Origin of the sequence: Streptomyces mobaraensis NBRC 13819 = DSM 40847, assembly GCF_017916255.1 — a bacterium.
Classification (GTDB): domain Bacteria; phylum Actinomycetota; class Actinomycetes; order Streptomycetales; family Streptomycetaceae; genus Streptomyces; species Streptomyces mobaraensis.
Window position 1 is genome coordinate 2447839 of sequence record NZ_CP072827.1, and the last position, 56929, is coordinate 2504767.

At 73.3% G+C, this 56929-nt stretch carries 50 protein-coding genes, 2 tRNA genes and 1 pseudogene (1 of these 53 cut by a window edge); 12 read left to right on the top strand and 41 right to left on the bottom strand.

Annotated elements, in window-relative coordinates; translation table 11 throughout:
- Together J7W19_RS10250 and J7W19_RS10255 are read left to right on the top strand one after the other, a co-directional pair.
- A protein-coding gene (locus J7W19_RS10250; RefSeq protein ID WP_004954821.1) for a hypothetical protein crosses the window boundary here: on the top strand, nt 1-1112 show its 3' portion. It extends 238 nt beyond the left edge of the window; only the last 1112 of its 1350 coding nucleotides appear in the window; the start codon falls outside the window, past its left edge; the stop codon is at nt 1110-1112.
- An 8-nt stretch (nt 1113-1120) separates the two neighbouring features.
- Entirely contained in the window at nt 1121-1942 is an 822-nt protein-coding gene (locus tag J7W19_RS10255; RefSeq protein ID WP_004954819.1) for a hypothetical protein, read from the top strand.
- Between the two features lie 55 nt (nt 1943-1997).
- Here J7W19_RS10255 and era read toward each other — a convergent pair whose 3' ends face one another.
- The 3 genes from era to J7W19_RS10270 all read right to left on the bottom strand — a co-directional run bounded on the left by era (nt 1998) and on the right by J7W19_RS10270 (nt 4279).
- The gene (gene era, locus J7W19_RS10260; RefSeq protein WP_004954816.1) at nt 1998-2939 is read right to left on the bottom strand and encodes a GTPase Era; all 942 of its coding nucleotides are present in this window, start codon (nt 2937-2939) and stop codon (nt 1998-2000) included.
- Between the two features lie 78 nt (nt 2940-3017).
- Nucleotides 3018-3371 (bottom strand): cytidine/deoxycytidylate deaminase family protein, encoded by a 354-nt coding sequence (locus tag J7W19_RS10265; RefSeq protein WP_004954814.1) that lies wholly within the window; start codon nt 3369-3371, stop codon nt 3018-3020.
- Between the two features lie 77 nt (nt 3372-3448).
- Nucleotides 3449-4279, bottom strand: coding sequence for a helix-turn-helix transcriptional regulator (locus tag J7W19_RS10270; protein ID WP_233478251.1), 831 nt, complete (start codon nt 4277-4279; stop codon nt 3449-3451).
- 178 nt (nt 4280-4457) lie between these two features.
- Between J7W19_RS10270 and J7W19_RS10275 the strand changes: the two genes are divergently transcribed.
- Nucleotides 4458-5945, top strand: a complete 1488-nt coding sequence (locus tag J7W19_RS10275; RefSeq protein ID WP_004954811.1) for an MFS transporter — start codon at nt 4458-4460, stop codon at nt 5943-5945.
- A gap of 64 nt (nt 5946-6009) precedes the next feature.
- On the opposite strand, the gene J7W19_RS10280 is transcribed toward J7W19_RS10275, so the two are convergent.
- The gene (locus J7W19_RS10280) at nt 6010-6864 is read right to left on the bottom strand and encodes a helix-turn-helix transcriptional regulator (protein WP_210455320.1); all 855 of its coding nucleotides are present in this window, start codon (nt 6862-6864) and stop codon (nt 6010-6012) included.
- Between the two features lie 101 nt (nt 6865-6965).
- Between J7W19_RS10280 and J7W19_RS10285 the strand changes: the two genes are divergently transcribed.
- Complete coding sequence (locus tag J7W19_RS10285) at nt 6966-8375, top strand: MFS transporter (RefSeq protein ID WP_004944335.1); 1410 nt, start codon at nt 6966-6968, stop codon at nt 8373-8375.
- Nucleotides 8376-8476: 101 nt separating this feature from the next.
- Here J7W19_RS10285 and J7W19_RS10290 read toward each other — a convergent pair whose 3' ends face one another.
- The 5 genes from J7W19_RS10290 to J7W19_RS10310 all read right to left on the bottom strand — a co-directional run bounded on the left by J7W19_RS10290 (nt 8477) and on the right by J7W19_RS10310 (nt 13137).
- Nucleotides 8477-8887, bottom strand: coding sequence for an SRPBCC family protein (locus tag J7W19_RS10290; RefSeq protein WP_004944338.1), 411 nt, complete (start codon nt 8885-8887; stop codon nt 8477-8479).
- An 87-nt stretch (nt 8888-8974) separates the two neighbouring features.
- Nucleotides 8975-10282, bottom strand: coding sequence for a hemolysin family protein (locus J7W19_RS10295; RefSeq protein ID WP_004944341.1), 1308 nt, complete (start codon nt 10280-10282; stop codon nt 8975-8977).
- Entirely contained in the window at nt 10279-10776 is a 498-nt protein-coding gene (gene ybeY / locus J7W19_RS10300; protein ID WP_004944344.1) for an rRNA maturation RNase YbeY, read from the bottom strand. Before ybeY ends, J7W19_RS10295 begins: the two co-directional genes overlap by 4 nt.
- 13 nt (nt 10777-10789) lie before the next feature.
- Entirely contained in the window at nt 10790-11785 is a 996-nt protein-coding gene (locus tag J7W19_RS10305; RefSeq protein WP_078588009.1) for a PhoH family protein, read from the bottom strand.
- 152 nt (nt 11786-11937) lie between these two features.
- Nucleotides 11938-13137 (bottom strand): PfkB family carbohydrate kinase, encoded by a 1200-nt coding sequence (locus tag J7W19_RS10310; protein ID WP_078588010.1) that lies wholly within the window; start codon nt 13135-13137, stop codon nt 11938-11940.
- Nucleotides 13138-13203: 66 nt separating this feature from the next.
- On the opposite strand from J7W19_RS10310, the gene J7W19_RS10315 reads away from it, so the two are divergent.
- Complete coding sequence (locus tag J7W19_RS10315) at nt 13204-14526, top strand: 6-phospho-beta-glucosidase (protein ID WP_040889684.1); 1323 nt, start codon at nt 13204-13206, stop codon at nt 14524-14526.
- Nucleotides 14527-14665: 139 nt separating this feature from the next.
- Nucleotides 14666-15487 (top strand): HAD family acid phosphatase, encoded by an 822-nt coding sequence (locus J7W19_RS10320; RefSeq protein ID WP_040889665.1) that lies wholly within the window; start codon nt 14666-14668, stop codon nt 15485-15487.
- 9 nt (nt 15488-15496) lie between these two features.
- Here the strand turns inward: J7W19_RS10320 and J7W19_RS10325 are convergent, their stop codons facing one another.
- The 6 genes from J7W19_RS10325 to hrcA all read right to left on the bottom strand — a co-directional run bounded on the left by J7W19_RS10325 (nt 15497) and on the right by hrcA (nt 21176).
- Nucleotides 15497-16408, bottom strand: a complete 912-nt coding sequence (locus tag J7W19_RS10325) for a ribonuclease Z (RefSeq protein WP_004944359.1) — start codon at nt 16406-16408, stop codon at nt 15497-15499.
- Nucleotides 16409-16432: 24 nt separating this feature from the next.
- Nucleotides 16433-16792, bottom strand: coding sequence for a histidine triad nucleotide-binding protein (locus tag J7W19_RS10330; protein WP_004944362.1), 360 nt, complete (start codon nt 16790-16792; stop codon nt 16433-16435).
- An 83-nt stretch (nt 16793-16875) separates the two neighbouring features.
- Nucleotides 16876-17625 (bottom strand): 16S rRNA (uracil(1498)-N(3))-methyltransferase, encoded by a 750-nt coding sequence (locus J7W19_RS10335; RefSeq protein WP_004944367.1) that lies wholly within the window; start codon nt 17623-17625, stop codon nt 16876-16878.
- Entirely contained in the window at nt 17622-18752 is a 1131-nt protein-coding gene (locus tag J7W19_RS10340) for a nitronate monooxygenase (RefSeq protein WP_051072583.1), read from the bottom strand. The genes J7W19_RS10335 and J7W19_RS10340 overlap by 4 nt, the downstream gene beginning before the upstream one ends.
- Nucleotides 18753-19022: 270 nt before the next feature.
- Nucleotides 19023-20159: a molecular chaperone DnaJ gene (gene dnaJ, locus J7W19_RS10345; RefSeq protein ID WP_004944375.1), complete on the bottom strand. Its 1137-nt coding sequence runs from the start codon at nt 20157-20159 to the stop codon at nt 19023-19025.
- Entirely contained in the window at nt 20160-21176 is a 1017-nt protein-coding gene (gene hrcA / locus J7W19_RS10350; RefSeq protein WP_004944378.1) for a heat-inducible transcriptional repressor HrcA, read from the bottom strand. It lies immediately after the preceding gene.
- A 219-nt stretch (nt 21177-21395) separates the two neighbouring features.
- Between hrcA and J7W19_RS10355 the strand changes: the two genes are divergently transcribed.
- A complete protein-coding gene (locus J7W19_RS10355; protein ID WP_004944382.1) occupies nt 21396-22142 on the top strand; it encodes an MBL fold metallo-hydrolase in 747 nt (248 codons plus the stop codon).
- Between the two features lie 33 nt (nt 22143-22175).
- The gene (locus tag J7W19_RS10360; protein WP_004944385.1) at nt 22176-23006 is read left to right on the top strand and encodes a DUF3097 domain-containing protein; all 831 of its coding nucleotides are present in this window, start codon (nt 22176-22178) and stop codon (nt 23004-23006) included.
- Here J7W19_RS10360 and J7W19_RS10365 read toward each other — a convergent pair.
- The 4 genes from J7W19_RS10365 to lepA all read right to left on the bottom strand — a co-directional run bounded on the left by J7W19_RS10365 (nt 23003) and on the right by lepA (nt 29240).
- Entirely contained in the window at nt 23003-23587 is a 585-nt protein-coding gene (locus J7W19_RS10365; RefSeq protein WP_106429613.1) for a Uma2 family endonuclease, read from the bottom strand. The two genes, J7W19_RS10360 and J7W19_RS10365, sit on opposite strands and share 4 nt — an antisense overlap.
- A gap of 83 nt (nt 23588-23670) precedes the next feature.
- Nucleotides 23671-24903, bottom strand: coding sequence for a radical SAM family heme chaperone HemW (hemW, locus tag J7W19_RS10370; RefSeq protein ID WP_004944390.1), 1233 nt, complete (start codon nt 24901-24903; stop codon nt 23671-23673).
- 309 nt (nt 24904-25212) lie between these two features.
- Nucleotides 25213-27102 carry an AMP-dependent synthetase/ligase gene (locus J7W19_RS10375; RefSeq protein WP_004944393.1) on the bottom strand — a complete coding sequence of 630 codons (1890 nt, stop codon included), beginning with the start codon at nt 27100-27102 and terminating at the stop codon, nt 25213-25215.
- 275 nt (nt 27103-27377) lie between these two features.
- Nucleotides 27378-29240, bottom strand: a complete 1863-nt coding sequence (lepA, locus tag J7W19_RS10380; RefSeq protein WP_004944396.1) for a translation elongation factor 4 — start codon at nt 29238-29240, stop codon at nt 27378-27380.
- Nucleotides 29241-29445: 205 nt separating this feature from the next.
- Between lepA and rpsT the strand changes: the two genes are divergently transcribed.
- Nucleotides 29446-29712: a 30S ribosomal protein S20 gene (gene rpsT / locus J7W19_RS10385; protein WP_004944400.1), complete on the top strand. Its 267-nt coding sequence runs from the start codon at nt 29446-29448 to the stop codon at nt 29710-29712.
- Between the two features lie 248 nt (nt 29713-29960).
- On the opposite strand, the gene holA is transcribed toward rpsT, so the two are convergent.
- Nucleotides 29961-30959, bottom strand: a complete 999-nt coding sequence (holA, locus tag J7W19_RS10390) for a DNA polymerase III subunit delta (RefSeq protein ID WP_233478086.1) — start codon at nt 30957-30959, stop codon at nt 29961-29963.
- Nucleotides 30960-31154: 195 nt separating this feature from the next.
- Here holA and J7W19_RS10395 point away from each other — a divergent pair, with 195 nt between their 5' ends.
- Nucleotides 31155-31382 carry a hypothetical protein gene (locus tag J7W19_RS10395; RefSeq protein ID WP_040889691.1) on the top strand — a complete coding sequence of 76 codons (228 nt, stop codon included), beginning with the start codon at nt 31155-31157 and terminating at the stop codon, nt 31380-31382.
- A gap of 79 nt (nt 31383-31461) precedes the next feature.
- Here the strand turns inward: J7W19_RS10395 and J7W19_RS10400 are convergent.
- The 10 genes and pseudogenes from J7W19_RS10400 to J7W19_RS10440 form a co-directional block, all read right to left on the bottom strand.
- Nucleotides 31462-33987 (bottom strand): annotated as a pseudogene (locus tag J7W19_RS10400) (ComEC/Rec2 family competence protein); the annotation flags it as partial.
- A 532-nt stretch (nt 33988-34519) separates the two neighbouring features.
- Complete coding sequence (locus J7W19_RS33795; protein WP_004944411.1) at nt 34520-34990, bottom strand: ComEA family DNA-binding protein; 471 nt, start codon at nt 34988-34990, stop codon at nt 34520-34522.
- Nucleotides 34991-36299: 1309 nt separating this feature from the next.
- Nucleotides 36300-37154 carry a DegV family protein gene (locus tag J7W19_RS10410; protein WP_004944413.1) on the bottom strand — a complete coding sequence of 285 codons (855 nt, stop codon included), beginning with the start codon at nt 37152-37154 and terminating at the stop codon, nt 36300-36302.
- 96 nt (nt 37155-37250) lie between these two features.
- Nucleotides 37251-38012 (bottom strand): hypothetical protein, encoded by a 762-nt coding sequence (locus J7W19_RS10415; protein WP_004944417.1) that lies wholly within the window; start codon nt 38010-38012, stop codon nt 37251-37253.
- A 195-nt stretch (nt 38013-38207) separates the two neighbouring features.
- Nucleotides 38208-41084 carry a leucine--tRNA ligase gene (leuS, locus tag J7W19_RS10420; protein WP_004944420.1) on the bottom strand — a complete coding sequence of 959 codons (2877 nt, stop codon included), beginning with the start codon at nt 41082-41084 and terminating at the stop codon, nt 38208-38210.
- 317 nt (nt 41085-41401) lie between these two features.
- Complete coding sequence (locus J7W19_RS10425) at nt 41402-43378, bottom strand: S53 family peptidase (protein WP_040889672.1); 1977 nt, start codon at nt 43376-43378, stop codon at nt 41402-41404.
- A gap of 245 nt (nt 43379-43623) precedes the next feature.
- Nucleotides 43624-43696 (bottom strand) — tRNA-Ala (locus J7W19_RS10430).
- Between the two features lie 152 nt (nt 43697-43848).
- On the bottom strand, nt 43849-44082 hold the full coding sequence (locus J7W19_RS10435; protein ID WP_004944425.1) for a hypothetical protein: 234 nt from the start codon (nt 44080-44082) through the stop codon (nt 43849-43851).
- A gap of 4 nt (nt 44083-44086) precedes the next feature.
- Nucleotides 44087-44299: a hypothetical protein gene (locus J7W19_RS33800; RefSeq protein WP_078588013.1), complete on the bottom strand. Its 213-nt coding sequence runs from the start codon at nt 44297-44299 to the stop codon at nt 44087-44089.
- A 68-nt stretch (nt 44300-44367) separates the two neighbouring features.
- On the bottom strand, nt 44368-45852 hold the full coding sequence (locus J7W19_RS10440; RefSeq protein WP_233478087.1) for an MFS transporter: 1485 nt from the start codon (nt 45850-45852) through the stop codon (nt 44368-44370).
- A 94-nt stretch (nt 45853-45946) separates the two neighbouring features.
- Between J7W19_RS10440 and J7W19_RS10445 the strand changes: the two genes are divergently transcribed.
- Complete coding sequence (locus tag J7W19_RS10445; RefSeq protein WP_004944431.1) at nt 45947-46888, top strand: helix-turn-helix transcriptional regulator; 942 nt, start codon at nt 45947-45949, stop codon at nt 46886-46888.
- A 109-nt stretch (nt 46889-46997) separates the two neighbouring features.
- Here the strand turns inward: J7W19_RS10445 and J7W19_RS10450 are convergent.
- From J7W19_RS10450 to J7W19_RS10480, 7 genes are all read right to left on the bottom strand, one after another.
- Nucleotides 46998-47070, bottom strand: a tRNA-Ala gene (locus tag J7W19_RS10450).
- Between the two features lie 135 nt (nt 47071-47205).
- Nucleotides 47206-47862 carry a histidine phosphatase family protein gene (locus J7W19_RS10455; RefSeq protein ID WP_040889676.1) on the bottom strand — a complete coding sequence of 219 codons (657 nt, stop codon included), beginning with the start codon at nt 47860-47862 and terminating at the stop codon, nt 47206-47208.
- The gene (rsfS, locus tag J7W19_RS10460; protein ID WP_004944435.1) at nt 47859-48299 is read right to left on the bottom strand and encodes a ribosome silencing factor; all 441 of its coding nucleotides are present in this window, start codon (nt 48297-48299) and stop codon (nt 47859-47861) included. Before rsfS ends, J7W19_RS10455 begins: the two co-directional genes overlap by 4 nt.
- Before the next feature lie 126 nt (nt 48300-48425).
- Entirely contained in the window at nt 48426-50258 is a 1833-nt protein-coding gene (locus J7W19_RS10465) for an LCP family glycopolymer transferase (protein WP_004944438.1), read from the bottom strand.
- Nucleotides 50259-50298: 40 nt separating this feature from the next.
- Nucleotides 50299-50910 carry a nicotinate-nucleotide adenylyltransferase gene (nadD, locus tag J7W19_RS10470; protein WP_040889678.1) on the bottom strand — a complete coding sequence of 204 codons (612 nt, stop codon included), beginning with the start codon at nt 50908-50910 and terminating at the stop codon, nt 50299-50301.
- Nucleotides 50911-50972: 62 nt separating this feature from the next.
- Nucleotides 50973-51134: a hypothetical protein gene (locus tag J7W19_RS10475; RefSeq protein WP_004944445.1), complete on the bottom strand. Its 162-nt coding sequence runs from the start codon at nt 51132-51134 to the stop codon at nt 50973-50975.
- Between the two features lie 97 nt (nt 51135-51231).
- Complete coding sequence (locus J7W19_RS10480) at nt 51232-51411, bottom strand: hypothetical protein (RefSeq protein WP_004944448.1); 180 nt, start codon at nt 51409-51411, stop codon at nt 51232-51234.
- A 92-nt stretch (nt 51412-51503) separates the two neighbouring features.
- Between J7W19_RS10480 and J7W19_RS10485 the strand changes: the two genes are divergently transcribed.
- A complete protein-coding gene (locus J7W19_RS10485; protein WP_004944451.1) occupies nt 51504-52643 on the top strand; it encodes a M48 family metallopeptidase in 1140 nt (379 codons plus the stop codon).
- A gap of 66 nt (nt 52644-52709) precedes the next feature.
- Here the strand turns inward: J7W19_RS10485 and J7W19_RS10490 are convergent, their stop codons facing one another.
- The 4 genes from J7W19_RS10490 to J7W19_RS10505 all read right to left on the bottom strand — a co-directional run bounded on the left by J7W19_RS10490 (nt 52710) and on the right by J7W19_RS10505 (nt 56749).
- A complete protein-coding gene (locus tag J7W19_RS10490; protein WP_004944456.1) occupies nt 52710-53837 on the bottom strand; it encodes an SCO2583 family membrane protein in 1128 nt (375 codons plus the stop codon).
- A gap of 168 nt (nt 53838-54005) precedes the next feature.
- Nucleotides 54006-54671, bottom strand: coding sequence for an SCO2584 family spore wall biosynthesis protein (locus tag J7W19_RS10495; RefSeq protein ID WP_004944459.1), 666 nt, complete (start codon nt 54669-54671; stop codon nt 54006-54008).
- 168 nt (nt 54672-54839) lie between these two features.
- Nucleotides 54840-56135 carry a glutamate-5-semialdehyde dehydrogenase gene (locus J7W19_RS10500; protein WP_004944461.1) on the bottom strand — a complete coding sequence of 432 codons (1296 nt, stop codon included), beginning with the start codon at nt 56133-56135 and terminating at the stop codon, nt 54840-54842.
- A gap of 116 nt (nt 56136-56251) precedes the next feature.
- Complete coding sequence (locus J7W19_RS10505) at nt 56252-56749, bottom strand: hypothetical protein (protein ID WP_040889680.1); 498 nt, start codon at nt 56747-56749, stop codon at nt 56252-56254.
- Nucleotides 56750-56929: the final 180 nt, after the last annotated feature.

Here is a 56929-nt window from a genome sequence, read left to right on the forward strand (position 1 = left end):
CGTACGACGACCTCGCCGAGGCGATCGAGAACGCCCAGCGCGACCTGACCAGCGCTCTCGACTACGCGCGCTCCAACGATCTGCACGTCGACGAGAGCGGCCGGGTGCAGCTCGCCCACGCCGTCGCGACGGCTCCCGGCGACACCACGTATACCGACCGGATCAGCCACGCCCAGGGCATCATCAACGACGCCCTCACCAAGGCCGCCGCGGCGGACGTGAAGGCCGCCGACGCGATCCGAGCCGTCAAGGGGCTGACCGAGATCAAGGATCCGGCCATGGTGAAGGAGGCGCTCGTCCCCGGCAGCCCGCTCAACGTGGCGCTGCACCTGGCCAACGGACCCGGCGGCCTGCACCCGGTGAACGTCGGCGCGGCACAGCTCGCCGCGGTGGACCGGGCGGCCCGTGAGACGGGCATGAGCAAGACCTTGCTCCTGGCCATCCTGTGGCAGGAGCAGCAGTGGTACCAGAACCATGACAAGGACCCCAACAGCCTGCTGGGGCGGTTCGGACGGGTCTTCGACTGGTCGCTGGAGGAGACGATCAAGCCGGACAAGTCGCTCGGCATCACGCACATGAAGCTGAAGACGGCCCGCGAGGTCATCCGGAACCACGACAAGGACTTCACCGTCGGGGGGCAGCGCCTGAGCGATCTGAGCGACGCCCAGCTGACCAAGTACATCGAGGAGAACCCGAACGAGGACATCCGTCTGAGCGCCTACCTCCTCCAGGACCTGAAGAAGAACCCTTACGGCGCGCGCACCGACAAGCACCTGTTCCTGCTGTACGCGGCCGACACCCCGCAGGTCCGTGAGGCGAACGAGCGGTACGGCGACGACACGGACAGCCGCGGTGGCGCGATCCGGCACCGCGCCTCGAACTGGGACAAGCTCCAGCCGCACCTGACCGACGCACAACGTTGGGAATCGTTCACGGACGAGCAACGAGCTCAGGCCCTCAAGCAGTTGGAGAGTCAGACGCCCAAGGGCCACCACTTCGACCTCGGTCCCCTCTTCGACACCGGGGGAAGGACCACCGGTACGGGATCGGGCGAGCCCAAGCCCGGCACTCCCTCCCCGGAACCCGGGCCGGCTCCGACCCCGCCGAAGTGATGGCTTCCGTGAACAAGCCCGTACGCGCCCTGTTCGCCGTCGCGACCGCCGTCGCCCTCACCTCCTCCTGCGGGGTGGGGGAGGACGGCGGCCCGCCCGCGCTCGTTCCCATGCCCAAGGAGGTGCCCACGAAGCCGGAGTACCAGGACGCCGACGCTGTCGTCCGGGCCCTGGGTACGGCGGGTATCCCCTGCAAGGTGCTGCGTCGGTCACCGGCCGACCCCAAGTTCGGCACGGGTCTGGACTGCCGGGCCGAGATCAAGGGAACCACGTTCGAGAACCAGATCGACGTCTCGAACCCCGAGAACTACCAACGCGACCGCATCGGCGACTCCATCGCCTCCCGCCGCAAAGCCCCCTACAGTCACACGCTCGTCGCCGCCGGCAACTGGTACGTCCGCGTCATGGAACCCCGCTACGCCCCCCGGATCGCCCAGGCCCTGCGCGGTGTCGTCCTGCGCCCGGAGGGCGACAAGATCCCCGACTACCCGCTGCCGAGCATCCCCGCGGAGCCGCGCTACAAGAACGTGGGCGCCCTGGCGGACGCCCTCGACGCGGCCGTCGGATGCGCGGACCGGAAGTCCCAGGGGTCGGCGGTGATCGACTGCACCACCGGCAAGAAGTCCGGCACCCCCAACTGCGCCACCCTCGCACTGCACGCCACCCCCGCCGACCGGGACCGCACGCTGCGGGAGGCCATCGCGTACAAGGGCGTCCCGGCGACCCTGGTCACCGCCGGGAACTGGACCGTCAACCTCTGCGACGACGGGCTGGGCGAGCGCGTCGCGCGGGCGCTGCGCGGCAGGGTCGTGCGCTACGACGGGGGCTGAGGCCCCCGGGGTCCGCCCCGGCCCGCCGCGCGCCCGGCCCGTGGCGGGCGGCGGTCTAGAAGCCCAGCTTGCGCAGCTGCTTCGGGTCGCGCTGCCAGTCCTTGGCGACCTTGACGTGCAGGTCGAGGTAGACGGGCGTGCCGAGCAGGGCCTCGATGTGCTTGCGGGACTTCATCCCGACCTGCTTCAGGCGGGCGCCCTTGGGGCCGATGATGATGCCCTTCTGGCTGGGGCGCTCGATGTAGACGTTGGCGTGGATGTCGAGCAGCGGCTTGTCGGCCGGCCGGTCCTCGCGGGGGAGCATCTCCTCGACGACGACGGCGATGGAGTGCGGCAGCTCGTCGCGGACGCCTTCCAGGGCCGCCTCGCGGATCAGCTCGGCGACCATGATCTGCTCGGGCTCGTCGGTGAGGTCGCCCTCGGGGTAGAGCGGCGGGCTCTCCGGGAGCATCGGGACCAGCAGGTCGGCGAGGAGCGATACCTGCTTGTCGCCCACCGCCGAGACCGGGACGATCTCCGCCCACTCGATGCCCAGCTCTTCGCCCAGCCGCTGGATGGCGAGCAGCTGCTCGGCCAGGGCCTTGGAGTCGACCAGGTCCGTCTTGGTGACGATGGCCACCTTGGGCGTCTTCTTGATCCCGGCCAGCTCGCCCGCGATAAAGCGGTCGCCGGGGCCGAGCTTCTGGTCGGCCGGCAGGCAGAAGCCGATCACGTCGACCTCGGCCCAGGTGGTCCGGACGACGTCGTTCAGCCGCTCGCCGAGCAGGGTGCGCGGCTTGTGCAGGCCCGGGGTGTCGACCAGCACCAGCTGGGCGTCGGGGCGGTGCACGATGCCGCGCACGGTGTGGCGGGTGGTCTGCGGCCGGTTGGAGGTGATCGCGACCTTCGTCCCCACCAGAGCGTTGGTCAGGGTCGACTTGCCCGCGTTGGGGCGGCCGACGAAGCACGCGAAACCCGCGCGGTGGGGCGCCTGGGAGGGGGATGAAGCTCTGTCCATGGGGTTCATTCTCCCCGATCGCCCGGCCTTCGCCGACCAGCGGGCGCGGGAGGCCGCACGGCCCGCCGCCGGAGCCGGTCAGCCCGCCGTCACGACCGCCGACGGAACGCCGTCCGGGCCCGCGAGCAGCACCGGGGTGTCCGGGCCGCCCAGGTCGCGGACGGCCGCGCGGTCGGCGTCGGGGACGGCCGCCGCCTCGGAGACCACCGCCGCCGCCTCCAGGGAACGGGCACCACTGGCCACGGCCATCGCCACGGCGGTGGCCAGGGCGCTCAGCCGCAGCGAGTCGAGGGCGACGGTGCCGGCCACGTACGTACGGCCGGTCTCGTCCCGTACCGCCGCGCCCTCCGGCACGGCGTTGCGGGCGCGGGTGGCCCGGGCGAGGGTGATGAGCTTGCGGTCCTCGGGGTCGAGCTCGGTGATCTCCGTCATGGCCCGAGGATAGTGAAGCGGCCCGGCACGCCCGCCACCGGTCGGGCCACCGACGAGGCCACGGACCAGGCCACCGGTCAGCTCGCCACCGAGACGGAGTGCAGGCCGCCCCGCCGCGCCTCCGGCGAGTTCAGCCAGGCCACCCGCTCGGCGGTGTTCGTGCCCGGCACCGGGTTGTGCATCACGATCGTGAGGTCCGGCCGGGCCGGCACCTGGAGCGCGGTGGTCTCGAAGGACAGCGTGCCGACGACCGGGTGCTCGTACTCCTTGACGAGCTGCCCGGCGGACTGCACGTCGTTCCGCGCCCACAGGTCGGCGAACTCCGGGCTCTCCGCCGCCAGTTCCTCGACGATCAGCGCGAACCCCTCGTCGTCCGGGCGCTGTGCGCAGGCGGCGCGGTACTGGGCGACGACCTGACCGGCGTTCCGCTCCCAGTCCGCCGCGCGCGAGCGGTAGACGGGGTCCGTGAAGAAGGAGATCAGGCAGTTCTGCCGGATCTCCGGGCGGAAGCCCATGACGACGGCGGCCGACTCGTTGTAGGCGACCGTGTTCCAGTAGGGGTCCATGATGTGCGCGGGGTTGGGCAGCCAGCCCTCGATCAACCGCATGAGGCCGTCGCACAGGTGGTCCGGATCGTCCACGACGGAGTCGGGCAGCGGCGGGTTGAGACCGGCGAGGACGTACAGGTGGCGGCGCTCGGTCCCGGTCAGCCGGAGCACCCGGGCGACCGCGTCGAGCACCTGCGGCGAGACGGTGATGTCCCGGCCCTGCTCCAGCCACTGGTACCAGGAGGCGCCCACGCCCGCGAGCACGGCGACCTCCTCGCGGCGCAGCCCCGGCGTGCGACGGCGTCCGCCGCCGTCCGGCAGGCCGGCCTCCGCCGGGGTCACCCGGGCCCGGCGGCTCATCAGGAAGTCGCGCAGTTCCGGGCGGCGGTTCGGCCCGGCGGCGTGCGGGCGTGTCGTCACGGTTCCCCCTCGTCCGCGTGTCGTACGCGTCTCGTCGCATCCTCGTGTGGCTGGTGGTGCGGCCACCACCATAAGTGCCGACTCCCCGGCCTTATTCCGGGAGCCCGAGGGTGGACGCATGTCGCTCGAAACGTCCCCTCCCCCCACCACCCTCGATCCCACCCTCGGTCCCGCCCCCGCCGCGCCCTCCGCCCCGGAACCGGCGGACGCCCGGATGACCACCCGCGCGAAACTCGTCCTGCTGGTCCTGTGCGCCGCGCAGTTCATGGTCGCGCTCGACTTCTCCATCCTGAACGTCGCCCTGCCCGTCCTCGGCGACGACCTCGGCATGAGCCGGTCGAACCTCCAGTGGGCCGTCACCGCGTTCGCCCTGCCCTCCGGCGGCTTCCTGCTCCTCTTCGGCCGGATCGCCGACCTCTACGGCCGGCGCCGCCTCTTCCTCGCCGGGCTGACCCTGTTCACGGCGGCCAGCGTCCTGGCCACCCTCGCCTGGGACCCCGCGTCCTTCCTCGCCGGGCGGGTCCTCCAGGGCCTCGGCGCGGCCGTGATCGTGCCGACCGGCATGTCCCTGCTGACCACCACGTTCCCCGAAGGTCCGCAGCGCGAACGCGCCCTCGGCATCAGCAGCACCCTCATGTCCCTCGGCTTCACCATCGGCATGGTGCTCGGCGGCGTCATGACGGACGGCCTCGGCTGGCGTTCCACCATGGGCCTGCTCGGCGTCGCCGGCCTCGCCGTGCTCCTGCTCGCCCCCGGCCTCCTCGCCGAGTCCCGGCCCGCCGAGCGTCCCCGGCTCGACCTCCCCGGCGCGGCGACCGTCACCGGCGGACTGCTGGCCCTGATCTACGCCCTGTCCACCGCCGCCGAGAACGGATTCGGCCGCACGGACGTCGTCGTGGCCCTCGTGGCCGGGGTCGTGCTGCTCGCCGCCTTCGCCGTCGTGGAGTCACGGACCGCCGAACCGCTGGTGAACCTGTCCATGCTGCGCCGCCCGACGGTCGCCTTCGGCAACCTCGCCGGCCTGACGACGTTCGCGACGATGACCGCGGCCATCTTCCTCCTCACCCTCTACCTCCAGGACGTCCTGCACCTCTCGGCGTTCCGCACCGGCCTGATCTTCGGCGTCGAGGGTGTGGTCGCGGTGCTCTCCGGCACGGTCGCGTCCAAGGTGATCGCCCGCTTGGGCACCCGAGGCACCCTCTTCGCCGGGCTGCTGAGCCAGGCGGCCTGCACCGCGCTGCTCCTCGGCATCGGCCGCTCGTCGGGCGCCTGGCTGACGCTCGTCGCCATCTCCCTCGCCGTCATCGGCCACCTGTGGGCGATCGTCGCCTACGGGGTCACCGCCACCTCCGGCCTTCCGGACGGTGAACAGGGCCTGGCCACCGGCCTGGTGACCAGCTCCCAGCAGATCGGCATCACCGTCGGCATCCCGCTGCTCAGCGCCCTCGCCTCGGCCCACACCGCCGCCCTGCGGTCGGACGGCGACGACGCCGTCGGGGCCGCGCTCGGCGGGATCAAGCTGGGGCTCGGGGTCGACGCGGCGGTCGTGGCCGCGGTGGCGGTCCTGGTGGCGGTGGGGCTGCGGGGGCGGGGCGCGAAGCGGTGACCGCCGGGGCGGGGCGGGGGATGTCCCGGTCCTTCCTCCAGAGGGCGCCCCTGGACGGGCTGCATCAGCCCCCGAGCAACCCCTGCACCTTCTCCGCCGTCCCCGTCCCGGGAACCGGGTTGTGCACCGCGATCGTCAGATCCGGCCGCGACGGAACCCGCAGCGGCGTGCTCTCGAAGCAGAGCCGGCCGGCCCGCGGATGGTCGATCTCATACACCAGCTGCCCCTCGGGGCGCACGTCCCCGGACTCCCACAGCCGCGCGAACTCCTCGCTGAGCGCGCACAGCCCGGCCACCGCCTCGGCCACCTCCGCCGCCTCCTCCGACCCCGGCCGTTCACTCCGCGAGGCGCGGAACTGGGCGACGAGCCGACGGGCGTCGTCCTCCCGGCGGTCGGCGGTCCGGTAGGCGGGATCGGTGAAGAAGTCGGCCAGCCAGTTGCGGCGCTCGCCCGGCCGGAAACCCCAGACGAGCGCCGCCGACGCGTTGTGGGCGACGGTGTTCCAGCAGGGGTCCAGGATGTGCGCGGGCCAGGGCAGCCACGCGTCGATCAGCCGCCGGAGCCCCGGGCACAGGTCGTCCGGCCGCTGCCCGGACTCCGGCAGCGGCGGGTTCAGCCCCGCCAGGACGTAGAGGTGGCGCCGCTCGACGGACGACAGCCGCAGCACCCGGGCGACCCCGTCGAGCACCTGCGGCGAGACGGTGATGTCCCGCCCCTGCTCCAGCCACTGGTACCAGGTGGTCCCCACCCCGGCGAGGACGGCGACCTCCTCGCGCCGCAGCCCCGGCGTCCGGCGGACGCCGCCGGCCGGCAGGCCCGCCTCCGCCGGACTCACCCGGGCCCGCCGGCTCGTCAGGAAGCGGCGCAGTTCGTCACGGCGGTGCGGCCGTACGCCGCCCGCGCGCGGTGCGGTGGTCACAGGTCCCCCCTCGAAAAGGCTCCGCCACCCCGGCTGGTAGTCCGGCTGCCACCATAAACACGCTCTCCCCGGCGGTATTCCGGGCGGCCGACGGTGGGGGCATGCCGTACGACACGTCCGACGCCCTCAGAACCTCCCCGCCCCCGGCCCCCGCCCTGTCCGCGCGGGCCCGGCTGACGCTCCTGGTGCTGTGCACCGCGCAGTTCGTCGTCACGCTGGATTTCTCGATCCTCAACGTCGCGCTGCCCGTGCTCGGTGACGACCTCGGCATGGGCCGGGCCGATCTCCAGTGGGCCGTCACCGCGTTCGCCCTCCCCTCCGGCGGACTCCTGCTGCTGTCCGGCCGGCTCGCCGACCGGTACGGCAGGCGCCGGCTGTTCCTGCTGGGGCTGGCCGTGTTCACCGCGGCGTCGGTGCTGGTCACCCTCGCCTGGAACCCCGCCGCGTTCCTGACCGGCCGGGCCCTCCAGGGCGTCGGCGCGGCCCTGATCGTCCCCACCGGCATGGCCCTGCTGACCACCACCTTCCCCGAGGGCCCGCAGCGCGAGCGGGCCCTGGGCATCAGCGGCACCCTGCTCTCGCTCGGCTACACCACCGGCATGGTGCTCGGCGGAGTGCTGACGGACGGCCTCGGGTGGCGGTCCACGATGGGGCTGCTCGCCGCCGCGGGCGCGGTGGTCCTGGCGGTGGCCCCGGGCGCGCTGCCCCCGGACGGCGCCGCGGCGCGGGCCGGCGACCGCCGCCCGGTCGACCTGCCCGGCGCGCTGACGGTCACCGGCGGGCTGTTCGCCCTCGTCTACGGCCTGTCGACGGCGGCCGAGGACGGGTTCGGCGGCATCGACGTGATCGTCGCACTCGTCGCCGCCGCGGTCCTGCTGGGCACCTTCGCGGCCGTCGAGTCCCGGGTCGCCGACCCACTGGTCCCACTGCCGATGCTGCGCCGGCCGACGGTCGCCTGGGGGAACCTGGGCGGACTGGCGACGGTCTCCACCATGACCGCCCTGATCTTCCTGCTGACCCTCTACCTCCAGGAGGAACTGGGTCTCTCGGCCTTCCGCACCGGCCTGCTCTTCGGCGTGCAGGGCCTGTTCGCCGCCTTCGCCGGACTGACCGCCTCCCGCGTCATCGGCCGCCTCGGCGCGCATCGCGCGCTCGTCGCCGGGCTGCTGCTGCAGACCGTCAGCACGGCGCCGCTGCTGTGGCTCGGCACCGGCCCGGCCGCCGCCTGGTGGGCGCTCACGGCGGCCTCCGCCGGCGTCGTCGGCAACCTGTGGGCCGTGGTCGCCTACGGCGTCACCGCCACGGCCGGCCTCCCGGACGGTGAACAGGGCCTGGCGACGGGCCTGGTGACCACGGCCCAGCAGCTGGGCACCACGGTCGGGATACCGCTGCTCGGCACGGCGGCTTCGGCGTGGGGGTCGCGGGCTGCCTTCGGGGTGGACGCGGTGGTGGTGGGGGTTGCGGTGGTGGTGGTTTCGGTGGGGTTGGGGGCGGCGGGGCGTCGGGGATGACGAGCGGCGGAGCCGTGCACAAGGGCGTCAGCCCCGGGAAACGGCGGAAGGGCGGGACCGGGGCACCGCCCGCCGCAGGCGCGGCGCCCCGCGCCGCCGCCTCACCCCGGCCCCTCCCCCCGCAGCCGCACCTGCTCCTCCAGCCGCTCCAGGCTCTTGTCCAGCGCCTCCTCCACCACCCCGTCGTCCGGCCGCTGCGAGCCCTGGTGGAAGGAGAGGTGCACGGTGACCTGGCTGGAGCCGCTGCCGTTGCCGGCGACCTGGAGCCAGCCGCTGTAGCGGCCGTCCTCGCGGGTCCCCCACTCCAGCCGCATCTGCTCCTTGCGCGCGCGGACGAGGGCGTCGGCGTCCTCGCCCGTCCGGTCCTCGTGCACGGTGACGGCGGGCGGGTCGTCGGGGTGGACGTGCAGGTCGCGGGGGAGCCAGCTGTCGAGCCGGTTGAGGTCGCAGACCTGGTCGAAGACCATCTCGGGCTGCGCGGGCAGGGTGCGGGTGCGTTCGAACTCGCTCATGGAGGGCGGGTAACCGGCCCCGCCCCCATCCATGCGGCGGGACGGCCCGGATTCCCCCGGACGGCCCGCCCTCCCCGGGGCCCGCGGCTAACCCGCCGTCTCCTCCGCCCGCACCGGCTCCACCAGCACCGTCACGATCCGGTTCCGCCGCCCCGCCGGCGCCTCCGCGATCAGCCGCAGCGCCGTCACCGAGGGGTCGGCGCCGTGCTCGGGCAGGGGCACGTCGGCCGTCGCGCCCGCGATCGGGACCCGGCCCAGCGCCTTGGCGAGCAGTCCGCCGACCGTCTCCACGTCCTCGTCGTCCAGCGCCTCGATCCCGTACAGCTCGCCGAGGTCGCCGATGTCCAGCCGGGCCGTGACCCGGTAGCGGCCGTCGCCCAGCTCCTCCACGGGCGGCAGCTCCCGGTCGTACTCGTCGGTGATCTCGCCGACGATCTCCTCCAGGATGTCCTCGATGGTGACGATGCCGGCCGTGCCGCCGTACTCGTCGACGACGACCGCGCAGTGGTTGCGCTCCTGCTGCATCTCGCGCAGCAGGTCGCCGGCGTTCTTGGTGTCGGGGACGAAGACGGCCGGCCGCATGGCCGTGGAGACCGGCTCGGCCTCGGCCTCCCGGTTGATGTGCGTCCGCCGGACCAGGTCCTTGAGGTAGACGACGCCGACGACGTCGTCCTCGTTCTCGCCCGTCACCGGTATCCGGGAGAAGCCGGAGCGCAGCGCCAGGGTGAGCGCCTGCCGGATGGTCTTGCCGCGTTCGATGACGACGAGGTCGGTGCGCGGCACCATCACCTCGCGGACGAGGGTGTCGCCGAGTTCGAAGACGGAGTGGACCATGCGCCGCTCGTCGTCCTCGATCAGCGACTCCTTCTCGGCGAGGTCGACCATCGCCCGCAGCTCCGCCTCGGAGGCGAACGGGCCCATGCGGAAGCCGCGGCCCGGGGTGAGGGCGTTGCCGATGAGGATCAGCAGCCGGGGCACCGGGCCCATGATCCGGGCCAGCGGCAGCAGGACGTACGCCGCGGCGGTCGCGGTGTTCAGCGGGTGCTGGCGGCCGATGGTGCGCGGCGAGACGCCGACGGCCACGTAGGAGACGAGGACCATCACCGCGACGGCGACGGTCAGCGCCTCCCAGGTGGCGTCGAACTCCCGGAGGCAGACGTACGTGGTGAGCACCCCGGCCGCCATCTCGCAGGCGACCCGCACCAGCAGCGCCACATTGAGGTAGCGGGTCGGGTCGGAGGCGACGGCCAGCAGCTTCGCGCTGCCGCGGCGCCCGGCCCGTACCGCCTCCTCGGCCCGGAACCGGGTGGTGCGGGCGAGGCCGGCCTCCGCGCAGGCGGCGAGCCAGGCGACGACGAGCAGGAGGACCGCCGCGGCGATCAGTTGTCCGGTCACGTGATCGTCGGAGCCGGGGAGGGCCCCTCGATCCCGCGCTCGGCGCGCCAGCCGTCGATGATCGCCGCCTGGAGGCCGAACATCTCGGCCTTCTCGTCGGGTTCCTCGTGGTCGTAGCCGAGGAGGTGGAGCACCCCGTGCACGGTGAGGAGCTGGAGCTCCTCGTCCATCGAGTGCCGGGTGGGGGCCGCCTCGCCCTGCTGCTTGGCGACCTCCGGGCAGAGCACGATGTCACCGAGGAGCCCCTGCGGGGGCTCGTCGTCGTCCTTGGCCGGCGGACGGAGCTCGTCCATCGGGAAGGACATCACGTCGGTCGGCCCGGGCAGGTCCATCCACTGGATGTGCAGCTGCTCCATGGCCTCGGTGTCGACGACGATGACCGAGAGCTCCGAGAGCGGGTGGATGCGCATCCGGGCGAGGGCGTAGCGGGCGACGTCGAGGATCGCCTTCTCGTCGACCTCGGTGCCGGATTCGTTGTTGACGTCGATCGCCATGGTGCTCAGCTTTTTACTTTCCCTCGCCGCGGCTGTCGTACTTCTCGTACGCGTCCACGATACGGCCGACCAGCTTGTGCCGGACGACGTCGTTGCTGGTGAGGCGCGAGAAGTGGACGTCCTCGACACCCTCCAGGATCTGCTGGACCTGCCGCAGGCCGCTCTTGGTGCCGCCGGGCAGGTCGACCTGGGTGACGTCACCCGTGATCACGATCTTGGAGTCGAACCCGAGCCGGGTGAGGAACATCTTCATCTGCTCGGGGCTGGTGTTCTGCGCCTCGTCGAGAATGATGAATGCATCATTCAACGTTCTGCCCCGCATATATGCGAGCGGCGCGACCTCGATCGTCCCCGCCGCCATCAGGCGCGGGATCGAGTCGGGGTCGATCATGTCGTGCAGCGCGTCGTAGAGCGGGCGCAGGTACGGGTCGATCTTCTCGTAGAGGGTGCCGGGCAGGAAGCCGAGGCGTTCGCCGGCCTCGACGGCGGGGCGGGTCAGGATGATGCGGTTGACCTGCTTGGACTGGAGGGCCTGCACGGCCTTGGCCATGGCCAGGTAGGTCTTGCCGGTGCCCGCGGGGCCGATGCCGAAGACGACGGTGTGCTTGTCGATCGCGTCCACGTACCGCTTCTGGTTGAGCGTCTTGGGACGGATGGTGCGGCCGCGGTTGGAGAGGATGTTCTGGGTGAGCACCTCGGCGGGCGTCTCGGGCTGGGACTCGGCGTCCCGCAGCATGGCGATCGAGCGTTCCACCGCGTCCTCCGTCATCGGCGCACCGGTCCGGAGCACCAGCATCATCTCGTCGAACAAGCGCTGGACGAGGGCGACTTCCCGCCGGTCCCCCGTGGCGCTGACCTCATTGCCCCGTACGTGGATGTCCGTCGCCGGGAACGCGTTCTCGATCACGCGCAGGAGGCTGTCCCCGGAGCCCAGCACGGTCACCATGGGGTGCTTGGCGGGGACCGTGAAGCGGGCTTGTGCCTGCGCTCGTGTGGGTGTCTGAGTCATGGGCCGGCACTGTGGCCTGCTCATCCCTCTTTCCGTGTCCGTGCGTGCGTCCGGCGGCGGGCGCTCTCGCGTCCGTCCGCCCCGTACGGTCCAGGGTACGCCGGTGACCGGACGGGCCCGAGGGGATTTCGGCGCCCCTCCCCGCCCCGGCCTCACGCCCCCCGGAAGCCCAGCGTGGGCTGCGCGCGGCGGAGCGGCCAGGGGCGGGCGGCGCCGGGCAGCAGGCCGTCGAGGAAGGCGTACCGGCGGAGGGTGTCGCGGGACTGGTCGTCGTAGGCGCGGACGTGCTGCCACCAGGCGGCGACCTCCCGCCAGCCGGGGGCGGAGAGCGAGCCGCCGAACTCCTGGACGGAGAGGGCGGAGGTCAGGCAGGCGAAGGCGAGGCGGTCGGCGAGCGGCCAGTCGGCGAGGGTGCCGGCGACGAAGCCGGCGACGAACACGTCCCCGGCGCCGGTCGGGTCGAGGGCCTCGACGACGATCGCGGGGACCTCGGCGGTCTCGCCGGTGCGCCCGTCGGCGGCGTAGGCGCCCTTCTCACCCATGGTGACGACGGCCAGCGGGACCCGGTCGGCGAGGGCGCGGGCGGCGGCCCGCGGGCAGTCGGTGCGGGTGTAGCGCATGGCCTCCTCCGCGTTGGGGAGGAACGCCTCGCAGTGCTCCAGGTCGGCGAGGTCGGACGGGTCCCAGCGGCCGGTGTCGTCCCAGCCGACGTCGGCGAAGACGCGGCTGCCGGAGCGGGCGGCGTTGGCCAGCCACTCCTCCCGGCGGCCGGGGACCAGGAGGGCGACGGCGGCCTTGGCCGGGACGGGGCCGACGGGGGCGGGGGGCTCGGGCGGCGGCGCCTCGTGGCCGTGCGAGACCATGGTGCGCTCGCCCTCGTAGGCCATGGAGACGGTCACCGGCGAGTGCCAGCCGGGGACCGTCCGGGAGGGGCCGAGGTCGATGCCCTCGCCGCGCGAGAGCGCCTCCCAGCAGTACTCGCCGTACATGTCGTCGCCGAAGGCGGCGGCGAGGGTGGTGCGCAGGCCCAGCCGGGCCAGGGCGGTGGCCATGTTGGCGACGCCGCCGGGGCTGGAGCCCATCCCGCGCGCCCAGGACTCGGTGCCGCGCACGGGGGCGGAGTCGAGGCCGGTGAAGATGATGTCGAGGAACACGGTGCCGGTCAGATAGACGTCGAACTCCGGTCCGCCCTCCGCCCGTACGCCCGCGAGGGGGTCGAGCACCGGGGCCTGCCCGGCGAGCGGCGCCAGGGGTCCACCCGTGGCCGGCGCTCTCCCCGGACGGCTTCCCGGCCGGCGCCGGGCGCCCGCCTCGGCAGGGTCCGCAGAGGCACGGTCCGCAGAGATCGTCATGCTTTCGCTGCTCCTCTCAGGGGTGCGGTCCGGACAGTGTGCCCGATGCTGCGGTACGTTCCGGCCATGAGGCTGACGATTCTCGGCGGTGGCGGCTTCCGGGTGCCGTTGGTGCACCGGGCCCTTCTTGACGACGCGCGGCGCGACGCACCCGGCCGCGTGACCGAACTGGTGCTGTTCGACACGGATTCGATGCGGGCGCGGGTGATCAGATCCGTGCTCGCCGCGCAGGCGGCGGGGGTGCCCGGCGCCCCCTCCGTCCGGGTGGCCGACGACCTGGACGACGCCCTGCGCGGCACGGACTTCGTCTTCTCCGCGATCCGCGTGGGCGGGACGGCGGGACGGGTGCGGGACGAGCGGATCGCCCTGGACGAAGGGGTGTTGGGGCAGGAGACGGTCGGCGCGGGCGGCGTGCTGTACGGGCTGCGGACGATCCCGGTGGCCCTGGACATCGCCCAGCGGGTGGCCGAACTCGCCCCGGACGCGTGGGTCATCAACTTCACCAACCCGGCCGGCATGGTGACGGAGGCGATGTCCGCCGTCCTGGGTGACCGCGTGATCGGCATCTGCGACTCACCCGTGGGGCTGGTACGCCGCGCGGCACGGGCGGCCGGCGCCGACCCGGAGCGGGTGGAGTACGACTACGTGGGGCTCAACCACCTCGGCTGGCTGCGCCGGTTGACGCTGGACGGCCGGGACCTGCTGCCGGGCCTGCTGGGCGACGGCGAGGCGCTCGCCACGTTCGAGGAGGGGAAGCTGTTCGGCGCCGAGTGGCTGCGGGCGCTGGAGGCGCTGCCCAACGAGTACCTCCAGTACTACTACTTCCGGCGCGAGACGCTGCGGGCGACGAGCGACGCGGAGCACACGCGCGGCGAGTATCTCGACCGCCAGCAGGGCGACTTCTTCTCCCGGGCCGCGGACGCGCCGGAGCGGGCGTACGAGCTGTGGGAGCGCGCCCGGCTGGAGCGCGAGGAGACGTACGGCGCCGCGAGCCGGGCGGCGAGCGGGGGCTGGCAGCGGGACTCCTGCGACCTGGAGGGCGGCGGCTACGAGCGGGTGGCGCTGGCGCTGATGCGGGCCGTGGCCCGGGACGAGCGGACGCGGCTGATCCTCAACGTCCGCAACATGGGCACCGTCCCGGAGATCGACCGTGAGGCGATCATCGAGACGGTGTGCGAGGTGGGCGCCAAGGGCGCGCGGCCACTGCCGTGCGACCCGCTGCGCGCGGATCAGCTCGGGCTGATGTTCCAGCTCAAGGCGGTGGAGCGGGCGGTGATCGAGGCGGCGGTGAGCCGGGACCGGGACGCCGCGCTCCGGGCGCTGGCGCTGCATCCGCTGGTGGACTCGCCGGCGGTGGCGGCGCGGATCCTGCAGCGGGCGGGGGCGTGAGGAACCGGGTGCGGGCGGGGGCCCGAAGAGCCCGGTACGGCCCTTTCGGTGATCTTCGGCGACCCTCCGGCGGAGGGTGATCCATCCGACATTGACCGGGTGTGGAGTGGGGCCCTAGCTTCGCGCTGCACCCGCTCACATGTTCATCAGGAGTTCATACGTGTCGCCTTCGCTGAAGTCTTCCTCCCGGCGCGTCCGCATGGCCGTCGCCGGTGCCGCCGCCGTCGCCGTCGGCGCCGGCCTGTTCGCGACCGGCGCGGCGACCGCGGACCGCTCGGTGCCCCGCTCGGACAAGGAGATCCCGAACCTCACCCTCGTCCAGGAGAAGATCAAGGCGTACTACGGCGACACCGTCGACAAGAAGGGCGAGCACTACGCCTCCCCGAAGAGCAGCTACGCCCAGCAGGTCGCCGAGATCGAGAAGAAGGCCAAGGCCCACCTCGAGGGCGTCGTGCGCAACGCCCCCCGGAAGGGCGCGAAGCCGGCCATCGTCCTCGACGTGGACGACACCACGCTGCTGACCTACAACTACGAGCTGAAGCAGGGGTTCCACTTCACGCCCGAGTCGCAGGACGCGTACCTGAAGTCGACCGACATGACCGCCGTCTTCGGCATGCCGAAGCTGGTCAACTGGGCGCAGTCGAAGGGCATCACGGTCTTCTTCGTGACCGGCCGCGACGAGCACCAGCGCGCGTGGAGCGTGCGCAACCTGAAGAACGCCGGGTACAAGCCGGCGGCCGACCGGGCGCACTTCTTCCTGAAGGACAAGAAGAACCCGCCGTCCTACCTGAAGTGCGGCGCGACCTGCACCACGGTCGAGTACAAGTCCGGCACCCGCAAGCACATCGAGGCCCAGGGCTACCGCGTCGTCGCCAACTTCGGCGACCAGTACAGCGACCTGCGGGGCGGCGCCTCGGGCCGTGAGTTCAAGCTCCCGAACCCGATGTACTACCTGCCGTAAGGCCCTCGTTCACCGTTTCCGCTGGGGAACGGGAACGCGTGTGAGGTCCCGGGCGACGGTGAGCTCCCCGTCGTAGCCCGCCGCCCGGGCCTGCCGTTCGAAGACCTCCGGGTCCGCGTACCGCTGCGAGAAGTGCGTCAGCACCAGGTGCCGCACCCCGCTCTCGGCCGCCACCCGCGCCGCCTGACCGGCCGTCAGATGCCCGTGGTCGGCGGCCAGGGCCGCGTCCTCGTCCGTGAACGTGGACTCGATGACGAGCATGTCGCAGCCCTCCGCCAGGGCGTACACCCCGTCGCAGAGCCGGGTGTCCATCACGAACGCGAACCGCTGGCCGCGCCGCGGCTCGCTGACGTCCGCCAGCGTCACCCCGCCGAGGACGCCGTCCTTCTGCAGCCGGCCCACGTCCGGGCCGGCGATGCCGTGCTCGGCCAGCAGCGCGGGCAGCATCCGCCGTCCGTCCGGCTCCACGACCCGGTACCCGTAGGACTCCACGGGGTGGGAGAGCCGGCGCGCCTCCAGCGTGTACGACGGCGTCTCGGCCAGCACCCGGCCCTTGCCGGACACCGGCTCCTGGGCCAGCTCCACGGTCTCCCGGTAGGCGGTCGCGTAGCGCAGCCGCTCGAAGAAGCGGCGGCCGCTCGCCGGGTAGTGCGCGGTGACCGGGTGGGGCACCTGGTCCAGGTTGATCCGCTGGATCACGCCGGCGAGGCCGAGCGAGTGGTCGCCATGGAAGTGCGTGACGCAGATCCGGTTGAGGTCGTGGGCGGCCACCCCGGCGCGCACCATCTGGCGCTGGGTGCCCTCCCCCGGGTCGAAGAGCAGGCCCTCGCCGTCCCAGAGCAGGACGTAGCCGTTGTGGTTGCGGTGCCGGGTGGGCACCTGGCTGGCGGTGCCGAGGACGACGAGTTCACGTACGGACACGGTGGAGGCTCCCGTTGTGCGGTTCTAGCCGGGCGGCCAGTTGAGCCCGCGGCCGCCGAGCACGTGCGCGTGCGCGTGGAACACGGTCTGCCCGGCCCCGGCCCCGGTGTTGAAGACGACCCGGTACCCGGACCCGTCGATCTCCTCCCCGGCGGCCACCTCGCCCGCCTCCCGCAGTATGTCCGCGGCGATCAGCGGCTCGGCGGCGGCCAGCGACGCGGCGTCCGGGTAGTGCGCCTTGGGGATCACCAGGACGTGCGTGGGCGCCTGGGGGTTGATGTCCCGGAACGCCACGGTCGTCTCGGTCTCCCGGACGACCGTCGCGGGCACCTCCTTAGCGATGATCTTGCAGAACAGGCAGTCGGCCTGCGGTTCTCCCGCCACCGTGCACTCCCTCCGGGTCGTCGGCTGATCGTGATCGGATCGTACCGGGCGGGACTGACAACGGGCCCGGCCGCCGGCCCGGCTCAGCTCCAGCGGCCCGTGCGGCCCAGGAGGAGTGCTGTCGCCGCCGTGCCCGCTGTGGAGGTGCGGAGGACGGTGGGGCCGAGGCGGTAGGGGTGGGCGCCGGCGGCTTCGAAGGCCGCCAGTTCGTCGGGGGCGACGCCGCCCTCGGGGCCGACGACGAGGACGATGTCGCCGGTCGCCGGGAGGTCGGCGGTGGCCAGCGGGGTGCTGCCCTCCTCGTGGAGGACGGCGGCGAAGGCCACGTCGGTGAGAAGGGCGGCGACCTGGCGGGTCGTCATGAGGTCGGTGACGTCGGGGAAGCGGAGGCGGCGGGACTGCTTGCCGGCCTCTCTCGCCGTCGCGCGCCACTTGCCGAGGGACTTCAGGCCGCGGTCGCCCTTCCACTGGGTGACGCAGCGGGAGGCGGCCCAGGGGACGATCGCGTCGACGCCGGTCTCCGTCATGGTCTCGACGGCGAGTTCGCCGCGGTCGCCCTTGGGGAGCGCCTGGACGACGGTGATCCGCGGCTGGGGCAGCGGCTCGGAGCGGACGGAGGTGACGGCGACGTCGAGGTGGTCCTTGCCACTGACGGCGGCCACCGTGCCGTGCGCTCCCGTTCCCCGGCCGTCCGTCAGGACGATGTCCTCGCCGACGCGCAGCCGGCGGACGGAGACGGCGTGCCGGCCCTCGGGGCCGTCGAGGGGGAAGACGGTGCCGGGGAAGACGCCCGTGAGGGAGCCCTCCTCGACCAGGAAGACCGGCGCTGTCATGAGTCGCTCCCTCGCGATGGTGCTGTCAAGGACGCGCGGGCCGCGTCGAGTTCGGTGGCCAGGACCTCGACGAGGCGGGCCGCCGGGAGGTCGCGGGCCAGGCGGTGGCCCTGGCCCGCCCACAGGTTGACGGCCTGCGGGTCGCCGGCCGCGGCGGCGGCCTTGCGGAGACCGGCCGTCAGGTAGTGGACCTGGGGGTAGGCGGCGGGGGCGTACGGGCCGTGCTCCCGGATGAACCGGTTCACCAGCCCACGGGCCGGGCGCCCGGAGAAGGCGCGGGTCAGCTCGGTGCCGGTGAACAGCGGGTCGGTCAGCGCCCGTTTGTGCAGCTCGCTCGCGCCGGACTCGGGGCAGGCGAGGAACGCCGTGCCGAGCTGGGCCGCACAGGCGCCCGCGGCCAGCACGGCCGCTATCTGGGCGCCGCGCATCAGCCCGCCGGCGGCCAGCAGCGGCAGCGGGACCGCCTCCCGGACCTCGGTGAGCAGGGCGAGCAGCCCGGCACCGGCCCCGGTGCCGTCCAGCCGGGGGTCGTCGTGGTGGGTGCCCTGGTGGCCGCCGGCCTCGACGCCCTGGACGCAGAGCGCGGCGGCGCCCGCCTCCCAGGCGGTCCTGGCCTCGGCGACGGAGGTGACGGTCACCGCCGTCAGCGTGCCGGCCGCGGCGAGCGCCGCGAGGTCCTCGGCGGACGGGCAGCCGAAGGTGAACGAGACGACCGGAACGGGGTCGTCCAGGAGGATGGCGAGCTTGGCCTCGTACCCGTCGTCGGCGGCCCGGTCCCAGTCGCCCAGGGGCACGTCGTACCAGGTGGCCTCGCCCGCGAGTTGCTCGGCGTAGACCTCGACGGCCGCGGGGTCCGCGGCGGGCGGCTGCGGCATGAACAGGTTGACGCCGAAGGGCCGGGAGGTGCGGGCGCGGAGCTGCTTGATCTCCTCGTACATCGCGGCCGGCGTCTTGTAGCCCGCGGCGAGGAAGCCCAGGCCGCCCGCTTCGGAGACGGCCGCGGCGAGCGGTGGGCAGGAGCCGCCGCCCGCCATCGGGGCCTGCACGATCGGGAGCCGGAACAGGCCCGTCAGCGCGGTGTCCCCAACGGGTTCCCCTACGGATTCCCCAACGGATTCATAGGCCATGACCACATCGTGTCACGCCCACGGATCCGCGCCGAACGGAACCCGGGCCGAGGCGAACACGACCCGGGCCGAGACGAACACGACCTGGGCCGAGACGAACACGACCTGGGCCGAGGTGAACGCGAGACCGGAGCGCGTCGAACGAAAGCCGGACGCGCCCCGACGAACCCGGTCGCACCGAGACGGAGCGAGACCGCGCCGGGCCGGATCCGGGCACGAGCGGGCGCCCCCGGATCCGTCCGCTCCGCCGATACCCGGCGGGCCGCGTCCCTAGCGCCCGTTGAACGCGTCCTTCAGCCGCGAGAACAGCCCCTGCTGCCCCGGCTTGAACTCGCCCATCGGCCGCTCCTCGCCACGGATCTTGGCGAGCTGCCGGAGCAGCTCCTCCTGCTGCGCGTCGAGCTTGCCGGGCGTCGTCACCTCGACATGCACGACGAGATCGCCGCGCCCGCCGCCGCGCAGGTGCGTGACACCGCGCTGGTGCAGCGGGATCGCCTGGCCGGACTGGGTGCCGGGCCGGATGTCGATCTCCTCCAGGCCGTCCAGCGTCTCCAGGGGCACCTTGGTGCCCAGCGCGGCCGCCGTCATCGGGATGGTGACCGTGCAGTGCAGGTCGTCGCCGCGCCGCTGGAAGACCGGGTGCGGCTTCTCGTGGATCTCGACGTAGAGGTCGCCGGCCGGGCCGCCGCCGGGGCCGACCTCGCCCTCGCCCGCGAGCTGGATGCGGGTGCCGTTGTCGACACCTGCGGGGATCTTGACCGTGAGCGTCCGGCGGGACCGGACGCGGCCGTCGCCGGCGCACTCCGGGCACGGGGTCGGCACGACCGTGCCGAAGCCCTGGCACTGCGGACACGGGCGGGAGGTCATGACCTGGCCCAGGAACGAGCGGGTGACCTGCGAGACCTCACCGCGGCCGCGGCACATGTCACAGGTCTGCGCGGACGTACCGGGGGCGGCGCCCTCGCCGCTGCACGTGGTGCAGACGACGGCCGTGTCGACCTGGATCTCCTTGGTCGTGCCGAACGTCGCCTCGTCCAGGTCGACTTCCAGCCGGATCATCGCGTCCTGGCCCCGGCGGGTGCGCGAGCGCGGGCCGCGCTGCGACGCCTGGCCGAAGAAGGCGTCCATGATGTCGGAGAAGTTGCCGAACCCGGCTCCGAAGCCGCCGGCACCACCGCCGCCGCCCGACGACGAGAGCGGGTCGCCGCCGAGGTCGTAGACCTGCTTCTTCTGCGGGTCCGAGAGCACCTCGTAAGCGGCGTTGATCTCCTTGAACCGCTCCTGCGTCTTGGGGTCCGGATTGACGTCCGGGTGCAGCTCGCGGGCGAGGCGGCGGAATGCCTTCTTGATCTCGTCCTGCGAGGCATCGCGCCGTACGCCCAGGACCGCGTAGTAGTCCGTGGCCACTTACGACTCCGCCAGGATCTGTCCGACGTAACGTGCCACTGCGCGTACCGCTCCCATCGTTCCGGGGTAATCCATGCGGGTCGGTCCGACCACGCCGAGTTTGGCGACGGCTTCGTCGCCCGAACCGTAGCCGACGGCGACGACGGATGTGGAGTTCAGGCCCTCGTGTGCGTTCTCATGACCGATGCGGACGGTCATGCCCGAGTCCGTGGCCTCGCCGAGCAGCTTGAGGAGGACGACCTGCTCCTCCAACGCCTCCAGCACGGGCCGGATCGTCAGCGGGAAGTCATGACCGAAACGGGTGAGATTGGCGGTGCCGCCGATCATCAGCCGTTCCTCGGTCTCCTCGACCAGGGTCTCCAGGAGAACGGCCAGGACCGTCGAAACGGTTCCGCGATCGTCCTGCTCGAAGGATTCGGGGAGATCCTGCACCAGCCGCGGCACATCCGTGAACCGCCGGCCCACGACGCGGCTGTTGAGCCGCGCCCGCAGATCCGCCAGCGCCGTCTCGCCGACCGGCGCCGGGCAGTCGACCATCCGCTGCTCGACCCGCCCGGTGTCCGTGATCAGCACCAGCATCACCCGCGCGGGGGCGAGCGGCAGCAGCTCCACGTGCCGGACGGTCGACCGGGTCAGCGACGGGTACTGCACGACCGCCACCTGCCGGGTGAGCTGCGCCAGCAGCCGCACCGTGCGGGCCACCACGTCGTCCAGGTCGACCGCGCCGTCCAGGAAGTTCTGGATCGCTCGGCGCTCCGCGGAGGACAGCGGCTTGACACCCGCCAGCCGGTCGACGAAGAGGCGGTACCCCTTGTCGGTCGGGATCCGGCCGGCGCTGGTGTGGGGCTGGGCGATGAAGCCCTCCTCCTCCAGCACCGCCATGTCGTTGCGCACCGTCGCAGGGGACACGCCGAGGTGATGACGCTCGGTGAGGGCCTTGGAGCCGACGGGCTCCTCGGTGCCCACGTAGTCCTGGACGATGGCACGCAGGACCTTGAGCCTGCGTTCGCTCAGCATCCGCGCACACCTCCAGTCCAGCGGGTCCAGCCGTCTCGCGGGGTCCTCCCGGGGTCTTACCCGGGTCTCGTGCCTGGCACTCAAAGGTCACGAGTGCCAAACCCCACACGTCAGTGTACGGCGGCCCACCACGACCACGGCAAGGCAGTCGCGCTCCGTGCCCGTCCCGCGTACGCCTCCGGACGGGTCACCGTACCGCGCGGAGGTTAGGTTGCCGCCATGACGAACCACGGTGGGGAACGCCAGGAGCAGCACACGGGGGCGCGCTGGGAACGGCTCGCGCCGGGGGTGGCCCGGCGCAGGCTGCCCGGCTGGGACGCGACGACCGGGGCCGTCGCCGGGGAGGCGGGCGTCCTGGTGGTGGACACGGGGGCGACGCTCGGTGAGGGCGCCGAGATCGAACGCGAGGTGCGCGAGCTGTTCGGGCTGCCCGTGACGCACATCGCACTCACGCATGGTCACTTCGACCACGTCTTCGGCACCGCCGCGTTCGCGGGCGCGGCGGTGTGGGGGGCGGCGGGCCTCGCGGCCGGGCTCGTCCCGGCGGAACTGCGGGAGGACGCTGTCCGGTACGGGATGGACGCGCGGGACGCCGCCGGGGCCGCGGCCGGGCTGGTGGCCCCGGGCCACGAGGTCGCCGACGAAGCGGAGCTCGACCTGGGCGGCGGGCGGCGGGTCCGGCTCATCGCGCTCGGGGCCGCCCACAGCGGTCACGACCTGGCCGTCCTGGTGCCGGGGGACGGCGGGGCGCCGGCCGTCGTCTTCTGCGGCGATCTGGTCGAGGAGTCCGGCGAACCGCAGGCCGGCCCCGACGCCGCCCCGGCCGCCTGGCCGGCGGCCCTGGACCGGCTGCTCGCCCTCGGGGGCGACGACGCGGTGTACGTGCCGGGGCACGGCGCGGCGGTCGACGCCCGGTTTGTCCGTGAGCAACGCAACGCGCTGGCGCGGCGCTTCGGCGTGTCGTAGGCCGGAAGGGCGGGTTTTTCCTATCGTCTGCGCGTGCGCAGCAGACAGTACGACCCCGACCTGACGCCTCCCTGGAAGCGGAGCGTCCCCGTCCCGGAGGTGCCGGCCGAACCGGACCTGGTGGTGGAGGAGGTCACGACCGGCTTCTGCGGGGCGGTCGTCCGCTGCGAGAAGACCGCGCAGGGGCCGACCGTGACGCTGGAGGACCGCTTCGGCAAGCACCGCGTCTTCCCGCTGGAGCCGCGCGGCTTCCTGCTGGAGGGCCGCGTCGTCACGCTCGTCCGGCCCTCCGCGGCGCCGCACACACCGTCCGGCCCGGCCCGTACCGCCTCCGGCTCGATCGCCGTCCCCGGTGCCCGGGCACGGGTGGCGCGGGCCGGGCGGATCTACGTCGAGGGGCGGCACGACGCGGAGCTCGTGGAGCGCGTCTGGGGCGACGACCTGCGCGTCGAGGGCGTCGTCGTCGAGTACCTGGAGGGCGTCGACGATCTCCCGTCCATCGTCCGCGACTTCGGTCCCGGACCGGACGCGCGGCTGGGCGTCCTGGTGGACCACTTGGTGCCGGGTTCGAAGGAGTCGCGGATCGCGGCGGAGGTCACCGGCGAGCACGTGCTCGTCGTCGGGCATCCGTACGTGGACGTGTGGCAGGCGGTGAAGCCGTCGTCCGTGGGAATCGCGGGCTGGCCGTCCGTGCCGCGGGGACAGGACTGGAAGACGGGCGTCTGCCGGGCGCTGGGCTGGCCGGAGAACACGGGGGCCGCATGGCAGCGGATCCTGGCCGGGGTGCGGTCGTACAAGGACCTGGAGCCGGAACTGCTGGGGCGGGTGGAGGAGCTGATCGACTTTGTGACGGTGGGAAGTTAGCGGGGGGTGCCGGGGAGAGTGCGGAAGTCGGACGTGTCCAGGGTGATGCCGATCAGGTCGAGCGGCACGGGCTCGCCGAACTTGCTGGTGCGTTCCGTCCGGTAGTCGGCCTCCTCGCCGACGCCGAAGGGCTCGGTCAGCAGGACGCACTTGGCGGCGAACGGGTCGATGATCAGGTAACCGGGAACGCGGCCGGCCGCGTAGATCGAGCGCTTCTCGTGGTAGTCACGGTGGGTGCTGGTCTTGGAGACGACCTCCACGAGCAGCGTGGCGGCCGCGGCGGGGACCAGCCGGCCGGGGCCTTCGAAGGCTCCGCGCTCGACCACGAGAAGGTCGGGCTGCGGTTCGCTGTTCTCGCCGGGGATGGCGATGTCCTGGGTCGTCTTCCGCTGCCATCGGTCGCCGGGAACCTGGTCCCGAACGAGCTCGACGATGTCGTTGTGAACCCAGTCGGGCCCCGCCATCATCACGATGTCCCCCCGCAACAACTCGATCTTGTACCCCTCGAAGACCTCGGGGTGCTCGTCAATGAGAGCGATCAGTCGTTCGTCCACAGCCATCATCTCCGTGGTCCTCCGCATCGCCGCTCCTGGTTTCGGCGACAGCCTAGGGAGAGGCTAGGCGCAGACAGGGGCGATACGCCTCGGTTCACCCGATCAGGTAATCAGTCCACCAGGTCCCGCACCACCGCGTCGGCGAGCAGCCGCCCCCGCAACGTCAGCACGGCGCGCCCGGCCTCGTACGGCTCGGGCTGGAGCAGTCCGTCGGCCAGGGCCTTCTCCGCGGCCCGCGCGCCCGCCGGCTTCAGCAGGGACAGCGGGCAGCCGTCCACCAGGCGCAGCTCCAGCAGGATCCGCTCGACGCGCCGGTCCTCGTCGCCGAGGACCTCCCTCCCCGCCCCGGGCGAACGTCCCTCCGCCAGGGCCTGCGCGTAGGCGCCGGGGTGCTTGACGTTCCACCACCGCACCCCGCCGACGTGCGAGTGGGCGCCGGGTCCCGCGCCCCACCAGTCGGCGCCCCGCCAGTACAGCTCGTTGTGGCGGCAGCGGCCGGCGTCCGTGGTGGCCCAGTTGGAGACCTCGTACCAGGAGAAGCCCGCCGCCGTGAGCCGCTCCTCGGCGATGAGGTAGCGGTCGGCGTGGACGTCGTCGTCGGTCATGGGGACCTCGCCCCGGCGGATGCGGCGGGCCAGCTGGGTGCCCTCCTCGACGATCAGGGCGTAGGCCGAGACGTGGTCGGGGCCGGCGGCGACGGCGGCGTCCAGCGAGGCGCGCCAGTCGTCGTCGCTCTCGCCGGGGGTGCCGTAGATCAGGTCGAGGTTGACGTGCTCGAAGCCGGCGGCGCGGGCCTCGGCGACGCACGCTTCGGGGCGGCCGGGGGTGTGCGTGCGGTCGAGGATCCTCAGGACGTGCTGCCGGGCGCTCTGCATGCCGAAGGAGACCCGGTTGAAGCCGGCGGCCCGCAGTTCCTCCAGGTAGCGGGGGCCGACGGACTCCGGGTTGGCCTCGGTGGTGACCTCGGCCCCGGGGGCGAGCCCGAACTCGTCGCGGATGGCGGCGAGCATCCGGCCCAGGTCGGCGGCGGGCAGCAGGGTGGGCGTGCCACCGCCGACGAAGACCGTCTCGACCGGTCGCGGATCGTCGCCGAGCACCTTGCGCGCCAGCCGGATCTCCTCGGCGACGGTGTCGGCGTAGTTGTCGCGGGAGGCGAGGGCGCCGCCGGAGCCGCGCAGCTCGCTCGCGGTGTAGGTGTTGAAGTCGCAGTAGCCGCAGCGGGTGGCGCAGTAGGGGACGTGCAGGTAGAAGCCGAGGGGCCGCCGGCCCGCGTCGGCGAGGGCGTGCGGGGGCAGCGCCCCGTCGTCGGGCACGGGCTCGCCGTCGGGCAGTACGGAAGGCATGGGTCCATTGTCCGGCATGACGACGGGACGCCGGACCGGCCGGGCCGGATGGCACGGGTGCCGGCCGGCCCGTTGGGCGGCAGGGGGATGCCGGACCGGACCGTGCGGACGACGGTGAGTGCCGGCCCGTCCGGCGCGGAGGCCGGACCGTCTCGTCCGGCCGTCGGCTCGCCCGGCACCGGACGGGCCCCAGGCCGCCCGTAAGCCGCCGCCCCCGGGCCGCTGGGCGCGGGTGCCCGGAGCGCGGGGGCGCGCGGTGCCGGGTGCGCGCCGGGTGCGGCGCGCAGAGCCCCGGCGGCCGCCCGCCGGTCAGCGCTCCCGCGTCCCCTCGTACATCTCCTCGATCAGGTCCTTGTACGCCCGCTCGACGACGGGCCGCTTGAGCTTGAGGCTCGGTGTGAGCTCCCCGTGCTCCACGTCCAGGTCGCGCGGCAGCAGCCGGAACTTCTTGATCGTCTGCCAGCGCTGGAGGCCCTCGTTGAGCCGTCGGACGTACTCCCCGACCATCTCCTCGGTCTGCGGCGCGGCGACCACCTCGGCGTACGTCCGGCCGCCGAGGCCGTGGTCGGCGGCCCACTTCAGGAGGGCGGGCTCGTCGAGGGCGATGAGGGCGGTGCAGTAGTTCCGGTCGGCGCCGTGGACCAGGATGTTGGAGACGAACGGGCAGATGCCCTTGAAGCGGCCCTCGACCTCGGCGGGGGCGACGTACTTGCCGCCCGACGTCTTGATCAGGTCCTTCTTGCGGTCGGTGATGCGCAGGAAGCCGTCGGGCGACAGCTCGCCGATGTCGCCGGTGTGGAACCAACCGTCCGGTTCGAGGACTTCCGCCGTCCGCTCGGGCAGGCCGTGGTAGCCCTCCATGATCCCGGGCCCGCGCAGCAGGACCTCTCCGTCGTCCGCTATGCGCACCTCGGTGCCGGGGAGCGGCTTGCCGACGGTGCCGGTGCGGTACGCCTCGCCGGGGTTGACGAAGTTGGCGGCGCTGGTCTCGGTGAGGCCGTAGCCCTCCAGGATGTGGATGCCGGCGCCGGAGAAGAAGAGGCCGATGTCGGGGGCGAGGGCGGACGCGCCGGAGATGCAGGCGCGGAGCCGGCCGCCGAACGCCTCCCGGATCTTGGCGTAGACGAGGACGTCGGCGGCCTTGTGGCGGGCGGCGAGCGCGAAGGGGACGGAACGGCTGCCGGTGCGGCGGTAGTTGTCCTGTGAGGTTCTGGCGTACTCGCGGGACACCTCGGCGGCCCACTGGAAGATCTTGTACTTGGCCCCGCCGCCTTCCCGGGCCTTGGCGACGACGCCGTTGTAGACCTTCTCGAAGACGCGGGGCACGGCCGCCATATAGGTCGGCCGGACGACCGGCAGATTCTCGACGATCTTGTCCGGCCGGCCGTCGACGGCGGTGACGTGGCCGATGCCGATGTGCCCGGCCGTGAGCACCTTGCCGAAGACGTGGGCGAGCGGGAGCCAGAGGTACTGGACGTCGTCGGACCGGACCAGGCCGGTGGCCTCGATGGCGCGAGCCATGTACGACCAGCTGTCCTGGCGCAGGCGGACGCCCTTGGGGCGGCCGGTGGTGCCGGAGGTGTAGATGAGGGTGGCGAGCTGCTCGGAGCGAATCGCGGCGACCCGGTCGCGGACCAGCTCCGGCGCCTCCTTCAGGCGGGCCGCGCCACGTCGTTCCAGCTCGGCGAGGGAGAGCACCCAGCCCTCCGGATCCCCCTCGGCCGGCACCGCGTCCGCTTCGTCGATCACCACGACATGGGCCAGACCGGGCAGGCCGTCGCGCTGCTCACGGGCCTTGGCGAGCTGCGCGGCGTCCTCCGCGATGAGCACCTTGCTCTCGGAGTCGGCGAGCATGAACGCCGACTCCTCGGCGTTGGTGCTCGGGTAGAGCGGGGTGGTGGCGGCGCCGGAGCAGAGGATGCCCAGGTCGGCGAGGATCCACTCGACGCGGGTGTTGGAGGCGAGGGCGACGCGCTCCTCGGGGGCGACACCGAGGCCGATCAGCCCGGCGGAGATCGCGAACACCCGCTCGGCGGCCTGCTTCCAGGTGAGCGAGGCCCAGGCGGACGGGCCGCGGCCGGAGGGCGGCGGCACGGGATACCGGTACGCCTCGGCGTCGGGAGTGGCGGCGACACGTTCGAGGAAGAGCGTCGCCACGGAGGGCGGCCGGTTCTCGAGCAAAGTCCTGATGTCGGTCACGGCATCCTCCGGGGCCCGCCTCGTTGCTGGGTGACTCGCGAGTAACCTTCAAGCAGTGATCAGACTAGAGGCGTCGGGGCCGTCATGTAAGAGGCCCGGAAAGCCTTGTTGAAGCTGTGACCGAAAGTGATTGTTGGCGCGTACACGTACCACGTGGGATGCCGCTCGGCGCGGCCGGAACACCGTACGGCCCCCACGAGCACACGAATACGCCCGCTCCCTCGCGGGGAGCGGGCGTCCGTGCGCCGTCGGGGGCGCGGCGGGGGCGGGACCGGCTACTTCTTGCCCTTCTCGCCGCTCTCGTCCGAGGAGAGCACCGCGATGAACGCCTCCTGCGGAACTTCCACGCTGCCGACCATCTTCATTCGCTTCTTGCCCTCCTTCTGCTTCTCCAGGAGCTTCCGCTTACGGGAGATGTCACCGCCGTAGCACTTCGCGAGAACGTCCTTGCGAATGGCGCGGACGGTCTCACGGGCGATGACGCGGGAGCCGATCGCGGCCTGGATCGGCACCTCGAAGTTCTGCCGCGGGATGAGCTCGCGGAGCTTGGCGACGAGCCGGACGCCGTAGGCGTACGCCTTGTCCTTGTGAGTGATCGCCGAGAAGGCGTCGACCTTGTCGCCGTGCAGCAGGATGTCGACCTTGACCAGGTCGGAGATCTGCTCGCCGGTGGGCTCGTAGTCCAGCGAGGCGTAACCGCGGGTCTTGGACTTCAGCTGGTCGAAGAAGTCGAAGACGACCTCGGCGAGGGGCAGCGTGTAGCGGATCTCGACGCGGTCCTCGGAGAGGTAGTCCATGCCCAGCAGGACGCCGCGGCGGGTCTGGCAGAGCTCCATGATCGCGCCGATGAACTCGCTCGGCGCCAGGATGGTGGCCCGGACGACCGGCTCGTGCACCTCGGCGATCTTGCCGGTCGGGAACTCGCTCGGGTTGGTGACCTCGTGCTCGCTCCCGTCCTCCATGCGGACGTTGTAGACCACGTTCGGCGCGGTGGCGATCAGGTCGAGACCGAACTCGCGCTCCAGGCGCTCGCGGATGACCTCCAGGTGGAGCAGGCCCAGGAAGCCGACGCGGAAGCCGAAGCCCAGCGCGGCGGACGTCTCCGGCTCGTACACCAGCGCGGCGTCGTTGAGCTGGAGCTTGTCGAGCGCCTCGCGCAGCTCCGGGTAGTCCGAGCCGTCCAGCGGGTAGAGGCCGGAGAAGACCATCGGCTTGGGGTCCTTGTACCCGCCCAGCGCCTGGGTGGCCCCGTTCTGGAACTGGGTGATGGTGTCGCCGACCTTGGACTGCCGGACGTCCTTCACGCCGGTGATCAGGTAGCCCACCTCGCCGACGGACAGACCGTCCGCGGGCAGCATCTCCGGGGAGTTGGTGCCGATCTCCAGCAGCTCGTGCTGAGCGCCGGTCGACATCATCTTGATCCGCTCGCGCTTGCGCAGCGTGCCGTCGACGACCTTCACGTACGTCACGACACCGCGGTAGGCGTCGTAGACCGAGTCGAAGATCATCGCGCGGGCCGGGGCGTCCTTGACGCCGACCGGGGCCGGGACGTCGCGGACGACGCGGTCCAGCAGCTCGGGCACGCCGACGCCGGTCTTCGCGGAGACCTTGAGGACGTCGGACGGGTCGCAGCCGACCAGGTTGGCCAGCTCGGCGGCGAACTTCTCGGGCTGCGCGGCCGGCAGGTCGATCTTGTTGAGGACCGGGATGATCGTGAGGTCGTTCTCCATCGCCAGGTAGAGGTTGGCGAGGGTCTGGGCCTCGATGCCCTGCGCGGCGTCCACGAGGAGGATGCAGCCCTCGCACGCGGCGAGGGAGCGGGAGACCTCGTAGGTGAAGTCGACGTGGCCCGGGGTGTCGATCATGTTGAGGATGTGGGTCGTGCCCTCGTCCTCCGAGGGGGCCCACGGGAGCCGGACCGCCTGCGACTTGATCGTGATGCCGCGCTCGCGCTCGATGTCCATCCGGTCGAGGTACTGCGCGCGCATCTGCCGCTGGTCGACCACGCCGGTCAGCTGAAGCATCCGGTCGGCGAGCGTCGACTTGCCATGGTCGATGTGCGCGATGATGCAGAAGTTACGGATCAGAGCCGGGTCGGTACGGCTCGGCTCGGGCACGTTGGTAGGGGTCGCGGGCACGCAGGATCCATTCGGTGACTTCGGCGTTTGCACGCCAGTCTCGGCGGGAGTCGGGTATACGACCCCTCCATCGTCCCATGAGCGGCGCCCGCCGTCCGGTTTGGGACGGCCCGGGGCGGGCTGGTAGCCTGGTCCACTGTGCTTCGCGACCCTCTCACGCGCGGAGCGCACTCTCGAAATCCAACGAACCTGAAAAGGCTCTTTCGTGGCGAACATCAAGTCCCAGATCAAGCGGAACAAGACCAACGAGAAGGCGCGCCTGCGCAACAAGGCCGTCAAGTCCGAGGTCAAGACCTTCGTCCGCGCCGCCCGCGAGGCCCTGGCCGCCGGCGACGCCGAGAAGGCCACCGCCGCGGTCGCCCTGGCCGGCAAGAAGCTGGACAAGGCCGCCAGCAAGGGCGTCATCCACAAGAACGCCGCCGCCAACAAGAAGTCGGCGCTGGCCAAGCAGGCTGCCTCCCTCAAGGGCTGAAGCTTGTCCGGGGCGTGAGCCCCGGTCCCTGCCGGTACCGGAACCAGCGGCCCCTCTACCGCTCCGGAACGGCACCCCGCCGCGCTCGGTCGTTCGCCACGCGGGCGCGGCATGAGCCTCAGGGCTCGCTGAACGAAACCGAGGCCCCGGCCCGTCCTTCCCCAGGACGGGCCGGGGCCTTCGGCGTATCCGGGGCTGGGGCTCTGAGCTTGGGAGGGGGCGGCGCCCCCGGCGGGCGCGCCGCGCGCTCAGTTGCGGCTGCGGGCCGCCCGGGCCACCGCGACCACGGCCTTCTCCAGGGCGTACTCCGGATCGTCGCCACCGCCCTTGACCCCGGCGTCCGCCTCGGCGACGGCCCGCAGCGCGGCCGCGACGCCGTCCGCCGACCAGCCACGCATCTGCTGGCGCACCCGGTCGATCTTCCATGGCGGCATGCCGAGCTCACGGGCCAGGTCACCCGGGCGGGCGCCGCGCGGCGCCGAGGCGAGCTTGCCGATCGAGCGCACACCCTGGGCGAGGGCGCTGGTGATCAGCACCGGGGCGACACCGGTGGACATGGCCCAGCGCAGCGCCTCCAGGGCCTCGGCGGCCCGGCCCTCCACGGCCCGGTCGGCGACGGTGAAGCTGGACGCCTCGGCCCGGCCGGTGTAGTAGCGGGCGACGACCGCCTCGTCGATCGTGCCCTCGACATCGGCGACGAGCTGCGCGCAGGCGCTGGCCAGCTCGCGCAGGTCGCTGCCGATCGCGTCGACGAGCGCCTGGCACGCCTCCGGCGTCACGGACCGGCGCGTGGACCGGAACTCCTGCCGGACGAATGCCAGCCGGTCGGCCGGCTTGGTCATCTTGGGGCAGGCGACTTCCCGGGCCCCCGCCTTCCGGGCGGCGTCGAGCAGCCCCTTGCCCTTCGCACCGCCGGCGTGCAGCAGGACGAGGGTGATCTCCTCGGCCGGGGCGCCCAGGTAGCCCTTGACGTCCTTGATCGTGTCCGCCGAGAGGTCCTGGGCGTTGCGCACGATCACGACCTTGCGCTCCGCGAACAGCGACGGGCTGGTCAGCTCGGCGAGGGTGCCGGGCTGGAGGGCGTCCGGTGCGAGGTCGCGGACGTCGGTGTCCGCGTCGGCGGCGCGGGCCGCGGCCACCACCTCCTGCACGGCGCGGTCGAGGAGAAGCTCTTCCTGCCCCACGGCGAGCGTGACGGGGGCGAGCGGATCGTCGTTCGCGGCTTTGCCCGCGGTGTTCCTGGCCATCGGATCCAGCATCCCACGCGGGTCGGACACTCCGTCCCGCGCGGGGCGGGCACTCGCCTCCGCGGTGGTGCGGACACTCCCCTCCGCGGCGGTGCGGGCATATCGCACAATGAGCGGGTGAGCAGCGTTCCCCCTTCCCCGTCCTCCTCGTCCTCCTCGTCCTCCTCTTCCGCCGACGATCGCCCGTCCCGCTTCCTGTTGGTGCTCCCGGACCGGGAGGCCGCCGAGGAGGCGGCCGAGCGGACCGCCGAGGAACAACCCCTGGACGGGACACCGCAGATCGTCCGCGAAGCCCTGGCCGGTGAGGACGACGCGGAGGACGCCCAGTGGCTGGTCGTACTGGAGGATCCGGACGGCGTGCTGGACCCCGCCGCGCTGCACGCGCTCGCCGAGGAGTACGAGGGGTGGGTCGAGACGGACTGAACCCCGCGCTCCCCCGTCGCCTCCCTCGCTCGGGAGGGCGGGCCCCCGGGTCCGGGCCGCCCAGGACGGCGTCGGCCGTACCCGTCACCGCCACCGGCCCGTCGCGGTCGGTCCGCAGCACCACCGCGCCCTCCGCGCGCAGGGCGGTGAGCGTGCGCGGCGCCGGATGCCCGTAGGGGTTGCCCGTCCCCGCGGAGACGACGGCCAGCCGGGGCCGCGCCCGGTGCAGCAGCTCGGCGTCCTGGTGGGCCGAACCGTGGTGGGCGACCTTCAGGACGTCCACCGGCGGCAGCTCCGGATGCCGCTCCAGGAGGGCGTGCTGGGCGGGCGGTTCGAGGTCGCCGAGGAGCAGGACGGTCAGCTCCCGCGCGCGCACGAGCAAGGCGACGCTGGCGTCGTTGGGGCCGCCCTCCGCCTCGGCCGCCTCCCCCGGAGGCGGTGGCCACAGCGTCTCCCAGGACAGCGGGCCGAGCCGGCCCCGCTCGCCGGGCGCCGCGGCGACGACCGGGACGCCCGCGCGGCGCGCCTCACGGCGGACGAACGCGGCCTGCCCGGGCGGTTCTTCGAACGGGGTGCCCTCGATCGTCCCCACCGCCCGGCCGCGCAGGACGCCGGGCAGCCCGTCCACGTGGTCGGCGTGGTAGTGCGTCAGCAGCAGGAGCGGCACGGTCCGCACGCCCAGCGCGCGCAGGCAGCGGTCGACGGCCCGGGGCTCGGGTCCGGTGTCGACGACGACGGCCGCGCCGTCGCCCGCCGCGAGCGCCAGGGCGTCGCCCTGCCCCACGTCGCAGGCTGCGAACCGCCAGCCGGGTGGCGGCCAGCCGGTGACGATCCGGGTCAGCGGGGCCGGCCGGAGGATCGCCAGGGCAAGCAGAAGCGAGCAGAGCGCGCCGCACCATCGCCGCCACCGGCGTCCCCGTGACGTGTGCCGTTCGGAGCGCCGCCCGGAGTGCCCTTCGGGCTGCTGGTCACGGCGCCGCGCGGCTCGGTGGACCGCGTACGCGACGGCCGCGACGGCCGCCGCCATCAGCGCCGCCCCGGGTCGGCCGCCCGGCCAGGAGAGCTCCGCGCCCGGGAGGGCGGCGCCGGTCCGTGCCACGGCGGCCGTCCAGGAGGCGGGCCAGCCCGCGAGCCAGGCGAGGCCGTGCGCCACGGGAGCGGCGAACGGGGCGGTGGCCAGGGCCGCGAAGCCCAGGACCGTGGCCGGGGCGACCGCGAGCTCCGCGAGCAGGTTGCAGGGGATACCGACCAGGCTCACCCGGGACGACATCAGCACGATCACCGGCGCGCAGGCGGCCTGCGCCGCGGCGGCCGCCGCGAGCGCCTCCGCGAACCGGGCCGGCACACCGCGCCGGCGCAGCGCCGCGCTCCAGCGCGGGGCCACCGTCAGCAGCGCGCCGGTGGCCAGGACCGACAGCAGGAACCCATAACTCCGCGCCAGCCACGGGTCGTAGAGCACCAGCGCCAGGATGGCCGCCGCGAGGGCGGGCAGCAGGGCGCGGCGGCGGCCGGTGGCGAGGGCGAGCAGGGCGACCAGACCGCAGGCCGCGGCCCGGAGCACACTCGGCTCCGGCCGGCACACCACGACGAACCCCAGCACGAGCAGCCCGCCCGCGACCGCCGTCCCCCGCAAGGGGATGCCCAGCCGACCGGCCAGGCCCCGGCGTTCGGCCCGGGCCGCCAGATGCGCCGGGCCGAACAGCAGGGTGAGCAGGATGGTCAGGTTGCTTCCGGAGACGGCGAGGAGGTGGGTGAGGTCGGTGGTGTGGAACGCCTCGTCCAGATCGGGCGGAATGCGGGACGTGTCCCCCACCACGAGGCCCGGCAACAGGGCCCGCGCGTCCGGCGCCAGCCCGTCGGTGGCCTCGCGCAGGCCCGCGCGGAGCCGTGCGGCCGCCTTCTGGAGGCCGGTCGGCTGTACGAGCACCTGGGGCGGTCCGTGCCGGACGCGGACCACGGCCGCGATCCTGTCGCCGTCGTACGTGGGCGGCGCCAGCCGGCCGGTCACCCGGAGCCGGGTGGACGGCAGGATGCCCAGCCAGTCGGGACGGACGAGGAGCAGGACGGGCGTCCGGACTCCGGTCGCGGTCGTGCTCCCCCGGGTGACCACGACCCGGGTCGCCTCCCCCTCCACGGTGACGGCCGGGGTGGCCCGCGCCGCTCCACGCACCCGCGGCCGGACCGCCCGGGGGTCCTTGGTCACCGTGACGTCGAGCGTCGCCTCCGCGTACGCCGCCGCCAGCCCCGGCACCGGCCCTCGCCGGCCGTCCGCGGCCCGCAGCGCGCCGACCACCGCACCGGCGGCACCGCACAGCAGCGCGGCGGCGGTGGCCGTGGCGAGTGCCGCGCCCCAGCGGCGCGTGGCACGGCGCGGTCGGGCGGGCCGGGAAAGGCGGCGCCGACGCGCCGGGCCGTCCGGCCGGACGGGTCCGTCGGGAGGCGGTGGGCTGGCGGCACGCGGGCTTCCGGCGGGGTGCGCGGGTCGCCCTGTACGCGCCGGGTCACCGGCGGGCGTTGTGCGCACCCGGCGAACGGGCTCGGGTCGGTCGGCGTGCGCCGCGTCACCCGGGCTCGTCGGGCGGTCGGGGCGTGCTCGCCGCCGCATCGGGCCGTGCGACGACGGCGACGGGCCGCCGGGGTGCGCGGATGCGTTCGGGTGCCTCCGTCCGTCGTGACCGGCCGGTGTGGCGGGGTGCTCGGGCCTGCCGGAGTGCTCGGTCCCGCCGGCAGGCGCTGTCCCGCCCGGGTGTGCGGGCTCGTTCCGGCGGGCCGGTTCGGTGCTGTCGGGTGGCGTCCGGAGAGCGGATGCGGGGGACGGTGGTCGGCGGGTGGAGCGAGGTGGAGGGGCGGGGAGCGTCGGGCGGGCGGTGGGGGTGCGTCGTGGCTCGGTCCGTCGACGGCACTTCACTGCGACGCGGGCCGACGCGGCGGAGAGGAGCAGGGCCACCGCGCACAGCGCGGCGACCGTCGTCGCCTCCGCGGTCAGTGCGGCGGCGGCTCCTGCCCAGGCGGCGAGCGCCGGCACCATCAGCCGGAGGTCGGCGGGGACGGCGGGCGGGGGTCCGGGTCGGCGCGGTGGGGTGTCCGGCGGGTCGGTCGCGGGTGGTGGGAGAGTCCTTTTCATGGCTGCACCGGGTTCATGGCTGCACCAAGGGGCGCAGGTCGGTGAAGCGGCGGGCTCCGATGCCGTTGACCTGGCGGAGGTCCGTCACCGAGCGGAAACCACCGTGTTCGGTGCGGTAGTCGACGATGTGCTGTGCCAGGACCGGGCCCACGCCCGGCAACGCGTCCAGTTGCTCCACCGTCGCCGCGTTGAGGCTGAGCGGGCCGTTGGCGCCCGTCGCGGGTGCGGCCCCTGCCGGTGGCCTGGAGCCGCCGCCTTGGCCCGCGCCGTTCGTGCGGGCCGGTGTGTCGGGGGGCGGTGGACCGGCGCCCGGGGGTGCCCCGACCACGATCTGTTCGCCGTCCGCGAGTACGCGGGCCCGGTTGAGTCCCGTCATGTCGACGCCGGGGCTCGCGCCTCCTGCCGCGTCCAGGGCGTCCACGACGCGGGAGCCGGCGGGCAGTCGCTGGATGCCGGGGTGGCGTACCTTGCCGGAGACGTCCACCACCACTCCCCCGGTGCTCGGGCCCGGTGTACCGGCCGGCGCCGACACGGCGGCCACCGGTGCGGGTGGGGGCGCGCCCGGTCGGCCGCGTACCGACGGCAGGGGCGCCGCCACGGGGGTTTCACGGGTGGGGGCCGGAACGGTCCGCGGTCTGCCCGTCCAGAAGTGGAAGGCCGCGAAGAGGCCGGCGGCGGCGAGGACGATCGCTAGGGCGGCGAGGGTTTTCGGGTCGATGCCGCAGCGGAGTTGGAGCCAGAGGGGCAGCCTGTCCTGGAGCGCGAGGCGCCAGCGAGTGGGGCGTGGGAGGCGCTCGGGGATTTCCGCCGGCCGGTTCGGGGCGGGGAGGGTGTCGCGGCTTGCTTCTGGCCGTGGGCCGCCCGCGCGTGGGCGTTCCGCCGTCCCCGCGTGGGTTCCCCGTCCCGGGCCGGCTCCCGCTCGGCAGCCGCCGCGTGTCCGGCGGGGGCGGCCTGGTGGGCGGTCGTGGGTGGGTGGGGGTGCGGTTGCCTTCGGTGCGGCGGTTTCTCTTGGTGCGGCAGTGTTTTTTAGTGCGGCAGCGTTCTTTGGTGCTGCGGATCCCATCAGTGCGGAGGCGCGCTCACGGAGGGTGGGCTCGGGTGTGGGCGTGGGTGCGTCAAGCGCTGCTGTCGTCGTCATGGGAATTGACGGTAGGAGCGTGCCGCGGAAGCGGGTGATCTTGGTGAAATCCGGTGGATGGTGGCGGAGTTGTGGATAACTCCGCCACCCGATCGGTGGATGCGAGCGGTTGCCGGCTGACGGTGCGTCGAGGGGTTGCGGTGGGGAGGAGGTGCCCCAGTCCCGCCCTTTCACCGTTTCTCGCGGGGCTCTGCCCCACACCCCCGGCCTGCCTACGCAGGCTCCTTCGGGGCTCCGCCCCCACCCCCGCCCCCGGCCCCGGCCCCGGCCCCGGCCCCGGCCCCGGCCCCGGCCCCGGCCCCGGCCCCGGCCCCGGCCCCGAAACCAACGGCCGCGAGCCCCTCCTAGAGATCCCGCCCCCTCAGGACTCCGCCCCACGCCCCGGCCCTGCGCCCGCCGACCCCTTCAGGGCTCCGACACCCGCCCCCGAGCCCACAGCTGCAGGCACCTTCTAGGCTCCGCCCTCGGCCCCGAGCCCACACCCGCAGGTCCCTTCCGGAAATCCCACCCCTTGCAGGCTCCACCCCGTGCCCTGAACCCACGACCCTTATCCCACGACCGCGACCCCGCGACCACGACCGCGACCCCACGACCGCGACCCCACGACCGTGGCCCCACGACCGTAGGCGCCCGGCCGCCCCTCCGGCCCCCGTCCTCACCCCTCCAACCGCGCCGACACCACCACCCCCAGCAACCCCGGCCCGGTATGCGCCCCGATCACCGCGCCGACCTCGCTCACATGCAACTCGCCCAGGTTCGGCACCCGTTCGCGCAGGTGGCCCGCCAGGTCGGCTGCTCGGTCGGGGGTGGCCAGGTGGTGGACGGCGATGTCCACGGGGGTGGTGCCGGCGTGGCTGAGGGCGATTTCCTCCAGGCGGGCCACGGCCCGGGAGGCGGTGCGGACCTTTTCGCGCAGGTCGATGCGGCCGTCGACGAGTTGGAGCAGCGGCTTGACGGCCAGTGCCGAGCCCAGCAGAGCCTGGGCGGCGCCGATGCGGCCACCCCTGCGCAGGTAGTCGAGGGTGTCGACGTAGAAGAAGGCGGCCGTGCCCGCCGCCCGCTTCTCGGCCGCGGCCACCGCCTCGTCGAGCGTCCCCCCGGCCGAGGCCGTGTCGGCGGCGGCCAGGGCGCAGAAGCCGAGGGCCATCGCCACCATGCCCGTGTCGACGACTCGGACGGGGACCGGCGCCTCCCGGGCCGCGAGCAGCGCCGCGTCGTACGTGCCGGAGAACTCGGCGGACAGGTGGAGGGAGACCACGCCCTCGGCTCCGGATTCGGCCGCCGCGCGGTAGGCGGCGGCGAAGACCTCGGGGGCGGGCCGGGACGTCGTCACCGGCCGGCGTTTCTGCAGGGCGTGGGCGACCGAGCGGGCGGAGATCTCGGTGCCCTCCTCCAGGGCCGTGTCGCCCAGCACCACCGTCAGCGGCACGGCCGTGATGCCGTGCCGCTCCATCGCCTGCTGGGGCAGGTAGGCCGTGGAATCGGTGATGATCGCGACATGGCGGGACATGAACCGGAGGTTACCCGCCCGGCGGCAGGACAAGCAGCCCGGGCCGGGGCGGTGACCGCTTCGGATCGCGGGGGCCGTCCTCGGGGCCGCCGCCGGTCAGCTCGTGCCCTCCGGGTGTCCGTTCTTCTGCCACTTCTCCCAAGGGCGGGCGTCCTTCCGCCACATGTCCTGTCCCGCTATGGCGGGCCGCGCCGGGTCCGCCTCCGGTTTCGGCTCCCGTTCCCGCGTAGGTTCCCGTTCCCCCATCGGCTCCGATTCCCGCTTCGGCTCCGATTCCCGCTTCGGCTCCGGCGACGCGGCCCCCTCCGCGTCCACCGGCGTCCAGTGCCGCAGCGCCCCCGCCTCCATCCGGATCTGCTCGCTGAGATCCGCCAGGTCGTCGTCCGAGAACCGGCGGGCGCGGTCCTGGGCGGCCCAGCGCAGCGAGTCCGCCGCCTGCCGGACGCGCTCCGTGCGCTCCCGCATCTCGGGGAGGGCGGCCTCCACCCGCTCACGGCTGGGCTCGGTCTCCAGCCGCCGGAGGTCGTCGTCCAGCTCGTGACCGTGGGCGCTCAGGCGCTCGAAGAGGGCGAGGGACTCGGAGAGCGACGGGTCCTCGGGGGCGCGCAGTCGCAGCGCCTCCTGTGTGGCCCGCATCGTCGTCCGCAGGGACAGCCGCAGCTGGGCCACCTCGCCCGCGGCGCCCGGCGCGGTGTACTGCCGGGCCTTGAGCCGGGTGTCCTCCACCGTGCGCCGGGCCTGGGTCATCGTCCGGTCCACGCCGCGCTTGACGGCCTTCACGGTCCGGACCGTCGCGACCACGGCGAGCGCGACGAGTACCGCGAAGATCAGGGCGATGATCACGGCCACGGCTTCCACGGGCGCTCCTCGACGGGCTCTCGGTCGGACCGGCGGGCCGGTCGGTTCACGGATTCTTGAGGCACCTCTCCACGGTAAACGGCACGGGCAGGCCGTGGGTTCCATCGGAACCCCCAACCTGCCCGTAGGGGAAACCCCCGAGTCCCGGACGTCACACCCGGGACGACATCGCCGGAACCGGCAGCACGCCGGACATCAGGCCGGAACGATGTTCACCAGCTTCGGCGCCCGCACGATGACCTTGCGGACACCCGCGCCGCCCAGCGCCGCGACCACCGCGGGCTCGGCCAGCGCCACCCGCTCCAGCTCCTCCTCGGAGATCGACGGTGCGACCTCCAGCCGCGCCTTGACCTTGCCCTTGATCTGGACAACGCAGGTCACGGCCTCGTCGACCAGGTAGGCCGGGTCGGCGGCCGGGAAGTCCTGGTGCACCACCGAGCCGTCGTGGCCCAGCCGGCGCCACAGCTCCTCCGCGATGTGCGGGGCCAGCGGCGCCACCAGCAGCACCAGCCGCTCCGCGACCGAGCGCGGCACCTCGGCCAGCTTCGTGACGTGGTTGTTCAGCTCGGTGATCTTGGCGATGGCGGTGTTGAAGCGCAGGTTGGCCATGTCCTGGCCGACGCCGTCGATCGTCTTGTGCAGGACGCGCAGCGTCGCCTCGTCCGGCTCGGCGTCGACGACGGTGACCTCACCGGTGTTCTCGTCGACCACGTTGCGCCACAGGCGCTGCAGCAGCCGGTACTGGCCGACGACGGCGCGGGTGTCCCAGGGGCGGGACACGTCCAGGGGGCCCATCGCCATCTCGTACAGGCGCAGGGTGTCGGCGCCGTACTCGGAGCAGATCTCGTCCGGCGTGACGGCGTTCTTCAGGGACTTGCCCATCTTGCCCAGCAGCCGGGAGACCTTCTCGCCCCGGTACCAGTAGGCGCCGTCGCGCTCCTCGACCTCGGCGGCCGGCACGGCGATGCCGCGCGCGTCGCGGTAGACGTACGCCTGGATCATGCCCTGGTTGAACAGCTTGTGGAACGGCTCGGCGGACGAGACGTGCCCCAGGTCGAACAGCACCTTGGACCAGAAGCGCGCGTACAGCAGGTGCAGCACCGCGTGCTCGGCGCCGCCGACGTACAGGTCGACGCCGCCGTGCGGCTTGTCCTCGCGCGGGCCCATCCAGTAGCGCTCGGCCTCGGGCGAGACCAGCCGCTCGTCGTTGTGCGGGTCCAGGTAGCGCAGCTCGTACCAGCAGGAACCGGCCCAGTTGGGCATGGTGTTGGTCTCGCGGCGGTAGCGCTTCACGCCGTCGCCCAGGTCCAGTTCGACGTTGACCCAGTCCGCGTTGCGGGACAGCGGGGTCTCCGGCTCGGTGTCCGCGTCGTCCGGCTCGAAGGTGCGCGGGGCGTAGTCCTCGACCTCGGGCAGCTCCAGCGGCAGCATCGACTCGGGCAGCGCGTGGGCGACGCCGTCCTCGTCGTAGACGATCGGGAAGGGCTCGCCCCAGTAGCGCTGGCGGCTGAACAGCCAGTCGCGCAGCCGGAAGTTGACGGTGCCCTCGCCGATGCCCCGCTCGGTCAGCCAGGCGGCCACGCGGGTCTTGGCCTCGGGCACGACCAGCCCGTCCAGGGAGATCTCCGGGCCGGCCGAGTTGATGATCTCGGCTTCCTTGGAGTCGAAGGAGTCCGCCCACTCCGCCGGGTCGGTGCCCCGGTCGTCCGACGGCTTGACGACGCAGCGCATCGGCAGGTCGAAGGCGCGGGCGAAGGCGAAGTCGCGGCTGTCGTGCGCGGGGACGGCCATGATGGCGCCGGTGCCGTAGCCCATCAGGACGTAGTCGGCGACGAAGACGGGGATCCGGTCGCCGGTCGCCGGGTTGACGGCGTACACGCCGGTGAAGACGCCGGTCTTCTCCTTGGCGTCGGCCTGCCGCTCGACGTCCGACTTGGCGGCGGCCTCCTTGCGGTACGCGGCGACGGCCTCGGCCGGGGTGGCGTGCCCGCCGGTCCAGTCCGCGTGGGTGCCCTCGGGCCAGCTCGCCGGGACGACGGAGTCCTCGGTGACCAGCGGGTGCTCGGGGGCCAGCACCAGGTAGGTGGCGCCGAACAGGGTGTCGTGCCGGGTGGTGAAGACGGTGGCCTTCGCGTCCGGACGGCCGTCGATCGCGAAGTCGACGTGCGCGCCCTCGCTGCGGCCGATCCAGTTGCGCTGCTGCAGCTTGATGGCCTCGGGCCAGTCCAGCGCGTCCAGGTCGTCCAGCAGCCGGTCGCCGTAGGCGGTGATGCGCATGTTCCACTGGCGCAGCTTGGACTTGAAGACCGGGAAGTTGCCGCGCTCGGAGCGGCCGTCGGCGGTGACCTCCTCGTTGGCCAGCACGGTGCCCAGGCCCGGGCACCAGTTGACCGGCGCGTCGGAGGCGTACGCCAGGCGGTACTCGCCCAGGACGTCGGCGCGCTCGACGGCGCTCAGCTCACTCCACGAGCGCCCGTCCGGCGTCGCACGCTCCCCGCTCTCGAACTGCGCCACCAGCTCGGCGATCGGCCGGGCCTTCTTCGCGTCCTCGTCGAACCACGAGTTGAAGATCTGCAGGAAGATCCACTGGGTCCACTTGTAGTACTCGGGGTCGATCGTCGCGAACGACCGCCGCTTGTCGTGGCCCAGGCCCAGCCGGCGCAGCTGCGCCTTCATGTTCTCCATGTTGGCCTCGGTGGACACCCGCGGATGGGTGCCGGTCTGCACCGCGTACTGCTCGGCGGGCAGGCCGAAGGCGTCGAAGCCCAGGGTGTGCAGGACGTTGTGGCCGGTCATCCGGTGGTACCGCGCGGTGACGTCCGTGGCGATGTAGCCCAGCGGGTGACCGACGTGCAGGCCCGCGCCCGAGGGGTACGGGAACATGTCCATGATGAACTTGCGCGGCCGGGCCACGACCTCGGGGTCACCGGCCAGCTCGCCGCCCGGGTTGGGCGCCTCGTACGTCCCGTTCGCGTCCCAGAAGTCCTGCCAGCGTGCCTCGATGTCGGCGGCCAGCGCGGCCGTGTAGCGGTGCGGGGCAGCCACCTCGGCGGCGGTAGTGGTCTCGCTCATCGTCCTCAAAGCTCCATCGATCGTCGTCTCTGCCTGCGGTCGCGCTACGGTCCCCGGATCCCCTACCGGATCCGGAAACGAAAAAGCCCCTCGCACAGGAGGGGACGCCGCGCCGATGCCGACCTGACCGGTCGGGATTGATCAGCGCGGCTCGCTAAGCAGGAGGCGTACGGCACGCATGGGGTCAGGTTACCGCAGGGGCCCCGAGGCCCGCACCGAGCCCGGGGGCCGGTGCGGCGGGCCGGGCGCCGCCCCCACAAGCGCGACGCCCCCAAAAGCTCGACGGCGCTCCAAGGGCGACGGCGCCCGCCCTCCCCCTAGCGCCGGTGTCCGGGCACGTACGACGTGACGTAGTCACGTCCCGGCGAGCCGACGCCGGTCACGTCGTCGTAGCCGACGGTCGCCGAGAGCGAGCCGTCGTCGCCCAGGCTGCGCAGCGACACCGTGGTGCCGCCCTTGGCGTCTACGCCGTTGTTGAAGTCGACGCGGACGTTGCCGATGCCCTGGCCCTTGCCGAGCGGGTGGTCGGTGACGTCGTGGTACGCCGCGGTGCCGTAGCGGTCGTAGATGCCGGGGTTGGCGAAGCCGATCGGCACGCCGTGCCGGGCCTGCTGGGCCAGCGCCTGCACACCGGCGATCACCGGGGCGGCCAGCGAGGTGCCGCCGATGCGGTACTCGCCGTACTTCACGGACTTGTCGGGGAAGGTCTGCGTCTGGCCGACCAGGAAGCCGGTGGTGGAGTCGGCGACCGCCGCGATGTCCGGTCCGACGCGCATCGGCTTGGCCGCGCCGTCGGCCTTGGCGAGCGCGTCGGGGACCACACCGCGCTGGTAGTACGGCTGCTCGAAGATCTTGCTGGTGCCGCCGCCGGCCCCGCCGGTGAACTCGCCGGGGAAGCCGCTCCAGGTGAGCCCGTCCTTCGACAGCGGCGCCTTGTGGGTGCCCCAGCCGGTCTCCCACAGGTAGCGGTCGCCCTTGCCGACGGCCAGCGAGGTGCCGCCGACCGAGGTCACCCACGGCGAGTTGGCCGGGGTGTCGACCGTCTTCTCACCGTGCTTGTGGCTGTTGTCGCCGTCGTCGCCGGACGAGAAGTAGAAGCCGATGCCCTCCACGGCGCCCTGCTGGAAGACGTGGTCGTAGGCGGTGGCGACGTCCGGGGTCTCATGGGTCTCGATGTCGCTCCAGGAGTTGGAGACGATGTCGGCCAGCCGGTTGTCGACGATCTTGTGCAGCGAGTCGATGAGGTCGTCGTCCTGGCAGGAGGCCCCGGCCACGTAGACGATGTCCGACTCGGGGGCCACCGCGTGCACGGCCTCGATGTCGAGGGTCTCCTCGCCGTACCAGCCGGCCGCGTCGCACTCCTCGGGCGAGCCGTGCTTCCAGTCGGCGGGCAGCACCTGCGAGAACTGGCCCTTGCGGTACGCCTTGTCGCCGTTGCGCTTCGCGTACTGCTCGATGTCCTTGGCGATCGTCGGCGAGGCGTACGCGTCGGTGATCGCGACCGTGACGCCCTTGCCGGTGAAGTTCTTGGCGCCGTACGCGGCCCGCAGCTGCTTGCCGGTGTAGCCCTTGATCGCGTACGGGGCGTGGCCGCCGTAGGCCGACGGCAGGCTCTTGTTCACGTTCGAGCCGTAGTACGTCGAGAAGGGGCCGGAGTTGACGAACGCGGAGCTCGGTCCGGGCAGGGTCTCGTCCCGGTGGGCGCGCCGCGGGGCGTCGTTGAGGCCGACGACGGTGAGGACCGCGCCGTGCAGGGAGGCGGGGACGGTGGCGGTCGAGGACGGCGCGTGGTACGTCCGGCCGTCCTTGACGTAGTCGTGCAGCCGGGTGCCGAACGCCTTCTGGACCGCCGCGGCGTCACCCGTCACGGTGACGTAGTGCTCGTTGGTGCCGGTCACCTTGAGGCCCGCGGACTTCAGCCATCCGGTGACCTCGGCTATCTGCCCCTTGGTCGGGCCGAAACGATCCTTCACCTGGCGGGCCGTCAGGTACTTGCCGTAGGAGGCGGACCGGGGGTCGGAGACCGCCCGGGCGTAGGCGGCAAGCCCCTTGGCGTCCCGGCCGGCGAGGTAGACGCGGGCGGTGACGGCCTTCTTCGCCGAGGTGGTGCCGCGGTCGGCGGCGGCCGTGGCCCACTCGGGCTTGGTACCGGCCAGCGACTGCCGGGCGGGCGGTCCGCTGTCGGCGCCGGCGGTGGGCGCGCCGAGCGCCAGCACTCCGGTCACCAAGGGCAGCGCGGCGGCCAGGGCCAGGCCCGCGCGGGCTCCGGAGTGGCGAGAACGGCGAGATCTCATAAAACCCCCTGCGATGCGATGAGTCGCGTGCGGTCATGTGTGACGGCCGCGTCGGAAGCGGCACGCACACGGCACGTCACTCTTTCGACGAACGGTTCATGCAGGGGACATGTGTTCGCCAACAAGCGGGCAAGGAAGGGTCATGAACATGCAAGAAGCGTGCGCGCGCCGGAAGAGGGCCACGGAAAGGGGATCACGCACAACGAAAAGCGGGCCGCCCTTTCGGACGACCCGCTCATCTCCTGTGGAGCTAAGGAGAATTGAACTCCTGACCTCCTGCATGCCATGCAGGCGCTCTACCAACTGAGCTATAGCCCCTTGTTCTCTTGTCCGCCGCCCGGGCTTTCCCGCCGTTTCCGGCCGGTTCCCCCTGGCGACATCGACTACATTACACGGACCCCCCTGCCATCTGCCAAATCGGTGGTTCCCCTGACCGGTTTCGCCCGATTTGCCCGAGGACTCGGGGGCCCTCAGGCGGTCGCGAACGAATAGAACCGTTTCAAGGCACAGTGTTCGTCGAGCAGCCGCCCGTAGATCGGCTCCCCCTCGAGCTCACGGTAGGTCTCGATGGGGTCGCCTTTTATGATCAGCGCCCGTGCGCACTCGACGCACCAGTACTGGTAGTCGGCGTTGATCGGTTCCATGTCGCGAACGATGGGCGTCCCGCTGCCGCACCAGTCGCATTTCCGGCTGTGTGCACCCATTCACTCAGCTCCAGCTGTGGCCGCAGGCCGTGCAGACGTACGAAACACCGCCGTTGTCGCCGAGCACCTGGGCCACCTGAGCGGATCCACAAGCCGGGCATTGGAGGGCGGTCACTCCGGGGGATCCGGGCATCCCGGTCCCCGGCGATCCGGAGGCTCCGGGAACTGCGGGCACTCCGGGAAGGGCGTCGGTCGTCGCGAACACGCTCCCCGGCATGTCAGCTTCCCTCCCCTTCACCCCGTCCGCGCCCGGCCGTCCGATTCTGCCACGGGACGGGCGCCAGGTCAGCGCCGCCGACGCGGCAGGACGGTCCCCACCGCGGCCACCGCCGTCCCCGCCAGCGCGAGCGAGGTGACCCACACCCCGTGCGCCGAGGAGACCGCCGTCCCGCCGCCGGCCTCGGCGAGGTAGCCGGCGCCGTAGACGGCCACCCCGGTGAGCAGGCCGAGCTGGCTGGTGGTGGTGAGCAGCCCGCTGGCGTCGGCGGCGTGCTCCGGCCGCACCCCGGCCAGCGTACGGCCCAGCGTCGGGCTGAAGGCCAGGCCGAGCCCGCCACCGCCGCCGAGCAGCACCGCGTACAGCCACAGGCCGCCGTCGCCGCCGTCGCGCAGGACCAGCCCGGTGCCCGCGAAGGAGACCGCCGCCAGCAGCAGTCCGGCCGTGGGCAGGGCAGCGTGCCAACGCTCGGGGAGCCTGCGCCAGTTGAGGCCGACGGCGCCGAAGGCCACCGCCGTGGGCAGGAAGGTCAGCCCGGTGCGCAGCGGCCCGAAGCCGAGCCCGCTCTGCAGGTGCAGGGAGAGCGACAGGAGGACGCCGGCGTTCATCGCCATGGTCAGCCCGAGCCGCGCCACCGCCCGCGGCACACCCGGCGCCCGCAGCACCACCGGGGCGATCAGCGGCGCCCCGCCGCGGCGGGCCAGCCGCGCCTCGTACCCGGCGAAGGCCGCCGCGAGCACGGCGCAGAGCGCGAACGACAGCCAGGTCCACAGCGGCCAGCCCTGCTCCTCGCCCAGCACCATCGGCACCGTGAAGCACATGACGGCCGCCGCGAGGAGCACCAGGCCCGGCAGGTCGAGCCCCCGCGCGCGCTCCCCGGCGCGCGGCTCGTCGCGGGGCATCAACCGGACGCCCAGCAGGAGGAGCAGCAGCCCGATCGGCACGTTGACCAGGAAGACCGGCCGCCAGCTCCAGCCGAACAGGTCCGCGTCGACCAGCAGACCGCCGACGATCATCCCGATCGCCGCGCCGGAGGCGATCACCGCCGAGAACAGGCCCAGCGCCCGGGCCCGCGCGGGGCCGTCGTACGTGCGCTGGATCAGGCTCAGCACCTGCGGCAGCATCACGGCCGCGCCGGCGCCCTGGACGAACCGGAAGGCGATCAGCACCCCGGTGCCGTCGGCCAGTCCGCAGAGCAGCGAGGCCAGGGTGAACAGGGCCAGTCCGGCGAGGAAGACCCGCCGGTGGCCGTGGCGGGCGCCGAGCCTGGCGCCGGTGATCAGCAGCACCGCGTAGCTGATCGTGTAGCCGGCGACGACCAGTTGCAGCCCGGAACCGGAGGCGTGCAGCTCCGTCCGGATGGTCGCGGTGGCGACGTTGACGACGAACGAGTCGAGGATCGCCATGAACTGGCCGAGCAGCACGATCAGCAGCAGCCAGCCGGGCCGGCCGGGTCCGCGGGCGCCGTTGTCAGTGGGGTCCGCTTCACTAAAACCGGGCACTTCACCGGGGCCCGCGGCGGACGTCGTTCGGGGGGACGGGATCGTGGACATGCCCTACAGGCTGTGTTCGGACGAGTACGGGTGGCGAGAGCCCGCCGCCACTATTACCAGCAGCACCTGGCGGCATTCCGGCGCCGCGATGACCATGGGGGACGTGACGACGATGGCGACGCTGAACGGACGCAGGCGAACGGAGCTGGCCGCCTTCCTGCGCGGTCGGCGGGCCCGGGTGAGACCGACCGACGTGGGCATCCCCGAGGGCCTGCGCCGGCGCACCCCCGGCCTCCGGCGCGAGGAGGTGGCGCAGCTCTCCGGGGTCGGCATCACCTGGTACACCTGGCTGGAACAGGGCCGCCCCATCAACGCCAGCGTGCAGGTGCTGGACGCCATCGCCCGGACGCTGCGCCTGGACGAGACCGAGCGCGAGCACCTCTACCAGCTGGCCGAAGTCCCGTACACGCCGCGGCGGGTGGCCGACGCGGACGCGGTCGGCCCGGCGGTGCAGGCGGTCGTCGACGCCCTCGACCCGAACCCGGCCGTCGTCTACAACGCCCGCTACGACGTCCTGGCCACCAACGCGTCCTACCGCGCCCTGTTCCCGCTGGTGTACCTGACGGCGGACTGGAAGGCCAACGCCCTCTGGCAGCTCTTCACCCGGCCCGAGTGCTGCAGCCCGTTCGTCGACCGGGAGGAGGAACTGCCGCTGCTGGTGGCCACGTTGCGCGGGGCGTACGGGCGGCACGTCGGCGAGCCGGCGTGGGAGGAGTTCCTGCGCCTGCTCACCACGGCCAGCGAGGAGTTCCGCCGGCTCTGGGAGGCCGGGGACGTCGTCCCGCCGGGCCGCCGCACCAAGGTCATGCGGCACGCCTCGGTGGGCGAGCTCCGACTGGTCTCCACCTCGCTCGCGCTGGCGGAGACACCCGAGACGCGCGTGGTGGTCTACACCCCGGACGACGCGGAGACCGCCCGCCTCCTGGCCGCGCTGGCCGCCCTGGAGGATCCGCTGGTCGGCTGCCCCGAGCACGGGATGCGGCTGTCGGAGATACGGTCCCGGCTGGCGGAGAAGGAACCACGGCCGGTGCGGTGACCGCGGCGCCGGTACGAGCCGTCGCGGCGCGGTGGCCTGCACCGCTCCCAGTACCGCCCAAAACGAAGATCCCGCCCGGTCTTGCCGACCGGACGGGATCCCTTTCCTGTGGAGCTAAGGAGAATTGAACTCCTGACCTCCTGCATGCCATGCAGGCGCTCTACCAACTGAGCTATAGCCCCGCTGTTCTCGGCTCCCCCGGAGGTTTCCCCCCGCGTTCCCCGCGAACAAGAAGAACTTTAGCCTGCCACCTGCCCGAATGGGAAATCGGGCTCGGTGGCGGGCCCGCACCCCGGAACAAGAGGTTCCGCGGGGGCTCAGTCGTCGTCGCCGAGGACCGGCTCCGGCAGGGTGCCCGCGTTGTGCTCCAGCAGCCGCCAGCCGCGCGCGCCCTCGCCCAGGACGGACCAGCAGCAGTTGCTGAGGCCGCCCAGCGCCTCCCAGGAGAGCGGGTCCAGCCCGAGCAGCCGCCCGATGGTGGTGCGGATGGTGCCGCCGTGGCTGACGACGACGAGCGTGCCGCCGTCCGGCAGTCGGTCGGCGTGCGCCAGGACGACGGGGGCCGCCCGCTCGGCGACCTCGGTCTCCAGCTCGCCGCCGCCCCGCCGCACGGGCTCCCCGCGCTTCCAGGCCGCGTACTGCTCGCCGAACCGCTCGCTGATCTCCTCGTGCGTGAGGCCCTGCCAGGCACCGGCGTACGTCTCGCGCAGCCCGGCGTCGTGGGTGATCTCCAGGCCGGTGAGCGCCGCCAGCTCGGCGGCGGTGCCGGCGGCGCGCCGGAGGTCGGAGGCGACGACGGCGTCCGGCTTCATCGCCGCCAGCAGCCGGGCCGCCCGGCGCGCCTGGGCGACGCCGGTCTCCGTCAGCTCGATGTCCGTGGTGCCCTGGAAGCGGCGCTCCACGTTCCAGGCCGTCTGGCCGTGCCGCCACAGGACGATGCGGCGGCCGCGGCCGCCTCCCCTGCTGCCGTTCAGCTCAGCTCACCGTCCAGCCCGTCGGCGGCCTCCTGAGCGCGGGCGTGCTCCGCGGCCTTGCCGCGAGTGGCCACCGCGTCGGCGGGCAGCTCCATCTCGGGGCAGTCCTTCCACAGCCGCTCCAGGGCGTAGAAGACGCGCTCCTCGCTGTGCTGGACGTGCACGACGATGTCCACGTAGTCCAGGAGCACCCAGCGCGCGTCCCGGTCGCCCTCGCGCCGGACCGGCTTGGCGCCCAGCTCCTTGAGCAGCCGCTCCTCGATCTCGTCGACGATCGACTTGACCTGGCGGTCGTTGGGGGCCGAGGCCAGCAGGAAGGCGTCGGTGATCGACAGCACGTCGCTGACGTCGTACGCGACGATGTCGTGCGCGAGCTTGTCGGCGGCAGCCTGGGCGGCGGCCTGGATGAGCTTCTCGGAGCGGTCCGTGGCGGTCACTGGCCATGCTTTCGGTAGAGAGCGGGTACGCCCTCAAGGGTCTCACGACCCGCCGCGGCCCCTCCCGGGCTTTTCCGCTGTCCCTCGACGCCCCCGGATGCCCCCGCTCCCGGCGCCGGGGGCCGGTCAGCCCTTGTAGTTCCGGCCGAGCACCACGGTCACGTCCGCGTTGGCCGCGACGTCCGACGCCTGCCCCTTGCGCACCGCGCCGGCCGGCAGGCCCAGCGTCTTGGCGACCTCCTTGGCGTCCGCCGCCCGCTTGTCGTCCGCGTAGTACACGGCGGAGGAGGCCGCCGCGGCGGCCGTGCCCGCGTCGAGGTAGGTGTAGCCGCCGTTGACGAGGGCGACCCGGGCCGCGCCCGCGCCGGCCGTGCCGCCTGTGGCGTTCTTCACGCTGACCCGGGGCGTACCGCCGGCGCCCGCGCTCCCCACGGCGCCGCCGAGCACCTCCTTGACCACACCGTCCGCCTCCTCACCGCCGAGAGTGCCGTCCGGTCGCACGGGCAGCACGGTGGTGCGGTACGCGCCCGCCTTGGCCCGGGCCGCGAGCTGGGCCAGGGAGGCGCCGAGCTGCGGGACGGAGAGCGACGGGTCGGGGATCTGCGCCAGCGCCTCGACCGTGGTGGTCGCGGCCTTGGGGTCGGTGGACATCTTCTTCAGGACGGCCTGCATCACCTGCCCGAACCGGTTGAGCTGCCGGTCGGGGGCCTCGCCCGGCGCCCGGTGGGTGGCGTAGGCGACGGCCGCCTGGCCGTTGAGGCTCTGCCCGCCGCCGCGGCGCACCAGCGGGTCGTCGCCCGGCTTGGCCCCGGGGACGTCGGTGTCCGCGTCCACCGTCACACCGCCGACGAGCTGGACGAGGTTCTCCAGGTACGGGGTGTCCAGCCGCCAGCTGCCCTTGATCCGCGAGCCGAGCAGGGTGTTGAGGGCGTCGCGGGTGCCCCCGGTGCCCGCCTCCTGCACGGACTTGCCGAGGGTCGTGGACCCGCCGCCCTCCTTGGCGATGGCGAGCGCGTTGGGCAGCAGGACGGCGGTGGCCTTCTTCGTCGTCGCGTTGTCGACGAGCAGGGCCGTCGAACTGCCGCCGCCCCTGGTCTGCCGGAGGTGGACGACGATGACGTCGCGCTTCTGTCCGGCGCCCGCCGAGGCGCCGCCGCCCTTGTCGTCGCCGCCCGACAGGAAGAGGTAGCCGAGCACTCCGCCCAGGACCAGCACGAACGCCACGGCGAGCGCGACGTAGCGGTTGCGGCCCCGGCGCTTGCGCTCGTCCCGGCGCTCGGTGCGGCTCTCGCTGAACTTCAGCCAGTCGATGACGTCCTCGGCGTCCTCGTCCGGCGCCTCGACGAAGGAGAACTGCTCGGTGCGGTAGGCCGGGGCCGCCGGGTCGCCGTCGGGCGCCTGCCGCGGCTCGGGGACGGCACCGGCCGGAGCCGCGCCCTCCGCGCCAGGGGCGTCCGCACCGCCGGGGGCGTCCGCGCGGCCGGCCCGGTCCGCCTGCCGGGGGATCCACTCCTGCGGACGCTCGTCGTCCACGGCGGGGGCCTGAGCCTGCTCCTGCTGTACCCGAACGTGCCCTTGGGGCTGCGTGTACCCCTGCTGCTGGAACGCGGGGTACTCCTGCGCCTGCCGGTACCCGCCGTGCCCGCCGCCGACGCCCTGCCCACCGGCATCCTGCCCGCCGGCGCCCTGGCCTCCGATGCCCTGGCCCCCGACGGCGTACGGGTCGTAGCCGCCGTACCCCTGCCCGTACCCCTGACCGTAGTCCTGGCCGCTCCCCTGCTGCCGTACCGAGGCGTCGAAGCCGGCGAGCGGCCTGCCGTAGGCGTCGTACGCCATCCGCGGATCGTCCGGGCGGTGGACCGGGCCGCCGTAGGCGTCGTAGCCGTACACCTGCGGCTGCTGTCCGTACGGATCCCCGGCGTGGGGGTCGTGCGCGTACGGGTCCTGGCGGTCGTTCAACGGTGCCCCTCGGTGGCGCTGGAGCCGGTTCGGCCGGATGTCAGCCGTCGTGACGGTACAGCTTGCGCTTGGCGATATAGCGCACGACACCGTCCGGCACCAGGTACCAGACGGGCTCGCCCTCGGCCACGCGCGCGCGGCAGTCGGACGAGGAGATCGCGAGGGCCGGGACCTCGACGAACGAGACCCGGTCGTCCGGCAGCCCGGGGTTGGCCAGTATGTGCCCGGGGCGGGTGACGCCGATGAAGTGGGCGAGGGAGAACAACTCGTCCGTGTTGTGCCAGGTGAGGATCTGCGCGAGCGCGTCCGCGCCGGTGATGAAGAACAGGTCCGCGTCGTCGTTGAGCGCGCGCAGGTCCCGGAGCGTGTCGACGGTGTAGGTCGGTCCCCCGCGGTCGATGTCGATCCTGCTGACCGAGAACTGCGGGTTGGACGCCGTGGCGATGACCGTCATCAGGTAGCGGTCCTCGGCCGGGGACACCGCCTTGTGGCTCTTCTGCCAGGGGTGGCCGGTCGGGACGAACACCACCTCGTCCAGGTGGAACTGCGAGGCGACCTCACTCGCGGCGACCAGGTGGCCGTGGTGGACGGGATCGAACGTCCCGCCCATGACGCCGAGCCGCCGCTTCGCGGGCTCTGTCTGCTCTTCCATGCGTGCAGACCCTACTGGGCACGGTGGGACGCCGGCCCTGCGGGGAGGTGCGCCCCGGCCGGTCAGCGGTCCCGGTTGAAGCGGGTGGTCACGTACAGCAGGAGCAGCAGGATGAGGAGCGCGGAGCCGCCGGTGACGTAGGGGCTCAGGCTCTCGTGGGTGTCGGTGTGCTCGCTCTCGGACGCGAGCGTGACCAGGGCCGAGTGGGCTGAGGTGAGGGACATGGTCGGCAGGACCTCTCGAGGCGATCGTTGGGAGACTTCCGCCACATCGTATGCGGAGGCGGTCGCCGCGCTCACGCCGACTCCGCCCGCCGGGCCGTCAGCCCTTCTTGCGGTACCCGCGGAGCAGCAGCCAGGCGGTGAGCGGCACGCCGATCAGGGCGACGATGACGACCGTGCGCAGCACCGGCCCCGGCCCCTGGTCGTGGGCGGAGACGGCCAGCGCCCCGGTGAAGGCCGGGGACGCCGCGAGGTGGGTGAAACCCTGGAGAGCGGACATGCCTCCACGGTAGCCCTGTCAGTGGCAGCGCCTAGGGTGGGGTCCGTCAGCCGGGGGACGGGCCACGATCGAGCCCAGTTGAGGGGGTCGCCATGAGTGACAGCAACGCCGCGGACGGCACCGGTCGCGCGGAGGGGGACGGGGAGGGACGCGTTCCGGGCCACGACCGGAGGCGCTTTCCGGACATCTCCTCCCGGGCGTACGAGCACCCCGCGGACCGCTCCGCCCTGGTGGCACTGCGCAAGCTGAGCGGTTTCGACACCGTGTTCAAGGCCCTGAGCGGCCTGCTGCCGGAGCGCAGCCTGCGGCTGCTGTTCCTGTCCGACTCGGTGCGGGTGAGCGAGCGGCAGTTCCCGCACCTGCACACGATGCTCCTGGACGCCTGCTCCATCCTGGACCTGCCCAAGGTCCCGCCGATGTACGTCACCCAGGACCCGCAGCCCAACGCCATGTGCGTCGGCCTCGACGAGCCGGTCATCGTGGTGACGACGGGCCTGGTCGAGCTGCTGGACGAGGAGGAGATGCGGGCGGTCGTGGGCCACGAGGTGGGCCACGCCCTGTCGGGCCACTCGGTCTACCGGACGATACTGCTGTTCCTGACCAACTTCGCGGTGAAGATCGCCTGGATCCCGCTGGGCGGGATAGCGGTCACGGCGATCGTGACGGCGCTGCGCGAGTGGTTCCGCAAGTCGGAGCTGTCGGCGGACCGGGCCGGGCTGCTGGTGGGGCAGGACCTTCAGGCGTCGCTGCGCGGCCTGATGAAGCTGGCGGGCGGCAACCACCTGCACGAGATGAACGTGGACGCCTTCCTCGCCCAGGCCGCCGAGTACGAGGCGGGCGGCGACCTGCGGGACTCCGTCCTGAAGATCATGAACGTGCTGCCGCGCAGCCACCCGTTCGCCACCGTGCGGGCGGCCGAGCTCAAGCGCTGGGCGGAGAGCCGGGACTTCCAGCGCCTCTTGGACGGCCACTACCCGCGGCGCGCGGAGGACAAGGACGCCTCCGTGACGGACTCCTTCCGCGAGTCCGCCAGTCACTACGCGGAGTCCGTGCGGTCGAGCAAGGACCCCCTGATGGGGCTGGTCCGGGACATCGCGGGCGGGGCCAACGACCTGGGCAGCCGGCTCCGGGACACGTTCACCGGGCGGTCCGGGGGTGGTCCGAGGGACGCGGCGCGGGGCCCGGAGGACGGTCCGCGGGACGAGCCTCGCGACGGGGAGGGCAAGGGCTGACGGGAGCGCCCTCGTCGGCCCGCGGCCCCGGCACGGGAAGGAAGCAGGCCCGGTCAGGCGGCCGGGTCAGCGTCCCGGCGGGGACGGCCCGCCGGCCGGGGCCAGGGGCCCCGGCGCCAGCACGCCGCACAGGCCGACGGACGGACGGCCCGTCGCATAGGGGTCGGTCAGGGGCTGCCGGCTGTTGTCCGCGGTGCCGCCGGCCAGGACGGGCCGCAGGTACGCCGCGTCGTCCGCGCCGCAGGACTCCGGCCCCGCCTCGACCGTGCTCTGCAGCACCTGCACATGGTGGTCCTGGAGATCGTCGCGATCGAAGCGGAAGCGGACGATCCGGCGCACGGTGAACAGCGAGGCGTCCGCGGCCTGCCCGGCCCCCGCCGCCGTCCCCGCCTTCACCGGTCCCGTCCCCGCCGGACGGACGGCGTAGACGAAGGTGTGGTCGGCGGAGACCTCCAGCGCGGCCGGGGAGACCTCGGTGAGCGAGAAGGCGCCCTCGACCCGGACGGGGGCGTCGTCCACGGCCACCTGGGCGGGGTCGAAGCGGACCACCCAGCCGGTGATCGCGTGCTGTCCGTCGGCCGCGGGCCGCTCGAAGCTGCGGTCGTACTGCTCCACCTGCGACGGGGCGAGCAGCACGCGTACGGCCCGTCCGTCGCCGCCGCCGAGCACCTCCCGGTCCAGCGCGGACCTGACCGTGTACTCCTTGGCGGTGGCGAGGGCGGCCATCACCAGCCCCTCGGAGAAGTTCTGGGTGCGCCGCGCGTCCGGCAGCGCCACGCCCTCCGCGCCCTCCGCGAACCGCCGGGCCGGGCTGTCGGCGAAGAGCCGCGCCGCGGGCCCGCCGGGCACCGTCCCGCGCGGGGCGAGCGGTATCACGGTGGTCTGGAGCGGCTCGGCGGACGGCGGCGGGGGGTCCTTGTAGGGGTGGCGCAGCCCCATGTAGACGGCCGTGCCGAAGGCCAGCGCGATCAGCAGGACGAGGAGCATCAGCTGACGGGAGGCGCCGAGCCGGGCCCAGACGTGCCGGGTGCGCACGGCGGGGGCGTGGTCGCCGAGCCGCTCCCGGGCCGAGGACTCCTGGAGGCGGGCAGCCCGGACGAACGATTCGTCGAAGACGACCGACCGGTACTCTTCGTCACCACCTCCCGGGGCACCCTCGGGCGTCCCCTCAGGCGGGTCTCCAGGCCCTTCCATACCTCAAGGGTAGGTCGCGGGGCCCCTCCGTAAACGCGCTGGTACACGACAACTTGCCGGGACGGCCCGGGGAATGGCCGCGCGGGACCGCGGGTTCCGGGCCGGTGACGTCACCGCAGGTCACCCCTGGGGCGATCACAGAGGGTGACGAACCGGAGCGGAGGGCGGTCATCCGCGCCCGGCAGCGGGTGCCGGGGCCGCCGCCGGCGCGGCGGCGGCCGAGGAAGAAGAGGATGAAGCCGCCGAGGCGACCGGAGCCCTCGGGTCCGCCGCGCTGTCCGGCCGGCCGGCGTGCGGCAGGGCGTCCTGCCGCTGCGGAGGCGCGTCCACCCCGGTGGTGGCGGGCGGCGGCGCGGGATCGCGGCGGTCCCCGGAGGACGCCCCGCGGTAGACCGCCGCGAACGCCAGGGCCACCGCGCCGATGCCCAGCAGCACGCAGAGCAGCCACGCCACCGGCCGGTACCAGCGCGGACGGCCCCGGTACGGCCGTCGGCGGGCGCCGTAGCGGCCGTAGGGCCCGTAGGCGTCGTCCGGATCCAGGTCGTGGGTGAGCGTCCGCCAGGCGCCCGGTCCGCCCGTACGGCGGCGGGTCCGCCCGTCGGAACGCCGCTCGTACGCGTCGTAGCCCTCGTACCCGTCGTCCTCGCCCGGTCCGCCGCCCGACCGGGCCCGGGCGGCGAGCACGCGCTCGGCCGCGCTGGGCTCGTGCACCACGGCGGCCCGCACGAACTCCTCGTCGAAGACCACCGCGGCGAACTCGTCCTCGCCTCCGCGGCGGTGGCTGTCGGGCTCCTCGCCGTCCGGGAACGGCTTGCCCCCCACGTCGTCCGGCACGCCCCCAGCGTAGACCCGAAACGGTCAATCCGCGCGGGCGGTACGGGAATTAGGGCCGCCGGGAGCCCCCGGGGAGCCGCCCGGAGGCCATCAGGGGGCATCGGGGGAGGGGCCGGGAAGCCGCCCGCGATCGCGCGGCGGCACCCGCGTACCGCTCCCCGTCGCAGGTCAGCCCCGAATGTGCCCGTCGCCCGTGACGATGTACTTGGTCGAGGTGAGCTCCGGCAGCCCCATCGGTCCGCGCGCGTGCAGCTTCTGGGTGGAGATCCCGATCTCGGCGCCGAAGCCGAACTGGCCGCCGTCGGTGAACCGCGTCGACGCGTTCACCGCGACCGTCGTGGAGTCCACCAGCCGGGTGAACCGGCGAGCCGCCTGCTGCGAGGTGGTGACGATCGCCTCGGTGTGTCCGGAGGACCACCGGCGGATGTGCCGCACGGCGTCGTCCAGCGAGTCCACCACCGCGGCCGCGATGTCGTAGGAGAGGTACTCGGTCGCCCAGTCCTCCTCCGTGGCGGGCACCACGGTCGCCTTCGTCCCGCCGGCCAGCGCCCGCACCCGCTCGTCGGCGTGCACCGTCACCCCGGCCTCCGCCAGGGCGTCCAGCGCGGCCGGCAGCAGGCGCTCGGCGATGTCCCGGTGGACGAGGAGCGTCTCGGCGGCGTTGCAGACGCTGACGCGGTGCGCCTTGGAGTTGACGAGCACCCGGACCGCCGTGTCGAGGTCGGCGTCGGCGTCCACGTACACGTGGCAGTTGCCGGTGCCCGTCTCGATCACCGGGACCGTGGACTCCTCGACGACGGTCCTGATCAGCGAGGCGCCGCCGCGCGGGATCAGCACGTCGACCAGGCCGCGGGCGCGCATCAGCTCCTTCACGGACTCCCGGCTCTCCCCCGGCACCAGCTGCACGGCGTCCGCGGGCAGCCCCGCGCCCGCCACCGCGTCGCGCACGACCGCCACCAGGGCGGTGTTCGACGCGTACGCCGAGGAGGAGCCGCGCAGCAGGACCGCGTTGCCGGACTTCAGGCAGAGCGCGGCGGCGTCCACCGTCACGTTCGGCCGGGCCTCGTAGACGATCCCGACGACGCCGAGCGGCACCCGGACCTGCCGCAGATCGATGCCGTTGGGCAGGGTGGAGCCGCGCACCACCTCGCCGACCGGGTCGGGCAGCCCGGCCACGCTGCGCACGTCCGCGGCGATGGCCAGGACCCGCTCCGGGGTGAGCGTCAGCCGGTCGACGACGCCCTCGGCGGTGCCGGCGGCACGCGCCCGGGCGACGTCCTCGGCGTTGGCGGCGACGATGTCGGCGGTACGGGCCTCCAGGGCGTCCGCGACGGCGAGCAGCGCCGCGTCCTTGGCCGCGCGTGGCAGCGGCGCGAGCTCGGCGGCGGCGGTACGGGCACGGACCGCGGCGCGGAGCACGGGGGACTCGGGGAGGGGGCCGGCGGAGAGGGTGTCGCTGCTCATGGGGACGCAGCTTAGTTGCGGCCCGGCCGGCGTGCGTCGGCCGTTCACACCTCGGACGGACGGGACGCCGTGGCCGCTCTCGGACGGACGGGACGCCGTGGCCCCGCCCGCCGCCGTCAGAACGGATGCACCCCCACCGGCGCGGCCGGCAGCGGGCCGCAGCCCTCCGCCACCCGCTGGTGGTACGTCTCGCGGTCGATGACCTCCAGCCCCACGATCTCCCACGGCGGCAGCCGGGCCGTCGAACGGTGCTCGCCCCAGAGCCGCAGGGCGACGGCCGCCGCGTCGTGCAGGTCGCGGGCCTCCTCCCAGTACCGGATCTCGGCGTGGTCGTTGGCGTAGCGGCTGGTCAGGAGGAAGGGGTGGTCGTGCGCGAGCTGCTCCAGCGCCCGCCGCACCTCGCCGAGCGGCGCCTCCGCCCCCGAGACGCTGAGGGTGACGTGCCACAGCCGGGACCCGCCGGACCCGGATCCGTCCGGGCGGTCCGTGCCGGAGTCCTCTCCCCTGCCGTGCGCCCCGACGCTGGTCAGGACGGGCTCCTCCCCCGCGGCGCGCGGAATGCGGGAGACCGATCCCCCACCTCGGGGCGGGGCCCCTGGGCGCCCTCGTCTCACCGGCGGCCTCCCTGTTCTGGCCGGCCCCGTGCGCGTCTGCGGCGGAGCCGTGTCGTGCTGGTTCTCCCGCGTTCTCCCGTGGACCGGATCCCCGCCCGGGGCGCCGCCCGCCCGCGGCGGCCCCGGCCGGAACGGCCCCGGCCCTTAAAAGTTGACCAGCCCGGGGACGGCCGCGGGGTG

Excerpts from the sequence above, each read along its gene's own strand:
- era (WP_004954816.1), bottom strand. The coding sequence starts at position 2,939 with ATGGACAGAGCTTCATCCCCCTCCCAGGCGCCCCACCGCGCGGGTTTC.
- J7W19_RS10265 (WP_004954814.1), bottom strand. The coding sequence starts at position 3,371 with ATGACGGAGATCACCGAGCTCGACCCCGAGGACCGCAAGCTCATCACC.
- J7W19_RS10270 (WP_233478251.1), bottom strand. The coding sequence starts at position 4,279 with ATGAGCCGCCGGGCCCGGGTGACCCCGGCGGAGGCCGGCCTGCCGGAC.
- J7W19_RS10275 (WP_004954811.1), top strand. The coding sequence starts at position 4,458 with ATGTCGCTCGAAACGTCCCCTCCCCCCACCACCCTCGATCCCACCCTC.
- J7W19_RS10285 (WP_004944335.1), top strand. The coding sequence starts at position 6,966 with ATGCCGTACGACACGTCCGACGCCCTCAGAACCTCCCCGCCCCCGGCC.
- J7W19_RS10290 (WP_004944338.1), bottom strand. The coding sequence starts at position 8,887 with ATGAGCGAGTTCGAACGCACCCGCACCCTGCCCGCGCAGCCCGAGATG.
- ybeY (WP_004944344.1), bottom strand. The coding sequence starts at position 10,776 with ATGGCGATCGACGTCAACAACGAATCCGGCACCGAGGTCGACGAGAAG.
- J7W19_RS10305 (WP_078588009.1), bottom strand. The coding sequence starts at position 11,785 with ATGACTCAGACACCCACACGAGCGCAGGCACAAGCCCGCTTCACGGTC.
- J7W19_RS10310 (WP_078588010.1), bottom strand. The coding sequence starts at position 13,137 with ATGACGATCTCTGCGGACCGTGCCTCTGCGGACCCTGCCGAGGCGGGC.
- J7W19_RS10315 (WP_040889684.1), top strand. The coding sequence starts at position 13,204 with ATGAGGCTGACGATTCTCGGCGGTGGCGGCTTCCGGGTGCCGTTGGTG.
- J7W19_RS10320 (WP_040889665.1), top strand. The coding sequence starts at position 14,666 with ATGTTCATCAGGAGTTCATACGTGTCGCCTTCGCTGAAGTCTTCCTCC.
- J7W19_RS10335 (WP_004944367.1), bottom strand. The coding sequence starts at position 17,625 with ATGACAGCGCCGGTCTTCCTGGTCGAGGAGGGCTCCCTCACGGGCGTC.
- J7W19_RS10340 (WP_051072583.1), bottom strand. The coding sequence starts at position 18,752 with ATGGCCTATGAATCCGTTGGGGAATCCGTAGGGGAACCCGTTGGGGAC.
- hrcA (WP_004944378.1), bottom strand. The coding sequence starts at position 21,176 with ATGCTGAGCGAACGCAGGCTCAAGGTCCTGCGTGCCATCGTCCAGGAC.
- J7W19_RS10355 (WP_004944382.1), top strand. The coding sequence starts at position 21,396 with ATGACGAACCACGGTGGGGAACGCCAGGAGCAGCACACGGGGGCGCGC.
- J7W19_RS10365 (WP_106429613.1), bottom strand. The coding sequence starts at position 23,587 with ATGCGGAGGACCACGGAGATGATGGCTGTGGACGAACGACTGATCGCT.
- hemW (WP_004944390.1), bottom strand. The coding sequence starts at position 24,903 with ATGCCTTCCGTACTGCCCGACGGCGAGCCCGTGCCCGACGACGGGGCG.
- holA (WP_233478086.1), bottom strand. The coding sequence starts at position 30,959 with ATGGCCAGGAACACCGCGGGCAAAGCCGCGAACGACGATCCGCTCGCC.
- J7W19_RS10410 (WP_004944413.1), bottom strand. The coding sequence starts at position 37,154 with ATGTCCCGCCATGTCGCGATCATCACCGATTCCACGGCCTACCTGCCC.
- leuS (WP_004944420.1), bottom strand. The coding sequence starts at position 41,084 with ATGAGCGAGACCACTACCGCCGCCGAGGTGGCTGCCCCGCACCGCTAC.
- J7W19_RS10425 (WP_040889672.1), bottom strand. The coding sequence starts at position 43,378 with ATGAGATCTCGCCGTTCTCGCCACTCCGGAGCCCGCGCGGGCCTGGCC.
- J7W19_RS10435 (WP_004944425.1), bottom strand. The coding sequence starts at position 44,082 with ATGGGTGCACACAGCCGGAAATGCGACTGGTGCGGCAGCGGGACGCCC.
- J7W19_RS33800 (WP_078588013.1), bottom strand. The coding sequence starts at position 44,299 with ATGCCGGGGAGCGTGTTCGCGACGACCGACGCCCTTCCCGGAGTGCCC.
- J7W19_RS10440 (WP_233478087.1), bottom strand. The coding sequence starts at position 45,852 with ATGTCCACGATCCCGTCCCCCCGAACGACGTCCGCCGCGGGCCCCGGT.
- J7W19_RS10445 (WP_004944431.1), top strand. The coding sequence starts at position 45,947 with ATGGGGGACGTGACGACGATGGCGACGCTGAACGGACGCAGGCGAACG.
- nadD (WP_040889678.1), bottom strand. The coding sequence starts at position 50,910 with ATGGAAGAGCAGACAGAGCCCGCGAAGCGGCGGCTCGGCGTCATGGGC.
- J7W19_RS10475 (WP_004944445.1), bottom strand. The coding sequence starts at position 51,134 with ATGTCCCTCACCTCAGCCCACTCGGCCCTGGTCACGCTCGCGTCCGAG.
- J7W19_RS10480 (WP_004944448.1), bottom strand. The coding sequence starts at position 51,411 with ATGTCCGCTCTCCAGGGTTTCACCCACCTCGCGGCGTCCCCGGCCTTC.
- J7W19_RS10485 (WP_004944451.1), top strand. The coding sequence starts at position 51,504 with ATGAGTGACAGCAACGCCGCGGACGGCACCGGTCGCGCGGAGGGGGAC.
- J7W19_RS10490 (WP_004944456.1), bottom strand. The coding sequence starts at position 53,837 with ATGGAAGGGCCTGGAGACCCGCCTGAGGGGACGCCCGAGGGTGCCCCG.
- J7W19_RS10500 (WP_004944461.1), bottom strand. The coding sequence starts at position 56,135 with ATGAGCAGCGACACCCTCTCCGCCGGCCCCCTCCCCGAGTCCCCCGTG.